The following is a 56,233-nucleotide window of genomic DNA, read 5'->3' on the forward strand; positions in this document are numbered from 1 at the left end:
AACAAGTGAAGCGGTGCTCAGAGATTACTTCGTAATAATTCAACTAAATGAATTACTGCTTGGTCACTCTAAGACTTGATATTTTTTGCCACCGAGGTGGCTGATATCGTCTTGTGAGTGCCCACACAGATTGTCTGATAAATTGTTAAAGAGCAGTGAGTTACGCGCTTTCGCTTGCTAACTCGAGGTGGCGTATATTACGCTTTCCTCATTCAGTGTCAACCGTTTATTTTATCCGGTTGCCGCTGTTTTTAATCTTTCCGACCCGGTCACTTCGTGATGTTGTTCACGTTGTTCCCTGTCGATGGAGCGGCATTATAGGGAGTTCTCAGCAGGCCGCAAGGGCTAATTTCACTTTTCCTACCAAGCGTTCATAAATTCACCAAATGAATAAGTAACACACAAGTAATGCATAAAAAACGGGCTCCGAATGACTCCGGAGCCCGTTATAAGGCCGCTACTTATCTATTTACTGTCTTGCGATGATGTGATCATTTTCCACATCGACAGTAATTGGTTTGCCTGGGATCAGCTTGCCAGACAAGATTTGCTGAGCCAGCGGGTTCTCAATCTCCTGCTGGATGGCACGTTTCAATGGACGCGCACCATAAACCGGGTCAAATCCTGTGTTACCCAGCAGTTCCAGCGCCGCATCGGTCAGCGTTGCCGTGTAGCCGTGTTCTTCTAAGCGTTTATACAAACGTGCCAGCTGGATCTTGGCGATATTCTTGATATGCCCATGACCCAGCGGATGGAACACAACCACTTCATCTATACGGTTGATGAATTCCGGACGGAAGCTGTGTGTGACCACTTCCATTACCGACGCTTTCATCTGCGCATAGCTGGCCTCACCGAAGTGCTGCTGAATAATGTCAGAGCCCAGGTTAGAGGTCATGATGACAACCGTGTTGCGGAAATCAACTGTTCTCCCCTGCCCGTCAGTTAAACGGCCGTCATCCAGCACCTGCAATAAGATGTTGAAGACATCCGGGTGCGCCTTCTCAACTTCATCTAACAAGATGACAGAGTAAGGACGACGACGAACCGCTTCGGTCAGGTAACCCCCTTCCTCATAACCGACATAACCCGGAGGCGCACCGACCAGACGTGAAACGGAGTGTTTTTCCATAAACTCTGACATATCGATGCGAACCATCGCGTCATCGCTGTTAAACAGGAATGTCGCCAGCGCTTTACACAGCTCTGTTTTACCCACACCGGTCGGACCGAGGAACAGGAATGACCCGATCGGACGGTTTGGATCTGACAATCCTGCGCGGCTACGACGAATGGCATTCGATACTGCTTCTACCGCCTCGTTCTGGCCAATCACACGGTTATGAAGTTCTTCTTCCATACGCAGCAGTTTTTCACGTTCACTTTCAAGCATCCGGGCAACCGGAATACCGGTCCAGCGCGCCAGCACGTCGGCAATTTCCACATCTGTCACACGGTTGCGCAGCAGCTTCATGGTTTTACCGTCTGCCTGAGTCGCCGCTGCCAGCTGTTTTTCCAGTTCCGGGATTTTACCGTACTGCAATTCTGACATACGGCCCAGATCGCCAACGCGGCGAGCCTGTTCAAGCGTAATCTTTGCCTGCTCCAGCTCGGCTTTAATATTCTGCGTGCCGGTCAGGGATGCTTTCTCAGCTTTCCACTCTTCTTCCAGCTCAGAATATTCACGCTCTTTCTGGCTCAGTTCGGTTTCCAGCATTTCCAGACGTTTCACACTGGCATCATCAGACTCTTTTTTCAGCGCCTGCTGTTCCAGTTTGAGCTGAATAATACGGCGATCGAGACGGTCCAGAGACTCCGGTTTAGAGTCCATCTGCATACGAATGCTGGATGCCGCTTCATCTATAAGGTCGATTGCTTTATCCGGTAACTGACGATCCGAGATATAACGGTGCGACAGTGTGGCCGCCGCAACGATAGCCGGGTCAGTAATCTGTACATGGTGATGCAGCTCATAGCGTTCTTTCAGACCACGCAAGATAGCGATGGTGTCTTCAACAGAAGGCTCGGCAACAAACACTTTCTGGAAACGACGCTCTAACGCCGCATCCTTCTCGATGAACTGACGATATTCATTTAATGTCGTCGCACCTACACAGTGAAGTTCACCACGCGCCAGAGCCGGTTTCAGCATATTGCCGGCATCCATTGCGCCATCGGCTTTACCCGCACCGACCATGGTATGCAATTCGTCGATAAACAGAATGACGTTGCCTTCCTGTTTAGCCAGATCACTCAGCACGCCTTTCAGACGTTCTTCAAATTCACCGCGATACTTGGCACCGGCAACCAATGCACCCATGTCTAATGAAAGCACACGTTTATTTTTCAGACCTTCCGGCACTTCACCATTAATGATGCGCTGTGCCAGTCCTTCCGCAATCGCGGTTTTACCGACACCTGGCTCACCAATCAGCACCGGGTTATTTTTGGTACGACGTTGCAGAACCTGAATAGTCCGGCGAATTTCTTCATCACGCCCGATGACCGGATCCAGTTTGCCCTGCTCGGCACGTTCGGTCAGATCGATAGTGAATTTTTTTAATGCCTGACGTTGGTCTTCGGCATTCTGGTCATCCACTTTCTCACCCCCACGCATTTGATCGATAGCCGCTGTGATTTTCTCGGCCGTTGTACCGCTGGCTTTTAACAGATCCGTTAAAGAGCCGTGGTCTTTCATCACGGCCAGAACAAACAGTTCTGAAGAGATGAAAGTATCGGCACGTTGTTGTGCCAGCTTGTCACAAAGATTTAAAACACGTACCAGCTCATGGGATGGTTGAACATCACCGCCGGTACCTTCAACTTGCGGCAAACGCCCCAAAGCCTGATCAACGTCCGTGCGCAGTTTCTGGGTATCTATCCCAGCCGCCGTTAATAAAGGACGTACGGTTCCGCCTTCCTGAGTAAGCAAAGCACTCATCAGGTGAACAGGTTCGATAAATTGATTGTCGCGCCCGAGCGCGAGTGACTGAGCATCCGCGAGGGCAAGCTGGAATTTGCTGGTAAGACGATCCAGACGCATAACACCTCCAATACTGAACAAAATTGCTACTGGAGATTAGATGAGGTCAACCCTCACGTTTTCAAGGTTATCTTGGCAGTATATTCAGAGGACAGCTGTTATGCGTGATGGATCGTCTTGATTCGATAGGTTATATCAGCCAAATTAAACTTGCCAGCCGTCCGGTAATTCCGTCGCGCCGGTAAGAGTAAAATTTGTTGCTGTCTGTCACAGTGCAATATTCACCGCCGTAGAGGGCGGTGATACCCGCAGCTTGCAAGCGAAACCGTGCAAGCTGGTAAATGTCGGCCATGAATTTGGCACCTGCAGGTCTGAAAGCGACGGATACGGCAGAGTCCACAGCCATAAAGGCTTCGCGAACTTCGCCGCCAACTTCAAAATGAGAAGGGCCAATCGCCGGTCCCATCCATGCCATCACGTCCCCAGGAGTCGCTTCAAAACAGGCCACTGTATTTTCTAATACACCCGCACACAATCCCCGCCAGCCCGCATGAGCTGCAGCGACTTCATCGCCGTTTTTACTGCAAAACAGAACCGGTAAACAATCGGCTGTCATTGCTGCACAGACAACACCCGGCTCGCGGGTATAAGCCGCATCAGCAATTAAAGAGGGAGTCCGGGGGGTTTGCGCCGTCAAACGAACAACGTCGATCCCATGAACCTGCTCCAGCCAGTGTGGTGCAGCAGGAAGCCCGCCAAGTTCGATTATACGCTGACGGTTCAAGGCGACATGTTCAGGTAAATCTCCGACATGATCGCCAAGGTTAAGCGAACCGAAAGGAAGCAAACTGACACCTCCTTCGCGGGTTGTCGCATATGATCGAACCGATGACGGTTGCGGCCACTGAGGCTGGATAAGCACGCTCATTACCAGTTCATCTGGTCCTTGAACTCTTCGGTATCCGCTTTAAGCGCATTGATCAGGTCAACCATATCCTGCGGAAGTGGCGCATGCCATTCCATCTGAATACCAGTGACCGGATGATAAAGACGCAGCATGGTAGCGTGAAGAGCCTGACGATCGAATCCGCGCAGCATATTAATGAACGGTTCTGAAGCACCTTTTGGCAGACGTGGACGGCCACCATACAGTTGATCGCCTAACAAAGGATGGTTAATGTGCGCCATATGCACGCGGATCTGGTGTGTACGACCGGACTCCAGACGCAAGCGCAGACGCGTATGAGCACGGAAATGCTCCATGATGCGATAGTGTGTCGTCGCCGGTTTGCCAGTCGGATGAACCGCCATATGCGTACGCTTGGTGGAATGGCGCGCAATCGGCTCATTCACTGTGCCGCCTGCCGTCATTGTACCAATCGCCACGGCTTCATATTCGCGGGTAATTTCGCGGGCCTGAAGTGCGGTCACCAGGTGCGTTTGTGCAGGCACCGACTTCGCCACCACCATCAGACCGGTGGTATCTTTATCCAGGCGATGCACGATGCCGCAGCGCGGTACATCAATAATTGCAGGATAATAATGCAGCAGCGCATTCAGTACCGTGCCATCAGGATTCCCGGCGCCCGGATGAACAACCAGATCACGGGGTTTATTGATGACTAAAATATCAGTATCTTCATACACGATATCTAAAGCGATATCTTGTGGCAGCCAACGCGCTTCTTCTTCAATTTGCGCATCGATTGCGATAGCCTCGCCACCCAACACTTTTTCTTTTGGTTTGGTCACTTTTTTGCCATTGACCGTGACCCTGTCTTCAAGGATCCAATCTTTTATGCGAGATCTTGAATAATCAGGGAACAATTCGGCCAAAGCCTGATCTAACCGTTGACCGAGTTGAGATTCGGCCACCGTTGCGGTGAGTTGTACTTGTTGTGCCATATGCAGCTTCTTGGTTAACGTTGGGTTTTCACGGCGATGCCGTTTAAAATAATGTGCTATTGTAGCTGGTCTTTGTCGGGAGCTTAACGGACAGTCTCCCAGAATAACACCTGAGGATAATCAAAACGTCATGACGCGTGTGAAATATCTGGTGGCAGCAGCCACGTTGAGCCTGGCGCTGGTCGGTTGCTCCAGTTCCAAAGAAACGGTTCCCGATAACCCGCCTAACGTCCTTTATGCCACTGCCCAGCAAAAGCTGCAGGACGGTAACTTTAAAGGCGCTATTGCGCAATTAGAAGCGCTGGATAACCGCTATCCGTTTGGGCCTTACTCGCAGCAAGTTCAGTTAGATCTGATTTATGCCTATTACAAGTCTGCTGACTTGCCTATGGCTCAGGCTTCTATTGATCGCTTTATGCGTCTGAACCCAACACATCCGAATATCGACTACGTCATGTATATGCGTGGTTTAACGGATATGGCGTTGGATGACAGTGCCCTGCAAGGATTTTTCGGTGTTGATCGTTCAGACCGTGATCCACAGCATGCACGTGCAGCATTCCGTGATTTCAGCCAGTTGATCCACACGTATCCAAACAGCCAGTACGCCACTGACGCGACTAAACGTTTGGTATTCCTGAAAGATCGTTTGGCGAAATACGAGCTGTCAGTGGTGCAATACTACACTAAACGCGGTGCTTACGTCGCTGTCGTTAACCGTGTAGAACAAATGCTGAAAGATTATCCGGATACGAAAGCAACGCATGATGCGCTGCCGTTGATGGAAAACGCCTACCGTGAACTGCAGCTGAACACTCAGGCTGATAAAGTCGCGAAAATTATTGCCGCCAACAGCGCAGCATAATTTTACATGTCCGTGGACAAACGGTAGCTCAGGCTGCCGTTTTTTTTGGCTCTTTTTAGGGGATAATTGCAGAAACACAGGAAAGAATAACGTACTGATCCTATCAATCATGCCTGCTCCTGAATGAAGTCTCAAGGCCTTTCCGGCCATTAATTACCCTGAGTCACATAAACTTCAACATTGACAAAAAGTGACAAAAAACCGCGAGTTTAGGGACGCATTTCGTAAAAAAGGCTGGTATGTTGGATTCATCGGAGACGGAAAGAAGAGAGGTAAGTTATATGACAGTCAACATTACCAGTAAACAAATGGACATCACCCCCGCGATTCGTGAACACATCGAAGGGCGTCTGAAAAAACTGGATAAATGGCAAACTCAGCTCATTAACCCACACATAATCCTGTCGAAAGAACCTCAGGGATTTGTCGCCGATGCGACCATCAGTACACCAAACGGAAAACTGGTTGCCAGTGCTACGCACGATGATATGTACGCTGCGATTAACGAAATGACGACCAAACTCGAGCGCCAGCTCAATAAAGCGCAGCATAAAGGTGAGGCCCGCCGTGCAGAGTCCGGCGTCAAAGAACTCAATCTGGAACCGGTGCAGGAAGAAGAGGAATAACCGGGTTATCCGGCATGTCAGTAACAACGCGCTCTGAGGGGCGCGTTTTTTGTGTCTGAAGGAATCTTATTGACACAGGGAAAACCCAGCGGTTACTTTAAGACTCTGCTCAAACTTATGGAAACAACGTATACATGAATACCCGTCTGTTTTTCTTCGCATTCTTTTTTACCTTCCCCTGATTGGGAGGCGTTTCGTCGCGAAAGAATGAATGCGAAGACGAACAACAAAGCCTCCTGAAAAGGGGGCTTTTTTTATGCCTGCGTTTTACACATTTTGCTGAAAGAAAGAACATCTAAAAGGGTAATAACATGACCGAGAACTCATTACTGGCTCTGCGCGAACGCATCAGCGCATTAGACCTGAAATTGCTGGCCCTGCTGGCAGAACGACGTACGATGGCGATTGAGGTCGCGCAATCCAAAATGCACTCTCACCGCCCTATCCGCGATAAAGAACGCGAAGCCGAACTGATTAACACACTGATTCAGGAAGGGAAAAAACAGGGGCTGGACGGTCATTATATCACCCGCGTTTATCAGCTAATCATTGAAGATTCCGTTCTCACACAGCAGGCACTCCTGCAGCAACATCTGAATAAAACCTCTTCTGATTCAGCCCGCATCGCTTTCCTCGGTCCGAAAGGTTCATATTCACATCTCGCCGCCCGTCAGTTTGCCGCACGTCATTTCGACCAGTTCATCGAATGTGGCTGCCAGAAATTCCAGGATATCTTTTCTCAGGTTGAAACCGGCCAGGCTGATTACGCGGTATTGCCGATTGAAAATACCAGTTCCGGCTCAATCAATGATGTTTATGACCTGTTGCAACACACCAGTTTGTCGATTGTGGGCGAGCTGACAAACCCTATCGATCATTGCGTTCTGGTGGCGGCAGACACGGATTTATCTCAGATTCAGACGGTTTACAGCCATCCGCAACCCTTCCAGCAATGCAGCCAGTTCATTAACCGCTTCCCTCACTGGAAAATTGAATACTGCGAAAGCACTGCGGCGGCGATGGAGAAAGTGGCGGCAGCCAATTCTCCGCACGTGGCTGCGCTGGGCAGCGAAGCCGGTGGCGCGTTGTACAAATTGCAGGTGCTCGAACACAACCTGGCGAACCAGCAGGAAAACATCACCCGCTTCATTATTCTGGCGCGCAAAGCCATTGAAGTGACAGACCAGGTTCCGGCTAAAACCACGCTGATTATGGCCACTGGCCAGCAAGCGGGGGCGCTGGTGAACGCGCTTCTGGTGCTGCGTGATCAGGGCATCATCATGACCAAGCTGGAATCACGTCCGATCAACGGTAATCCGTGGGAAGAGATGTTTTATATCGATGTGCAGGCAAACCTGCGTTCAGAAGAGATGAAAAAGGCGCTGAAGGATCTGGCTCCAATCACACGCTCGCTGAAAGTTCTCGGCTGTTATCCAAGCGAAAACGTCGTTTCCGTCGACCTGTAATTTTCCACAAACAAAAAGGGCGCTGCATACAACTGCAACGCCCTTCTTTTCATTTACAGACAGCATTTCCGAAAAGCTTACTTGCGATTGTCGTTGGCCTGACGGAGTAACGCACCACTTTCTTTCAGGAAACGCGGTGCATAATCACCGAACCAGTGCTCAACCTGCCTGAACTTATCGATAAACGCCTGTTTATCACCCGTTTCCAGCAGAGCAAGTGCATCGCCAAAACGCTGATAGTAACGTTTGATCAGCGCCAGATTACTTTCTGACGACATAATAATATCAGCGTAAAGCTGCGGATCCTGTGCAAACAAGCGACCAACCATCGCCAGTTCGAGGCGATAGATCGGTGAAGACAGAGCCAGCAACTGTTCGATTTCAACGTTTTCTTCTGATAAATGCATGCCATAAGCAAACGTTGCAAAGTGGCGTAACGCCTGAATGAACGCCATGTTCTGGTCGTGCTCGACCGCACTGATTTTATGCAGGCGAGCACCCCAGACCTGTAACTGCTCCAGCAACCACTGATAGGCCTGAGGTTCACGACCATCGCAGTACACCACAACCTGTTTTGCCAGGCTGCTGACATCCGGCCCAAACATAGGATGCAAGCCAAGCACCGGACCTTCATGCACCGCCAGCATCGCCTGCAGCGGACGATTTTTCACTGACGCCAGATCCACCAGAATACAGTCATCCGGCAGTTTTGGCAGACGTGCGATCACTTCTTCAGTCAGATGGATCGGTACGCTGACAATCACCATTCCGGCATCCGCCAGTAATGTTTCTGCCTGCGGCCAGTCTTCCTGCTCCAGCACTTTTACCTGATAACCGGAAAGTTCAAGCAGACGAGTGAACAAGCGCCCCATCTGCCCGTTTCCGCCAATAATCACCACCGGGCGCAATGCCGGATGCAATGTTTTGAAGCCTTTATCGTTTTCGCTTGAGTAGGACTCACGCATCACGCGGCGCAATACATCTTCAATCAGATCGGGCGGAACACCGAGGTTCTGCGCTTCCTGACGGCGTGAAGCCAGCATTGCCGCTTCCCGTTCAGGGACATAAATCGGCAAACCATAACGACTTTTGACTTCCCCGACTTCTGCCACCAGCGCAAGACGCCGTGATAAGAGATCTAACAACGCTTTATCAACGTCGTCGATCTGATCGCGCAACGCGTTAAGTTCTGCCACCATAAAAACTTACTCTCCTGCGATTCGTGCCGCCAGCGCGTCGCCCAGTTCCTGATGCATCGTGCGCAGCAGGTTTTCCGTGGTTTCCCAGTTAATGCAGGCATCCGTAACAGACACACCGTATTTCATTTCTGAACGCGGTTGTTCAGAAGACTGGCTGCCTTCGTTCAGATGACTTTCCAGCATCAGCCCCGTGATAGAGCGGTTACCGGCTTTAATCTGATCGATGACAGACTGAGCCACGACAGGCTGGCGACGATAGTCTTTGTTTGAGTTACCGTGACTGCAATCTATCATCAAGGAAGGATGGAGTCCCGCATCGGCCATCTGTTTTTCACAGGCCTGAACGTCCTGCTCGCTGTAGTTTGGCATTTTGCCGCCGCGCAAAATCACATGCCCGTCCGGGTTGCCCTGAGTCTGCAACAGGCAAACCTGACCGGCCTGATTGATCCCCACAAAGCGGTGCGCCATTTCTGCAGCACGCATCGCATTGATCGCCGTACCCAGGCTGCCGTCAGTCCCGTTCTTGAAGCCCACCGGCATTGACAAACCAGACGCCATTTCGCGGTGAGTCTGAGATTCGGTCGTACGCGCACCGATTGCTGACCAGCTGAACAGATCACCTAAGTATTGCGGACTGTTGGGATCCAGCGCTTCTGTCGCCAGCGGTAAACCCATGCCAACCAGTTGCAGCAACAAATCACGGGCAATGTGCAGACCCGCTTCCACATCAAACGTGCCGTCCATGTGCGGATCGTTAATTAACCCTTTCCAGCCGACAGTGGTCCGCGGCTTTTCAAAGTAAACACGCATCACGATGTACAAACGATCGCTGAGTTCGGCCGCCAGTGTTTTCAGGTGACGCGCGTAATCCAGCGCCGCATCCACGTCATGAATTGAGCAAGGGCCACACACCACCAGAAGACGAGGATCACGACCATGGACGATATCCGCGATGGTTTTACGTGCTTCGGAAATACTGTTTTCGTCGCTGACGCTTAAAGGAAAACGGTTTTTCAGCTCTTCAGGAGTGATAAGGATTTGTTCAGCAGTAATATGAACATTATTCAGGGCGTCTTTTTGCATGATCGTGTTCCGTTATAAGGAAAATGGGCTGCCACGGCGGCATCTGCGGACAACATTAACACAGCACGTAAACTTAGCAAGCCTTAGTTGTAAACTTAACATTACCATTTCACCATTGATATGCAGACAACGGAAAGTTAACTTTACATAAAAAGCGGATCAGACGAAAAGGATGTACCGTAAATATTACACACGGTTTGTCAGCGGTGAAAAAGGAATTTCAGGGGAGGGAAGGAGAACAACGTCAGAAATACCCTCAGCAACAGGGAGCTGCTGAGGAGACGAAATTTACAGATTACGATCCAGGGTAATAAATACCTGCCCTAAAGCAGTCACTTCATCCACGCCACACTCGAAATGGCTTTCCTGACGCGTCACGCTCAGACGGTTACCAGGAATACGGGCCACATCATAAACGTCCAGATCACCATCAATGTCCAACAGCCAGCGACCATTGCCGGGATGTGTGCTGCCCAGATCGATAATCCATGAATGATTGCCTTTCACGATATACGCAGGCTGCGCCAGCGAATCGTCCAATAGCGAAGGGTCAACCGTCCAGAGGCCTTCTTCCTCAAGCTCCCCGCCGCGCAATCTCAATTTTTTAAGCTGACGGATTTCACCTGACGCCACGGCAGCCGAAGAGCTTGCATCCTGCATCGCGCCTTTGCCCGTTGCCAGCCAGCGCAACGAGACGCCGGTATCCAGCGCACAGGCCACGACCACATCACCGGGGAAATAATCTCTTCTTACCCAGGTACTTATCGTGCCAGATGATAATCCATACAGATCCCCCAGTTCCTTCTGCATGCTAAAGCCGTAAGCCTGAAGCATACGCGTCAGAACAGCTTTTCCACCTTCAAGTTCATCTAATTGCATCTGGCGAAAACCCCTGAATCTGTAAATATCATCTTGACAACTCGCAAATGCAAGTTTAGATTGATTATGTAATGTACCGACAGACGACCATGATACCAAATTTACGGCGTCGTGGAGAAATAAGGAGACGCGATGTTTTTAGGAACAGAGCAGCAGCGCCAGACCGGCCTGCGCCATATCGCTCATCTGAAAGAAACTTATTTCGTTCAGAGTAAGAATCAGGTTGAGGTTATTTATGATCAGGCTCCTGAAAAATGGAAACTCACATTATGTTTTCACGCCGGTCTTAAACGCCATCATACCTTACTGACATATTCACAATTAAATAATGAGGAAAAAATGAAAATAATGCAGGCATTATTATCACTTCGCCACTTCACGGCGATATTTAAAGGAGAACTTTACTGATGGCAGACTGGATAGATGAATCGCAGGAGTATCAGTTAAAAATCCTCGAAGCGCAGATTACGCAGGCAACCCGTACCCGGCCTTCACTGTCGGCCTTCTTCTGCGTGGATTGTGATTCTCCGATTGCGGAGCCACGCAGGAAAATCATCCCCGGTGTACAGCGATGTATTGAATGTCAGGAAATTGAGGAGATTAAAAGAAAGAATTACCGCCCCGTATAAAAAGTCTAATTAATATTATTTAAATTAATCATCACGCTGGAAATAATATTATTTCCGGAGAGGATTTTCTATTTTATTTTTCGGAATCAATGTATGTCAGAGAATATCAGAGGCAGAACAATCCCTTCGCCCCCACCTGCATTTAACCGGACATCAGGGCAATATTTTGCGGGTGCCTGGTGGTGGAATGCCCCCCGCGCAGCGCTCAGCAGCCCGCTGGAAAAACCACTGACCCGTGACTTTTGTCAGCGCCAGCAAACGGCCCTTTCTCAGCTGGCAGCACTGCCCCGTTGCGTGCGCACGCCGTTATATCAGCGGCATACATTTTTACTGGAAACTAAAGGAGTGCGCGCGGCGTTTCATTTCCTGATGACAGTTTTCACGCAACGCGTATGGCCGCGTATTAAGCTGGTAAATGCGCGAAACACACTGAATCGTCAAATCTCGCAAAAGCTACTCACTGAAGAAGAAATGTTTAACCGCTTGCCCGATCTTAATGATGACGGTCTGAGAAGGCTGGCCAACAAACTTGCCGTGCAAATGCAGGATGCCTATGAATATCACTGTGAATGCTGGCTGAAAAACCGTCCTGACGAACCCGGCATTTTGTTGCGCGACAGCACCCAGCAGGAGATTTACGGGCATGTTGCCGCGATGGCACGTTCCTGCCGCGTACAACCTCTTTACTGGCAGAAATGGCAAAAAGGCCATATGACAACGCATTCGGCTGTCGCCAGCATTTCACGTCTGGTCAACGGCGAATGGTGGGAAAAACAGCTGCGTTCAAAACAGCGTTTGTGGCGGGAGTCCCTGATGATTGCCTGCGGTTATGTCAGCCGCGCAACATCGCCTTATGCCAGTAAAAACGCCATCCGTGACGTGGTCTCACGCCGCTTATCCGCCATCAACTACCTGAAACAGTGCCAGCTCGAAAATGTTGAATCCGGTGAAACGCTGAGTTTGTTGGATACCGTATTGGCCAGCATTTCCAATCCCAAACTTCGTCGTATGGAACTGATGACGCTGATCGCCGGCGTCGAAGATGTCGCTGACCGGCAGCGCGACTGTGGGCTGTTTATTACGCTGACCACGCCGTCAAAATATCATCCGCTGAAAACCACCGGAACCCGTACTGCTCCAATCTTTAATAAGAAATGGGAGCAGCACGCGTTTACCCCCAAAGATGCGCAGCGTTATCTGGTGGCTGTCTGGGCAAAAATCCGTACCACTTTTAAAGACCGGAACCTGAAAGTTTACGGCGTGCGCGTCGTCGAACCGCATCATGACGGCACGCCGCACTGGCACATGATGTTGTTCACACCGCAGGATCAGCAGCAAAAAGTGACAGAGGTTATGCGCCGTTATGCTCTTGAAGAAGATTCGGATGAACCGGGTGCCGCTGAGTCACGTTTCAATTGCAAGCCGCTAAACCGGGGTGGCGCAGCCGGATATATCGCGAAATACGTCGCCAAGAATATCGATGGATACGCGCTCGATGGCGAAACCGATTTTGACTCTGGACGCTTGCTGACAGATATCGCCACTGCGGTCACCTCCTGGGCCTCGACGTGGCGGATCCCACAATTCCACGCCATCGGTATTCCCTCGGTCGGCGCCTGGCGAGAATGCAGGCGGATCCGCTACCAGAATCTGACCAGCCGTTTTGACGCACGGGTTGAAAACGTGCGCAGCGCTGCCGATGAAGGTGATTTCGCCCGTTATATTCAGGCACAGGGTGGTATTCACATTCCCCGCAAGGCGCAAACGGTTCGCGTTGCCCGTCAACTCAGCGAGGAGAAAAATGCCTACGACGAGCCCCGCAATAAAGTCATCGGCATTTATGCCCCTCATCTGGGCATCTCTCATATTTTTCTGACACACACTGCACAGTGGCGGACTGTCCGTCACCGGCCTTCTTATACGGAAATATCGAAGATTCGTATACCTTGGAGTTCTGTCAATAACTGTGGATCGCCTCCCGCCTGACAAAGTCAGTCATTGATACAAAAACCGCGCCAATAAAAATTCATACATAAATTCAATGGATTATAAATTTTAAAATACTCTGGCTGTTGACGTATCAGATCAATTAAAGAATACTGTATATAAACACAGTATCTGGCGAGGGGAGAAAATGGAAAACCTGACTAAACAACAGTTAACGTTGTCCAGGATACAATTGATCGCAGACATTTCGCAGACGGCGCAATGCAATCCAAAAGAATTCCTGGTCGTGATGTCACTGATCTCAGAGCTGGCCAGCCAGGCGCTGACTGACGAGAACCAGGACGTTGTGTATTGCAACGGGAGCACTGACGACACCCACTGATTGCCAGATCCTGCGGCGGTAGTAGCCAACATTACTGGCGCTTGCCCGACCGGTTTCCCTCCGGACTAAGCGCCCCGCCCTTTCCCTCTCTTCGCTGTCTGCTTACCTGTTGTGCCAGCTGTTTCACATCCCACTCAGATTGCCGCCCGGCGTGCTATTGCGCAGACTGAACTCACCTCCTGACGATTTCACTCACTTGTGGAGAAAGTTCATGAAAGTCTATGCAGAACAGGGCGATACCCTCGATTCTCTTTGCTGGCGCTATTACAACCGCACGGCACTCGTCGTCGAAAAAGTGTATGCCGCCAATATTGGCATCGCGGATTTAGGCCCGTTATTACCTCACGGCACAGCCGTCTTTATGCCCGACATTGCAGAACAACCGGTTCAGGAAACGATCAAATTATGGGACTGAATACGGAGCGCATCAGTTCAGGCTGCGCCTATTTCATCGCCACTTCGCTGACCTGGCTCGCCAGTCTGACATCGCAGGACGTCGCCTTTCTGGTCGGCTCAGCAGTTGGCGTCGGCACGTTTTTGATCAACTGGTACTACCGGCGCAAAAGCTATCAGTTGCTGGCACGTAAAGGTCTGAGCAAAGACGACTATGAAAACCTCAACTCTTAAACGCTGTAGTGCCGCCGTGGTCCTGGGGCTGATGGCAGCACTGCCAGGCTACAGCTCCTTGCAGGTGTCAGAAGAGGGTCTGCGGTTGATCACCGATTTTGAAGGCTGTCAGCTGCAACCCTATCAATGCAACGCTGGCGTATGGACCAGCGGCATCGGTCATACGGCCGGCGTTAAACCGGCACAGGAAGTCACCGAACATCAGGCCGCTGAAAATCTGCTGGGGGATATTCAGCAGACAGAGCGCGCCGTAAAAAAATGTATGCCGGTGATCATGCCGCAACCGGTTTTTGATGCCGTGGTGTCCTTCAGTTTTAACGTCGGCACCGGTGCCGCCTGTAAATCAACACTGGCGTTTTTCATCAACCAACAGCAGTGGCAACAAGCCTGCGACCAGTTGCCACGGTGGGTTTTCGTTAATGGCGAACGCAACCGGGGTCTGGAACGCAGGCGAAATGCCGAACGTACTCTCTGCCTGAAAGGAGTCTGAATGCGTCTGTTAACAGCACTTCTGGCGGGGATGGTTTTACTGGTCGCCATCCTGTTGCTTTCCAATCGCTCATTACAGCACGACCTCAACAATGCCAGTCAGCAACGCGATGCCCTGATTACACAGTTACAACAACGCGAGCAGTTGATCGCCACACTGAACCAGCAAATGCGCCAGCGCGAGCAAGCTGAACTGGCGTTACGCGAAGACCTGAACACCGCCCGGCAAGTGATGCAAAGCCGTGAACAACAAAGGCAGAGGAGCCTCCATGATGATCCGCAAACCCGTCAGTGGGCTGACAGCAGTCTGCCTGCTGATATCAGCCGGTTGCACCAGCGTCCCGCCTTCAGCTCCGCCAGCGATTATTTACGTTGGCTGTCCGGCGGTCAGCTCATGCCCTATTCCGGCCAGCAAACCGGCCACCAATGAAGATCTGAGTACCGACATTCTTCAGCTGGAGTCCGCGCTGATGGATTGCGGCTTACAAATTGAAGCCATCAAAAAGTGTCAGGAGGCACAACATGCAAAAACCGATTCAATTGCAACAACGGCTGATTGAACAGATCCCCTTGCTTGCGGCTACGCCTGAAAAACTGGTGATTGCCACCGGGCCAGGCAATGTGGTGGCCACATCTGCACCTTCGCTTTCTTTTGAGTACCGCTATCCGCTGACAGTGACGATCACTGACGACGCGCTCAGCGAAACGCTGGTCGATCTGGCCGTGGTCACCGTTCTCGACTGGCTGCAGGTTAATCAGCCTGAAATTCTCGGCAACGCCTTGCACCGGCTAAATGATTTTACCTTCACTCAGCAGGAACGAAGCCTCGTTCTGGTGCTGCAACTGACAGAACGCGTCCAGGTAAGTGACAAGGATGAGGTGCGCACCATCACTCATCTCCCGGAACCGCCACTGCCAGAAAATGTGGCGCTGCCGCGTCAGGTTTATCTCAACGGCGAACTGATCAGCAGCTGGACGGTGTAACCCGATAAACCTTGTTGTGTCAGCCGCTGGCGAACGGTCACCGGTTGTCGCTCAACCCTCTGAAACGGCATCCTTTATCCCATGAATACGACTCTTCAACTCAACGACATAATGCGGCTGATTGGCAATCTGGTACGCATCGGCAAAGTCTCCGAACTGGATCTTGCCAACGCCCGCTGCCGCGTCAAAACGGGCAGCAACGTGACAGCCTGGCTGCCGTGGATGACGCATCGCGCCGGACGTACGCGCAGCTGGTGGGCGCCCTCCGTCGGTGAACAGGTTTTGCTGCTCTCGATGGGCGGCGAGCTTAATACGGCATTCGTGTTACCGGCAGTATTCTCTGATGCTTCGCCCGCCCCATCTGCCTCGCCGGACGCCTTTCATCTGGCCTTCCCGGACGGCGCAGTTTTTGAATACGAACCGGCACAAAGCGCTCTGAAAGTGACGGGCATTAAAACAGCCGTGATTAACGCAGCGCAAAAGGTTGAGGTGACCGCACCCGAAATCCGCTGTACCGCCAGCACCCGCATCACGCTCGACACGCCGGAAGTAGTTTGCACCAGCAAACTGACCACCGGATCTCTCGAGGTGAAACAAGGCGGCACGCTGACCGGCAACTTAACCCACAGCGGCGGCAGCCTGACATCCAACGGCATCGTTGTGCACACTCACCGCCACAGCGGTGTTCAGACCGGCGGCGGTCAGACAGGAGGCCCGCAATGAGCAATCCCAAGTACCTGGGGATGAACAGAAACAGCGGTATGGCTATCGAAGATCTCGACCATATCCGCCAGTCCGTGAGCGACATTTTGAATACGCCGGTCGGTTCCAGAGTGATGCGCCGCAATTACGGTTCGTTACTTTCTGAGCTGATCGACCAGCCGCAAAACGGCGCACTGCAACTGCAGATGATGGCAATTTGCTACACCGCATTGTTGCAGTGGGAACCCCGCATTTCACTGAATGCCATCACTTTCGAGACCGATTACACCGGCAAGATGGTGGTGGAACTGACCGGAAGCCGTAACGACACGGCAACGGATTTTTCCCTGAATATTCCTGTGAGCTGACACTTATGGCAACGATCGATTTGAGCCAGTTACCGCCCCCTGATGTGGTCGAAGAACTGGATTATGAAAGCCTGCTTGAAGAACGTAAAACGACGCTGATTTCGCTCTATCCAGCCGATCAGCAGGAGGCCATCAGCCGCACGCTGACGCTGGAATCCGAACCGCTGGTCAAACTGTTGCAGGAGAATGCCTACCGCGAACTGATCCTGCGCCAGCGGGTGAACGAAGCCGCACGCGCCGTGATGGTGGCCTATGCGACGGGCAGTGATCTGGATCAGCTTGCGGCGAATAATGGCGTAGAAAGACTGGTGCTGGCGCCTGCAGATAACTCCACAGTTCCTCCAGTCGCAGCTGTCATGGAAAGTGATGCAGATTTCCGAACGCGCATCCCGCAGGCCTTTGAAGGAATGAGTGTTGCCGGCCCGTCCGGGTCATACGAATTCCACGGTTTGTCTGCAGATGGCCGGGTGGCGGACATCTCGGTTATCAGTCCCTCCCCCGCCAATGTCACTATTTCTGTGCTGTCGCGTGAAGCCAATGGTATCGCTCCGGAAGACTTATTAACGAAAGTCCGTATCGCACTGAACGACGAAAATGTACGACCTGTTGCCGACCGGGTTCTGGTGCAATCAGCCAGTGTGGTGCCTTATGAAATTGATGCCACGCTCTATCTGTATCCGGGGCCAGAATCTGAACCTATCATTCTGGCAGCCGAAGAAAAACTGAAATCTTATATCAGCGATCAACATCGCCTGGGCCGCGATATCAGGCTTTCCGCCATCTATGCCGCACTGCATGTCGAAGGCGTCCAGCGTGTTGAGCTTGCTAAACCCACCGCAGACATTGTGCTCGACAGCACGCAAGCCTCTTATTGTACAAATTACGTGATTACCGTCGGAGGTTCCGATGAGTAACAGGCTGCTGCCCAGTGGTTCATCCGCGCTGGAACTGGCAGCTGCCGAAGCCTGCGCGGAACTGGCCCGTGTGGATGTTCCGCTGAAAACCTTATGGGATCCGCAAACCTGCCCGGCAAAATTTCTGCCCTATCTGGCATGGGCACTTTCTGTCGATCGCTGGGACAGCGAATGGCCAACAGCGACAAAACGCAGCGTGATTCAGTCTGCCTGGTTCATCCATCAGCATAAAGGCACCATCAGCGCCATCAAACGCGTGGTCGAGCCTCTGGGTTATGTCATTAAGGTCACCGAATGGTGGGAAACCGACGATCCGCCGGGCACGTTCAAACTCGATATCGGCGTTCTGGATTCGGGTATCGATGAAGCCATGTACGAAGAAATGGAGCGCCTGATTGATGATGCGAAACCCGCCAGCCGTCACCTGATCGGGCTGACCATTACCCAGGATATTCCCGGCACCGTCTATCTGGCTGCGGCAATGTATGACGCAGAAATACTCACTGTTTATCCGGACTGATAAGGAATTTTATGAGCAAATTCAAATCCATCGTTACCACCATCGGGCAGGCGCGCATTGCATCAGCTATCGAAAGTGGAAAAGACGTCAATATCACCCATCTGGCCGTCGGTGACGGTAATGGCAGCGCCACGGAACCCTCCGCAGGTCAGACGGCGCTGGTCCATGAAACCTACCGTCTGGCGCTGAATTCGATCAAAATCGACAATAAAAATGCCAACTGGATTATTGCGGAAGCCATTATTCCGGCAAGTGTCGGCGGTTTTTGGATGCGTGAGATGGGGCTGTTTTCAGCACAAGGGGAGCTGATTGCCGTCAGCAATATGGCTGACAGCTATAAACCCACTCTCGAAGAAGGCTCTGGCCGGACGCAAACCCTGCGCATGGTGTTAACCGTAACAGATACCGATGCGGTTAGTCTTACAATCGACGACACCCTGATTATTGCGACCGAAGAATACGTTAATAATCTGCTGGCAGAACATGAAGCCTCACGACGTCACCCCGACGGAACCTTGACCGCTAAAGGTTTTGTGCAGCTGAACAGCGCGGTGGATAGCACCAGTGAAGTTCTGGCAGCTACGCCAAAAGCGGTAAAAACGTCTTACGATCTGGCAAAATCAGCAAATGATAATGCTAACGGGCGTGTTCCAAATACCCGAAAAGTTAACGGGAAAGCTCTCAGTGCAGATATTAATCTTACTGCAACTGATGTCGGTGCTTATAGCATAACGGACTCTGATAATCGTTTTGTTAATACCAGTGGTGACACAGTAAACTCATTAATAGTTTCCAATGACTTCATAATTAATGGGAAAGGATTAATTGGAAAAAATGGCTGGTATGCAGTCAATGCGAACACTAATGTGACAAATGGTTTAAGGCTTCAGGGGAACGGAGGGCAATTTGCCGATTCATATTTTGAAGAAACCATTGGCCAATATGCAGCATTAGGATTTCATGTCGCGTCAGGTGGCGCAGAGGCCTATTACACATTTAGAAATGGAGGTTCACTTCATTTAAACGGACCTGATGTTTATTTGCAACTTGGCCCGGCAACTCATTATTCAGATGGAAACATCTATGGTTCAGTATGGAATGGCTATCTCAATACGTGGCTGGCAAATAATAACACCAACATGCATAACGATGCTCAAAACTTAGTTAATATTTCAGAGAATAATGTCCGAAATTGGGTATATGGGAGTTTCGTTTCGGATATCAGATTAGCAGCGTCAGCAGAATTTCAGGAGCGCGGCAATAACGAAAGGATGGGCGGTGGTGTTATGACTTCATTCAAAGATGCTGGCAGTTCTAACTATTGGATCAGACTCCGTCCTCTTCAAAAAGCAGTCGGTGGCAACTGGTATACAGTGGGGTATGCATGAAAATTCAAAGTTATGGTCCTTTTACAGTTCGTAATAAACTTACTGATGAAGAATTAACTCTGGCCCAGAATCATGGAATTGTTTTTATTGAAGATACTCACGGTAATGACTGGTATCAGTTACAAAAACGATTTTCAAAAGACACCTTAAAAATAGTGTATGAGGAAAGTAACGGATTAATCATATCTGCAAGTCATGATGCATCCACTCTTTGGCCACAATCTTTTTGCATTACAGAGTTAAAAGAATTCACCGACAATTTCACACTTCCTGTAAGTGGTGGGAACTGGACTTTTGATGGGAATAAAATTGTAGCCAGAGTTTATACCCCACTTGAAAACCAAGAAATTGCAGATGAAAAAAAGAGGGAATTATTAAATAAGGCAACGAATATTATTACACCATTACAAGATGCTAAAGAACTCGCAATGGCAAGTGAAGACGAATTAGTAACCCTAAAGGACTGGATGATATTTAGAATACTCGTTAATAGAATTGATACATCCACTGCCCCTGACATCACCTGGCCCGAAATTCCGGCCTGATCTTAAGCCCCTTCGGGGGCTTTTTTATTATTTTATTTCCCCTCTCTGTTGTGCCACCGCCCCCACGCCCCTGATCAAATGCGCTTTCTGTTGCGAACCGGCATCCTTGCTTTACCACCCACAACAGAGAGAGTCACCCTGATGGCTGATTATCATCACGGCGTGCGTGTTGTCGAAATCAACGACGGCACCCGCGTTATTTCCACCGTTTCCACAGCAATTATCGGCATGGTTTGTACCGCAGAAGATGCGGATGCGACTGTTTTCCCTTTGAATACCCCGGTTCTGATCACTGACGTTCTGGCGGCCAGCGGTAAAGCGGGCACCAGCGGAACATTGCGTGCCGCGCTTCTGGCAATTGCAGACCAGTGTAAACCGGTCACCGTCGTGGTACGTGTCGCCACGGGTGAAGATGAAGCCGCAACCACCAGCAACATCATTGGCGGTTCTGATGCCAATGGCCGTTACACCGGTATGAAAGCGCTGCTTTCTGCGCAGGCAGAGCTGGGCGTGAAGCCTCGTATTCTGGGTGTTCCTGGTCTGGATAACCAGGCTGTCGCGACCGCGCTGGCAGGTGTTTGTCAGCAGCTGCGTGCGTTCGGTTATGTCAGCGTTTATGGTGCAAAAACCATTTCTGATGCGATCAAATACCGCGACAACTTCAGCCAGCGCGAGCTGATGCTGATCTGGCCAGACTTTGTTAACTGGAATACCACCACCAGCCAGTCTGATATCGCTTATGCCACCGCCCGCGCTCTGGGTTTACGCGCCAAAATTGACCAGGACACTGGCTGGCATAAAACCTTATCCAACGTCGGCGTTAACGGTGTTACCGGCCTGTCCGCCAGTGTCTTCTGGGATTTGCAGGCAACGGGTACCGACGCGGATCTGCTGAACGAAGCCTGTGTGACAACACTGGTGCGCAAAGACGGTTTCCGTTTCTGGGGCAACCGGACCTGCAGCGATGACACACTGTTCCTGTTCGAAAACTACACCCGTACAGCGCAGGTTCTGGCCGACACCATGGCCGAAGCGCACATGTGGGCGGTCGATAAACCAATGACCCCGACACTGGTGCGCGACATGATTGACGGCATCAAAGCCAAAATGCGCGAAATGAAATCAGCGGGTTACATCATTGACGGCGACTGCTGGTATGACGAAACCGCGAACACCGCTGAAACTCTGAAGGCCGGTAAGTTGTATATCGATTACGACTACACTCCGGTTCCTCCACTGGAAGATCTGACCCTGCGCCAGCGTATCACCGACTCTTACCTGGTGAACTTTGCCGCGTCCGTAAACAGCTAAGGAGACAAAAACTCATGGCACTTCCTAAGAAATTGAAATACCTGAACCTGTTTAATGACGGGAACAGCTACCTCGGTCTGGTCTCCTCACTGACGCTGCCGAAACTCACCCGTAAGCTGCAAAACTATCGTGGCGGCGGCATGAGCGGTTCGGTCGCGGTGGACTTCGGGCTGGATGACGACGCGCTGACGCTGGAATGGTCCATCGGCGGTCTGGATGAGCTGGTTCTGCAGCAATGGGGCAGCACATCAGATATTCCGCTGCGGTTTGCCGGTTCATTGCAGCGCGACGACACCGGTGATGTCTCCGCAGTCGAAGTCATGATGCGCGGCCGTCACAAAGAGTTTGATTTCGGCGAGTACAAACAGGGTGAAGATACTGAAACCAAAGTCACCACCCAGTGTACGTATTTCAAACTGACCATCGACGGCAAAGAGCTGATTGAGATCGACACCGTCAATATGGTGGAAGTCGTCAACGGCGTTGACCGTCTGGCGGAACACCGCACCGCGCTCGGCTTGTAATCCCTTCCCTGAGCCGGCAGCTTTTGCCGGCTTGATTTCCGATTTAAGCAGGAAAACGTATGAATCTCACTGATATCAACGACAACACCGTGATTTTGGATGTTCCGCTAAAGCGCGGTGAAATGGAAATCACTGAAGTTCAGGTGACTAAACCCACAGCCGGCAGCCTGCGGGGTATCGGCCTCGCGGCGCTGGCGAACGCCGATGTGGACGCGCTGATCACTATTTTGCCGCGCATCACGTATCCGAATCTGACCAAAGAAGAATGCTCGCGCCTGGAGCTTCCCGATCTGATCGCGCTGGCAGGTAAGGTGATAGGTTTTTTATCGCCGAAACCGGTGGCGTAAGTATTGCGCCCCGCCTCACCGTGGATGACCTGATGGCAGATATCGCGGTGATATTTCACTGGCCGCCGTCCGAGATGGACGGTATGTCACTCACCGATCTGCTGAACTGGCGACATAAGGCACTGCAACGCAGCGGAGTAAAAACAGATGAGTAATCTCGAACAGTTACCTCACACGCTGGAAAAAATAAATCAGGATCTGGCCGCCTTCAGGGCCGAAACCGACAAGGTCAGAGAAAACCTGCTGATGCTGCCCGGGAAGACATTATTCAGCGTCGTCTCAGAAGACATCACTGATGCTTCCCTTCAGTTTGAAAAGTCGCTTTTCGCCCCGGACAGCGAAACCGAAACGCAGGCATTTTCCGGCCTGAAAAAGGCGGTGGCCAGCCAGCCGGCAGAAAAGTTGCGGCAGCAACGCCCGATGCAAATGGAACAGAAAGGGCTGGAGATCGGGCAACAGTTTAAAAATCGCGAACTGAAAATTGGCCAGTTAAAAAATATCAGCTCATCAGTCCTTTCCTTTGCACAACCGAAACTGGCGCTGGCGCAAACTTTTCTCAAACCGGGTGCAGATCTGGAGGCCGGGCTGGCTGAAGTGCAGTCGGTCCTCGGACTGAAAAATGACGATCCGCACATTGCCGCTCTGCGTCAGCAAAGTCTTTCGATGGCGGCTTCCGGCCATTCGCCAGCGGAGGTTGTGGCCAGACAGCAGGCATTAGCGAAAGGCGGAATGAATGCCGATCAGGTTCTGGAACAAACACCGGCGGCACTGAATGGCGCAACGCCTGCTGCGCAGATGGCGGTGACCGTGAAAGGCGACAATCTGGATGGCGATATCACTAAGTTATTTGCCACCTGGGACACTATCCGTATCAATCTTTTTGACGGACAAAGTGCCGCCCTGCGAGAACTGACGCAAACGGCTACCAGCTGGCTGGGCACGATCAATACCTGGATCACCGATAATCCTATGCTGGTGAATTCCCTGCTCGGTCTGGCATTAGGCATCACGGGCATTGTCGGCGGTATGGGTGCGCTCGGCATGGTCATCGCGCCAGTGCTCAGCGGCATCAGTATGCTGATGGCGGGAGCCGGTTTACTTGGGACTATTTTTACCGGTACCGGTGGCATGATTGCCGCAGCGTTCACGGCCATCGGGCTGCCACTTCTGCCCGTCATCGCACTGATTGCCGGGATCGGTATCGCCGTAGTGAAACTTTGGGAGCCGATCAGTGCCTTTGTCGGCGGAGTAATTGACGGATTTACTGCGGCAATGGGGCCAATAAGTGGCGCGTTTACACCGTTCAAAACCGCGCTGGGATGGATTACGGATTTGTTTGAGCCAATCCACTTCACTCAGGACACCCTGAGCGGCTTCACTGATATCGGCAAAGGGGTCGGAGAAGCGATCGCAGAGATTTTCGTCACGCTGAATAAAGCCGTCTCTCAAATCGGCGAAGTCTTTAGCTGGGCGAAAAAAGGATGGGACTCCATTTTTGGTGACAGTGAACCCGCTGAACGCCCGGATATTTCAACACCGCCCTTAGATGGCATCTCCCCAACCGGCGGTGCGCTGAACCTGTATCAGCCAGCTAAAAGCAGCGTGGCCAACAACCTGACGGATAACCGGGCAACGACGGTAAATTTAAGTTTCACCGCTACCCCGGAGACGGATCATAACCAGGTCAGAGCCTGGATCGAGGATTCCATTAACCAGCGGGAATGGAACAATACCAACAATCTCCTCAGCCAGTACAACAACGGAGGGATTTACTCATGATGATGTCGCTGGGTTTATTTGTGTTTAAGTTGAGCACGCTGCCCTATCAGAATACGAACCGTCAGGTGAACTATGGCTGGGGGGCGAACGCGCGTTTCGGACAGCGTCCGGTCTCTCAGTTTCTCGGGCTGGGTGAGGAAACGATAAAAATCACCGGGCAATTATTGCCTGAAATGACCGGCGGCATGCGCTATTTGCAGGCACTGCAGAGCATGGCAGATTCAGGGCGGGCATGGCCGCTCATTGAAGGCAGTGGCACGATTTACGGCATGTTCGTTATCAAAAGTATAGCCAATGACAATGCCGAGTTTACTTCCAGCGGCCAGGCGCGAAGCATCAATTTCACGCTCAATCTGACGCGCGTCGATGAATCGCAGGCCGCCATGTTCGGCGATCTGCTGACCCAGGCCGAGGGCTTATATAACAAGGCCAGTTCGGCACTCAACAATTTCGCCAGCGGAGTCTGATCATGCTTACTGATTTGCAGCTACCCGTTGGCGCACGCATCACGCCCGCATTCACGCTGACGATAAAAAATAAGGTGCTGGAAGAAAATATCTCTGCTCGGATCATCAGTTTATCTGTCACGGATAACAGCGGTTTTACCGCAGACACATTGAATTTAACCTTCGATGACAGCGACGGGCAATTGCAAATGCCCGTTCGCGGCACCGTTTTGCATCTGCATCTGGGATGGTCGAAACAGGCGCTCTATGACTGCGGCTATTTCACGGTCGATACAGTCACTCATTCCGGCTCTCCGGACAAAATAGGAGTGGTTGCCCGCAGCGCAGATTTCCGCGGTTCCTTTGATAACAAAATCAGCCAGTCTTACGATGATTACACGCTCGGCGCGATTGTCAGAATCATTTCAAGCCGGAATAAATTAGATCTGCCAGTAATCCCGCAGGAACTTGATAGCGTTAAGATCCCGCATATTGACCAGACCAGCGAAACGGACAGCTACTTTCTCACCCGGCTGGCACAACGTTACGGTGCGCAGGTAACGGTTAAAAACGGCGCAATTTTATTTTTTAAAGCAGGCACCGGTCGAACCTCTTCCGGACAAGCAATCCCCTGGAAAACCATTGTCCGCAGCGACGGCGATAACCACAACTATCAGATGGTCGATAAGAAGGCATACGATGGCGTGAAGGCGCAGTGGCATGATCTCAAAACGGCGACCACCAGCAATGTTGCTCTCAAGCGTTCGCCCGCAGAAGGCAAAGAAACCCAGCCTGCCAGTTACATCGCGGGATCCGGGACAAATGTTCTTGAACTGGGCAAAATATTTCCTGACGAAGAGACTGCTAAGCGGGCTGCGGATTCAGTGTTCAATCAGATTCAGAATGATGCCGCAACATTCAGCATACGGCTGGCCCTGGGACGTGCTGATTTGAGTGCGCAATCTCCGGTCAATGTGCAAGGGTTTAAAGACGTGATCGACAGTCAGCGCTGGGTGATTGATTCCGCTCTGCATGAGATTAATGAGAAAGGTTTTACTACTAAATTGATTCTGAAACCTTATGTTGCAGATATCACTTATCAGTCTTCAATTTTGCAATTATAACTTGCTTTTGCGAGTTATGAGTTCATAATTACCTCATCGCTTACCTGTTATGCCGGAGGTTTTTATGATGCATTGTCCACTTTGCGGAAAAGTAGCCCATACACGTTCGAGCCGCTATCTGAGTGAATCGACCAAGGAACGCTATCATCAGTGCCAGAATATCAAATGCAGTTGTACTTTTGCGACGCATGAATCAGTCGCCCGGGTTATCTCAAAACCGGGTAGCCAACCTGCCACTGCGTAGCCATTTTGTAGTCACTGATGTAAAAAAAAGGGGTTAGCCGATGGCTAACCCCTTGTTCTATATTAACTAGTAGATGTCGCGTTAGCGATACCTTAGTTAAGACGCTCTTTAATACGAGCAGACTTACCAGTACGCTCACGCAGGTAGTACAGTTTAGCTTTACGAACGGCGCCACGACGTTTAACAGTAATGCTGTCGATTACCGGGGAGTGAGTCTGGAATACACGCTCAACACCTTCGCCGTTAGAAATTTTGCGAACAGTGAATGCAGAGTGCAGACCGCGGTTACGAATAGCGATAACCACGCCCTCGAATGCCTGCAGACGCTTTTTAGAACCTTCAACGACCCATACCTTAATTTCCAGAGAATCACCTGGACGGAATGCAGGTACGTCTTGCTTCATCTGCTCTTGTTCGATTTGTTTAATGATATTGCTCATAATATGTCTCTTACCCTAGGTAAACTGATATATCGGGACGGCCTCGCGTTATGCTTTGGCGTTCCCTTCATAGTTTTGTTGACTGAGCCGATGTTCCTTTTGGAACTCTCTCAGCAACACCTCTTGCTCGTCAGTCAGAGCTAGGTTTTCCAGAAGTTCAGGTCTTCTAAGCCAGGTTCGACCCAGCGACTGTTTCAGGCGCCAGCGACGTATATCAGCGTGGTTGCCCGACAGTAAAACTGACGGTACCTCCATGCCTTCCAACACTTCAGGGCGGGTATAATGGGGACAATCCAACAATCCGTCAGCGAAAGAATCTTCTTCTGCTGAAGCCTGACGACCCAGAACGCCCGGTATAAAGCGGGAAACTGAATCAATCAGAGTCATTGCCGGCAACTCTCCACCGCTAAGAACATAATCGCCAATTGACCATTCTTCATCAATTTCGGTTTTAATTATGCGCTCATCGATCCCTTCATAACGGCCACAAACCAGAATAATTTTCTGATGGGCCGCCAGCTCGCAAACACCGGTTTGATCCAGTTTGCGCCCCTGAGGTGAAAGATAAATCACCTTCACACCTTCGCCTGCCGCTGCTTTTGCTGCATGAATAGCTTCCCGTAAGGGTTGCACCATCATCAGCATTCCGGGACCACCGCCATAAGGGCGCTCATCCACGGTACGATGTCGATCGTATGCGAAGTCACGAGGACTCCAGCAATTTACGCTCAACAGGCCATTCTTAACTGCCCGGCCAGTTACCCCGTAATCCGTAATTGCGCGGAACATTTCAGGAAACAGGCTAATTATACCAATCCACATAGCCTACCCCTTCCAAATGTTTGACCGCTCAACCAGACGTTGTTTACATCAGTAAACACTACGGAGGTCAAAAACCAGGATCCCAATCTACTTCAACAGTGCGAGTAGCGAGATCGACTTTCTTGATAACCTGCCCATCGAGGAACGGAATCAACCGCTCCTTGAGTCCGAAGGCATCTTTCAGGTTGGCTTTAACTACCATCACATCGTTAGAACCGGTTTCCATCATATCGATGATTTTGCCCAGTTCGTAACCGGAAGTTGTCACTACCTGGCAACCGAAAAGGTCTTTCCAGTAGTAGTCACCGTCTTCCAGTGGAGGCAGTTGCTTTGAATCGACGACAATTTCGCAATTAGTCAGAAGATTCGCGGCATCCCGATCATCAACGCCTTTGACTTTGATAATCAGGTCCTGAGTGTGGCGTTTCCAGCCTTCCAGCTCGACAACTTGCCACTTACCGGCACGCTGGATAAACCAGGGCTGGTAGTCAAAGATGCTTTCAGCGTCTTCGGTGGATGAAAACACTCTGAGCCAACCACGAATGCCGTACGTTGAACCCATTTTGCCAAGAACTAACGGCTCAGCGGGTACCACTGGATTGGATTGCTTGCTCATTGCCACCACCGCGACAGATTAAGCTGCTTTCTTAGCGTCTTTGATCAGCGCAGAAACGCGATCAGAAACGGTAGCACCCAGACCAACCCAATGGGCAACACGGTCCAGATCCATACGCAGTGCTTCAGCCTGGCCAGAAGCCAATGGGTTGAAGAAACCTACGCGTTCGATGAAACGACCGTCACGAGCGTTGCGGCTGTCGGTCACTACTACTTGATAAAACGGACGCTTTTTTGCGCCGCCACGTGCTAAACGAATTGTTACCATAACATCCTCTTTAGTTAATAAAACAACCAGACCCCATCGGGGAACGGGGTCTGGTTGCAATATAAAAAGCCCGAAAATTTTACTCATTTTGGCGCAAAAAGCAATCTAAAGCGTAGAAACCTTAGCCACCATTTTGCATGAGCCACCTATATGGCTGATATATAGGCAGTGACGTCGATTAACGGCCAGGGAAACCTGGTGGCATCATACCTTTCATGCCACGCATCATTTTCGCCATGCCGCCACTCTTCATTTTCTTCATCATGCGCTGCATATCGTCGAACTGCTTAAGTAAGCGGTTGACGTCCTGCACTTGCATGCCGGAACCCATCGCGATACGACGCTTACGGGAACCTTTAATAATTTCTGGCTTAGCGCGCTCTTTCAGCGTCATCGAGTTGATGATCGCTTCCATCCGCACCAGCACTTTGTCATCCATCTGGGATTTGACGTTATCCGGCAACTGACCGACACCCGGCAGTTTGCTCATCATACTCGCCATGCCGCCCATATTACGCATTTGCTTGAGCTGCTCGAGAAAATCGGTCAGATCAAAGCCGTCGCCTTTCTTAAGTTTGCTGGCCAGTTTTTCAGCCTGCGCGCGGTCAACTTTGCTCTCAATATCTTCGATAAGAGAGAGAACGTCGCCCATACCCAGAATACGGGAGGCAATACGATCCGGATGAAACGGCTCCAGCGCATCGGTTTTTTCACCCATACCCAGGAATTTAATCGGCTTGCCGGTGATGTGACGAATCGACAGCGCAGCACCGCCGCGGGCATCACCGTCGACTTTTGTCAGGATCACACCGGTCAGCGGCAGCGCCTCATTAAACGCTTTCGCGGTATTCGCGGCATCCTGACCGGTCATAGCATCAACCACAAACAGAGTTTCAACCGGATTAATCGCGGCATGTACCTGTTTGATTTCGTCCATCATCGCTTCGTCGACGTGTAAACGGCCGGCGGTATCGACAATCAGCACGTCGTAGAATTTCAGTTTCGCCTGCTGCAGGGCGCGGCTAACGATATCAACCGGCTTCTCCTGTGCATCAGACGGGAAGAAATCCACTTCAACTTGCTGCGCCAGGGTTTCCAGCTGTTTGATCGCCGCAGGGCGATAAACGTCGGCGGACACCACCAGTACTTTTTTCTTTTTCTTTTCTTTCAGGAATTTCGCCAGTTTACCGACGCTGGTTGTTTTACCTGCACCTTGTAAACCCGCCATAAGAACCACGGCCGGAGGCTGCGCCGCTAAGTTAAGCTCGGTGTTAGCCTCGCCCATCGCAGTTTCCAGTTCTTTCTGGACAATTTTGACGAATTCCTGCCCCGGCGTCAGACTCTTATTGACCTCATGGCCAACAGCGCTTTCCTTCACCCGGCTGATGAAGTCACGTACGACCGGCAGCGCAACGTCCGCTTCCAGTAAGGCCATACGCACTTCACGTAATGTCTCTTTGATATTTTCTTCGGTCAGCCGCCCGCGGCCGCTGATATTGCGCAGTGTGCGCGACAATCGATCGCTTAAATTCTCAAACATCGTCTCTTGCTCAACGTAATGACAGGCCGCTTTTGCGACGTAATTGCGGGATTATAACACGAAGCGCGGACGATCTCTGCTTTGGCATCTCAGATAGGTTGGAGCGTGACGCGGGTAACGTTATACTGCGGTTCTCATTCACTTTTCGATGCTACCGAAACGCTATGTCAGTTTTTGCTCTCGTCGCCATGTTGGCCTATCTGCTCAGCCTTGCACTGATCATTCCGAGCATCATCCGGAAGAACAGCGCATACCGGCGTTTAGCACTGATTTCCGTTGTGGTGGCACTTGTTTGCCACGCTGTCGCATTGCAGCAACGTATTTTCGACGTCAGCACCGGCCAGAACCTCAGCCTGGTCAATATCGGTTCGGTGGTCAGTTTAATCATCGGAACGGTGATGACCATCGTAGCCTCGCGCAATCGCGGCTGGTTTGTTTTGCCAATTGTTTACAGCTTTTCGCTGATCAATCTGGCGTTCGTGACGTTTCTTCCTGGCGAATTCATCACGCATCTTGAAGAAAGCAAAGGCTTACTGGTACATATCGGCCTGGCATTATTCTCTTATGCCACGCTGATGATTGCCGCCCTTTACGCGTTGCAACTGGCGTGGCTGGATTATCAGCTAAAGAATAAACGCCTGACGTTTACGGCTGATATGCCGCCGTTAATGAGTATTGAACGCAAACTTTTTCACATCACTCAGATTGGCGTTATTTTACTGACGCTGACGTTGTGCACCGGATTACTTTATCTGAACAACCTGTTCAGCCCAGAGAATATCGACAAGGCTGTCTTATCGATACTGGCATGGTTTGTTTATATCGTTCTGCTGTGGGGCCATTATCACGAAGGCTGGCGTGGCCGTCGCGTGGTATGGTTCAGCATGGCGGGCGCCATCCTGCTTACTCTTGCCTATTTTGGCAGTCGCCTGATCCAGCAAATCATGGTTCATTAATTAAAAGGAATACCCGTTGGAGCACGTCTCAACAACAACCCTGATCATCACATTGATCATCATGGTGGTGGTTTCGGCTTATTTTTCAGCCTCCGAAACCGGTATGATGACACTCAACCGTTACCGGTTACGTCACCTGGCTAAACAGGGTAACCGCGCGGCGCGTCGCGTCGAAAAGCTGTTAAAACGCCCGGACCAGCTGATCAGTCTGGTACTTATCGGTAACAACCTGGTCAACATCCTTGCTTCCGCTCTGGCAACCATTGTGGGCATCCGTCTTTACGGCGATGCCGGTGTAGCGATTGCCACGGGTGTACTGACATTTGTCGTACTGCTGTTTGCAGAAGTGCTGCCTAAAACATTTGCCGCCCTGAATCCTGAACGCATCGCGTTTCCGAGCAGCATTTTGTTGCGTCCGCTGCAAACCATTATGATGCCGCTGGTGTGGATCCTTAACAGTCTCTCGCGTTTGCTGATGCGAATGTTTGGTATCAAAACCACCACAAGCCTCAGTGACGCCGTCAGTAAAGAAGAGCTGCGTTCCATCGTGAACGAGTCACGCTCGAATATCTCGCGCCGGAATCAGGACATGCTGCTTTCCGTGCTTGATCTTGAGAAAGTCTCTGTTGATGACATCATGGTTCCGCGCAATGAAATCGTCGGTATTGATATCAATGACGACTGGAAATCGATTATTCGTCAGCTTACCCACTCACCTCATGGCCGTATTGTGCTTTACCGAGACTCACTCGACGACGCTATTGGGATGCTACGTTTGCGCGAAGCTTATCGCCTGATGACCGAGAAAAAAGAGTTCACCAAAGAAAATCTGCTGCGCGCCGCTGACGAAATTTACTACATTCCGGAAGGCACGCCGCTGAACATTCAGCTGGTAAAATTCCAGCGGAATAAAAAGAAAGTGGGCATCGTGGTTGATGAATACGGTGATATTCAGGGGCTGGTAACGGTTGAGGATATCCTCGAAGAAATCGTCGGTGATTTCACGACGTCTATGTCGCCAACGCTGGCAGAAGAAGTCACGCCGCAAAGTGATGGTTCAGTACTGATCGAAGGCAGCGCGAACGTGCGGGAACTGAATAAAGCCTTTAACTGGCATCTGCCAGCCGAAGAAGCGAGAACTATCAACGGCATGCTGCTGGAAGTGCTGGAAGAGATCCCGACAATCGGTACTAATCTGCGCATTGAGGACTATGAAGTTGAGATCCTGGATGTTCAGGACAACATGATCAAACAGGTGCAGGTCCGTCCGTTACAACCGTTGCAAAGCAGTGTGAATCAGCGCTAATCCTCTGAATTTCAGACATAAAAAAGACGCGAATTTCGCGTCTTTTTTGTCATCAGCACAAACTAAAAACTAGATGTGCAGTTCGGACAATTTCTCTTTTGGCAGAGCCAGATCATCGTTATGGTTCACAACAACATCATGATCGAGAATGTGCTGTGCAATTTCCTGGGCTTCTTTCAGGGAATGCATTTCGTAAGTCCCGCACTGGTATTCATTCAGCTCAGGGATCTGGCGCTGCTCTTTCACTTTCAGAACGTCAGCCATCGCTGCTTTCCAGGAGTCAGCAACCCGTTGCTCTTCCGGCACACCAATCAGGCTCATGTAAAAACCGGTACGGCAACCCATCGGAGAAATATCAATGATTTCAACACCGTTACCGTTCAGATGATTACGCATGAAACCCGCGAACAGGTGCTCGAGCGTGTGGATACCACGTTCCGGCATCACTTCAATATTCGGGCGGCAGAAACGCAGATCGAACACAGTGATCGTGTCCCCGTGCGGGGTTTTCATGGTTTTTGCGACGCGAACAGCAGGTGCTGCCATACGGGTATGGTCTACGGTAAAGCTATCCAACAGTGGCATATCGTCACCTCTCCTAAATAAATTAATTTTTTTTACGAACTCAGGAAACCTTTTCCCAGCATGCGGGTCTTAATTAGTGAAAGACGCGCATTTGTTATCATCATCCCTGTAAACAGAGATGTTTATTTGGCCACATTAATTGTGGCCTTTTTCTTTTCTACTCATTGCTACTGCCTGCATTCGCAGCCAGGTATTCTTCAAAGCTTAGCTTATCACTGGCTTCCAGTGTGCGCTGACGCTGCCATGAACCATCCTGTTCAGCCATCAGAGCGCTTTCATCCAACACTTCCAGCGGTTCACTCACCAGCATCTGACGATATTTTTCTGCCAGTTCCAGCCCGAGGTTACCAACGCCCTGTTGTTTCAGATCCTTGAGGATGCGGGCAGAGTAAGTCAGTTCAGGATCATCAAACGCAGCAACCAGCTCTTTACAAACATCCTGATAGAGATGATCACCGTTTTGGTTATCCATGATCTGAGCCACCCGATTCAGATCAGCAAACAACGCATTGCCAACGCTGGCTAACGGCTGACGTTCATCGTTACACCCGATACCAATCGTCTGGCCCGGTTTACGTCCTTCGAGGATCACCCGGTTCCAGTTTTTACGCGTACAAAGCAGCTCATCGCTGTTCATTTCCGGCGCATCCGCTAAAGCACACCATACCAAAAACAGATCCAGGAAACGCGCCTGGGTTGCATCAATCCCCACCGGAGAGAACGGGTTGACGTCCAGCGAGCGGACTTCAATATATTCGATCCCGCTGCGCATCAGCGCATCCGAAGGTGTTTCACCCGATTTGGTGACCCGTTTAGGACGGATTGGCGCATAAAGTTCGTTCTCAATCTGTAACACATTGGTGTTCAGCTGAAGATATTTACCGTCTTTTTTCACACCCATTTCCGCATATTCAGCAGACGGTGTGCGGATCGCTCTCTTCACGCCCTGAACGTAGGTGTTCAGATCATTAAAAGTGATGCCCAGATTGCTCTGTGACTTATTGGTATACCCTAAATCACTCAGACGCAGTGATGTCGCATAAGGCAGATAACATAATCCACCTTCGGTATATTCGAAAGGCAGATCCGTTTCACGTCCTTTGAGGAATGAGGAACAGATTGCAGGCGAAGCCCCAAACAGATACGGGATCACCCAACCGAAACGGTAATAGTTACGGATGAGTTTGAAATAACCTGCAGAGATCGCCTCTTTCCCGCTTTCCGTATCAGTCACGCCCAACCGCTCCTGCCAAAACGTCATCGGCAGCGAGAAATTGTAATGGATGCCGGAAATTACCTGCATCAGCGCGCCATAGCGGTTTTTCAGGCCTTCGCGATAAAGTGTCTTTAAACGCCCGATGTTCGACGAACCATATTGCGCCAGTTCGATATCCTGTCCGGATTCGATAAAGCAGGGCATGCTGAACGGCCACATACGCTCGTCACCAAGCTCACGGGCCACATGACGATGAATGTCACGGAGAAACGCCATCAGATGTTCAATATTGTCATCGACGGGCGTAATAAATTCTAATAAGGCTTCAGCAAAATCGGTGGTGATCCAGCGATGCGTCAGAGCCGCACCTAAAGATTCCGGGTGGCCCGTAGTCGCTAATGAACCGTCAGGATTAACCCGAAGCGTTTCACGCTCGATACCACGACGAATACCTTTTAATGCCTGAGGGTGGGCTTCCAGCCAGGAAAGCGCCTGAGATACATCCGGGATCAAATTGACCTCCCGCTTGGTGAAACCATTAATTTGCAAGCATACTGAATCTGCATAGATGTGACCATAATTGATAGCTGATGCCAATCTAACCGAACCATGAGAGCCCCTCCAGCGTTACAAAAGTCAAAAGGATGTAACGCACTGCTTTTCCGATAAACATGAAAAAGACGACAGGACCCCACGGCATTCGCAGCCAACCTGCTAATACGCATAACACATCACCAATCACCGGTAACCAGCTCAGCAATAACGCCGCAGGTCCGAAGCGCTTCAGCCAGCCCTGTGCAACATTGAGTCCACGTTGAGGCTTAAGCTGCGGCAAAAAGCGTCCGATGATGACGTTGGTTATGCCACCTAAGGTATTGCCAACTGATGCAGACAAAACCAGTGCCGCTGGCATTGCGCTGCCAGCTGACAATAAAGCCACTAATAAGACTTCTGAATTCCCAGGCAATAATGTGGCACTTAAAAAGCTGCTGCCGAATAAGGAAGCCAGCGCCAGGGCGCTGCTCACAGCGTACGCACGTCCACAAAATCCATATTGGCGCGTTTTGCTGCCTCAATACCGAAATCAGCATCTTCAAAGACGACACATTTTTCAGGAGGCACGCCAATCAGCTCCGCACAACGCAAAAAAGTGTCCGGTGCAGGTTTGTGATTCTTCACGTCATTGGCCCCCACAATCGCATCAAAGCAATCGCGCAGCCCTAAATGCCGTAAGAGTGCATCCGCCATCCAGTGCTCACTTCCTGTTCCTACCGCCATTGGACGCCGGCCATGATAAGCCTTCACGACATCAATCAGCGGCAGAGGACGTACGGTATCGAGCAACATTTCCTGCACGGCAGCCGTTTTCTCAGCAGCAAGAAGATGGGGGTCCATCTCAACATTATTACTGTCTATAACAAACTTGGCGATGCGCCAGGTTGGAGAGCCATTCAGAGCGACCATGGAGTCGACATCATACCGCATGCTGTATTTGGTCAAGACCTGATGCCATGCCTTACGGTGCGTAGGTTCGGTATCCAATATGGTGCCATCCATATCAAATATTAGCCCTTCGTATCGATCGTACATCGAATGCTCCATGATCACGAAAAAACAGGAAAACTACTTTATCGCAAAGTCTGTAGAAAGTCGCATTTTGTCCACGCGCACAGCACATCAGAACACGTCAGAAAGATCAGGAAAATGAAAAAGAAGAGTGAGATACAGACGTGAAATCCATAAAACAAAAAACCCGCCGAAGCGGGTTTTCTAATGCTGAAAGACAAAAATCGCTTCAACATACACAAAATATGGTGCACCCAGGAAGATGACTCGGCGGGGCCTCGCCCTGCGGGCCGTTGCTAAAGCAACGTTATCTTCCTTCGTGCTACCTTCATGCCGGAGGACCCTATACGAAAGTCGTCGCTCAAACACGTTTAGAATATGGTGCACCCAGGAAGATTCGAACTTCCGACCGCTCGGTTCGTAGCCGAGTACTCTATCCAGCTGAGCTATGGGTGCATTGGGTTACTACAGATTTTATTTCGGAAATTGCTAAAAGAATGGTGCACCCAGGAAGATTCGAACTTCCGACCGCTCGGTTCGTAGCCGAGTACTCTATCCAGCTGAGCTATGGGTGCATTTTGATTCTTACTGCAGATTTACCTGACCATTTTTCCCTACTGCATCAGCTTTAGCTTTTGCCCTTCACGCTCATTTGATTGCAAATCAACATACGTTCAGGAAAGTATGGTGCACCCAGGAAGATTCGAACTTCCGACCGCTCGGTTCGTAGCCGAGTACTCTATCCAGCTGAGCTATGGGTGCATTTTAAATGGCGGTGAGGCGGGGATTCGAACCCCGGATGCAGCTTTTGACCGCATACTCCCTTAGCAGGGGAGCGCCTTCAGCCTCTCGGCCACCTCACCATACGCCTCTTGCGAGTGTGCTGACTAACTTTGTTCAAGCTCATCGGCACTGCGTGGCGCACATATTACTTTCTGGCCCTTATAAGTCAAACCCTTTTTTCCTAACAATCACCCGTTTGGACATTTCACGCGCAACCTGAGCAGTTTGAACACAATAACAGGCCGCGAACGCGTAAAAAACGCCTTCATTTTTAGAAAAAGACAATTCAGGAGATAAGACACAGGAAGAAATTAAAAACTAAAACGCAGGAAAACGAGGGAAGAATAAGGGATAACACACACAAAAGAGGTTCAGCGCCTCGCCATTAGCGAGACGCCTCGTAAATCAGTAACTCGTCTGCTGTGACTTTTCAGCCTGAATACGCTGATAAATCTCTTCACGGTGAACAGAGACCTCTTTCGGCGCATTCACACCAATGCGCACCTGATTACCTTTAACACCTAATACGGTAACAGTAACCTCATCGCCAATCATGAGGGTTTCACCAACTCGGCGAGTTAGAATAAGCATTCTTTGCTCCTTGAATAATTAAAAGAGTCGGGTCTCTCAGTTTCCCGGCCATTATCGATCATAAGCGGGTAAAACGTAAGCCATGACCCCTACATAAAATGTAAGCAGCCTGCAACTTCAGCCATGAGTACTTTAAGTTTAGCCGATATCGTCATTGTCGCGACTTTAATCGCGAAGCTTACATTGCCATTAAGACTGAAAACGCCATACAGCACAATACATTATGACGTTTTCATGGTTAGCTATTTATTTCTTATTACAGCTTAGCTTCAACCCAGGCTTCAACAGTCGCCAGCGCGGCAGGCAATGCCTGTACATCGCTGCCGCCAGCCTGCGCCATATCAGGACGACCACCACCTTTGCCACCGACCTGCTGTGCCACAGAAGCAATCAGCTCACCGGCTTTAACACGATCGGTCAGATCCTTTGTGACACCTGCAATCAGGCTGACTTTGTCATCGGCAATGGTTGCCAGGACAATAATCACTGATCCTAACTGATTTTTCAGGTCATCAACCATCGTACGCAGCATTTTAGGCTCTACGTTATCCAATTGACGAACCAACAGTTTAACGCCTTTCACTTCTTTCGCCTGGCTGGACAGTGATGCACTTTCCTGCGCGGCTTGCTGACCTTTCACCTGCTGAAGTTCTTTTTCCAGCGTACGTGAACGCTCAATCAGAGAACGAATTTTATCGGTGATGCTGTTCACATCCCCTTTAACCAGATGCGCGACATCCTGCAGCAAATCACTTTGCTGATGCAGGGCATTAATCGCGTTTTCACCGGTGATCCCTTCAATACGACGAACACCTGCTGCAGTACCGGATTCACTCTGAATACGGAACAGGCCGATATCGCCGGTACGACTGGCGTGCGTACCGCCACACAATTCGGTAGAGAAATCGCCCATGCTCAGCACACGAACGCTGTCTTCGTATTTCTCACCAAACAGCGCCATTGCACCTTTTTCTTTCGCTTCGTCCAGATCCATGATGGTGGTCTGAATCGGCAAGTTGCGACGAATCTGGGCATTCACCAGATCTTCTACCTGGCGAATTTCCTCTGGTTTCATTGCTTCAAAATGCGAGAAGTCAAAACGCAGATAGTTATCGTTAACCAGAGAACCTTTCTGAGCAACGTGCTTTCCCAGCACCTGACGCAGCGCGGCATGCAGCAAGTGCGTTGCCGAGTGGTTCAGACGGATGCGGTCACGGCGGGCGACATCAACTTCTGCTTCGACGCTGTCGCCGATACTCAGTTTACCTGCGCTCAGTGCGCCCTGATGACCGATCGCTTTTCCATATTTCTGGGTATCAGAAACAGAGAATACGCCAGTAGTCGTTTTCAGAATGCCTTTATCGCCAACCTGTCCACCAGATTCACCGTAGAACGGCGTGTCATCCAGAACCACGATAGCATTAACGCCAGCCTGAATATCATTCACTGGCTGCCCATCGACAAACAACGCCACGACTTTGGAATGGCGCTGCAAATGTTCGTAGCCTGAGAACTGAGTCACGCCGTCAACACGCACCATGCTGTTGTAGTCTGCGCTGAAACCGCTGGACTCACGTGCGCGGCGGCGTTGAACATCCATCGCTTTTTCAAAACCGGCTTCATCCACTTTCAGATTACGTTCACGGCAAACGTCAGCAGTCAGATCCAGCGGGAAACCAAAGGTGTCGTACAGACGGAAAGCAATTTCGCCGTCCAGAGTGTCGCCTTTCAGTGCAGCCAATTCTTCGTCCAGCAACGCCAGTCCGCGCTCCAGAGTACGGGCAAACTGTTCTTCTTCGGTTTTCAGCAGTTGCTCAACCATCGCCTGCTGTTCTTTCAGTTCTGTCGCAGCCGGCCCCATCACTTCAATCAGCGGAGCAACCAGTTTGTAGAAGAACGTGTCTTGCGCCCCCAGCATGTTGCCGTGACGGATCGCACGACGAATGATACGACGCAGCACATAGCCACGGTTTTCATTCGACGGGATAACGCCATCTGCAATCAGGAATGCGCATGAACGGATATGGTCAGCAATAACGCGCAGGGATTTGTTGCTCAAATCGGTCGCGCCAGTGACTTCTGCCACCGCAGCGATCAGTTTCTGGAACAAGTCGATGTCGTAGTTTGAGTTCACATGTTGCATAACCGCAGTGATACGCTCAAGCCCCATCCCGGTATCTACGGATGGTTTTGGCAGTGGCAGCATGGTGCCGTCAGCCTGACGGTTGAACTGCATGAACACCAGGTTCCAGATCTCGATATAACGGTCGCCATCTTCTTCAGCAGAACCCGGAGGACCGCCCCAGATGTGATCGCCATGATCATAGAAAATCTCGGTACAAGGGCCGCAAGGGCCGGTATCGCCCATCTGCCAGAAGTTATCAGAAGCAAATGCGCCGCCTTTATTATCGCCAATGCGGATAATACGTTCTTTTGGAACGCCGACTTCTTTTTCCCAGATTTCGAAGGCTTCGTCATCAGTCTCATAGACGGTGACCCACAACTTCTCTTTCGGCAGATTAAACCAGTTTTCGCCGGTCAGTAGTTCCCAGGCGTAGTTGATGGCATCGTGTTTGAAGTAATCACCGAAGCTGAAGTTGCCCAGCATTTCGAAGAAGGTGTGGTGACGTGCGGTATAACCGACGTTTTCGAGGTCGTTGTGCTTACCGCCTGCGCGGACGCAACGCTGAGATGTGGTGGCGCGGTTGTAATCACGCTTATCCAGACCGAGGAAAACATCTTTAAATTGGTTCATCCCGGCATTGGTAAACAACAGTGTCGGATCGTTTGTCGGGACAAGCGAACTGCTTGAAACAATGTTGTGTCCCTTACTATGGAAGAAATCGAGAAACGCTTGACGGATCTCAGCGGTGCTCTTGCTCATAAATGTCCCGGAATCATGCTGGAAGAACGGCTCTTGAGCCGGATAACGCTGCATATGGCAGCAATCTGTTCAGCTCACGAACGAAAAAGTGCGGATAAGATAAAATTTCTGCGCGGGGAAGTAAAATACCGTATGCGGTCAATCGTCAAAATCGCGATAAATAGACTGTATTTCTTCCTGAAAGAAGCCCCGGTAGAGCAAATAACGCAGAACTTTTGATTTTTCTTTCCAGTCAGTCGGTAAATTTTCACCAAATTTCCTGACGGCCAAATCCCGCGCCAGAACGCACCAGTCTACCTCAGTGTTTTCCAGCGCCACTGTAATGATTTCTTTATCGACGCCTTTTTGCAGTAATTCCGAACGGATGCGCTGCGCACCGTAACCTTTGTTACTGCGACCGGAAATATAACGGCTGGCAAATTTGGCATCATCGAGCCAGTGATGCTGATAGCAGTAGTCAATCACCGCCTGCACATGTTCTTCCGCAATTTCTTCTGGCACTGGCCGCGGCTGAGGTTTAGCTCTCACCACCTCTTCTTCAGCAAACGCATTTTGCTCCGCTTTTTTACGTGATGACCAGCTGTTTTTCTTATTCTGAGGTTTAACAAAAGGCATTGGTGGAATAAGCAACTTGCGGCGCAACTCTGTTTCGCCGTGATCACGCTGAGAAAGCAGGCGCATAGCACGGTTAATCAGCGTGTTGATTTTCGCTGCATCACCGTCTTTTTTCTGCGGCTCAAACAGCGTGGACTCACTGTTTTGCGCAACGTCTTCCAGCAATTTTTTCAGGTCGACGATTTTTTCATTAGGTATTTTTTCATCGGGCATAAGATTTCCCCCTGATATGCAAAATGCCAGTCTGGAAACCAGACTGGCATTTTAACGACTGTTGAAAGTAGCGGACAAAGTCCCCTGCCCTTCAAATGTCTTTGTCAGACAACCGCGAAATTAAAACTCTTCGCTGGTTTCCATGTTGTCGTCAGCGTCTTCAGCAGTAGTCGCAACGCTCAATTCACCGGTGCCGCTCAGCAGCATATCACGCAGTTTTTTGTCCAGTTCAGCAGCAACTTTCGGGTTTTCTTTGAGGTAGTTACAAGAGTTCGCTTTACCCTGACCAATCTTCTCGCCGTTGTAACTGTACCATGCACCCGCTTTCTCGATCAGTTTGTGCTTAACGCCCAGGTCGATCAGTTCGCCGTTGATGTTGATACCTTCGCCGTACAGGATCTGGAATTCAGCTTGTTTAAATGGTGCGGCGATTTTGTTCTTCACGACTTTCACACGTGTTTCACTACCGACAACCACATCACCTTCTTTGATAGCGCCGATACGACGGATATCCAGACGTACAGAGGCATAGAATTTCAGGGCGTTACCGCCGGTGGTGGTTTCCGGGTTACCGAACATCACACCGATTTTCATACGGATCTGGTTGATGAAGATCAGCAGGGTATTGGCGTTTTTCAGGTTACCCGCAAGCTTACGCATCGCCTGGCTCATCATACGAGCTGCGAGGCCCATGTGAGAGTCACCAATTTCGCCTTCGATTTCAGCTTTTGGCGTCAGTGCGGCAACGGAGTCAACGATGATAACGTCAACGGCGCCTGAACGGGTCAGCGCATCACAGATTTCCAGAGCCTGTTCACCGGTATCTGGCTGAGAACACAGCAGGTTATCGATATCGACGCCCAGTTTTTTAGCGTAGATAGGGTCCAGCGCGTGTTCTGCATCGATGAACGCACAGGTTTTGCCTTCACGCTGTGCAGCAGCGATAACCTGCAGAGTCAGCGTGGTTTTACCGGAGGATTCCGGACCATAAATTTCAACGATACGGCCCATTGGCAAGCCGCCAGCACCTAACGCGATATCCAAAGACAAAGAGCCGGTAGAGATCGTTTCGACGTCCATAGAGCGATCTTCACCCAGACGCATGATGGAGCCTTTACCGAATTGCTTTTCAATCTGGCCCAGTGCTGCAGCTAACGCTTTTTGCTTGTTCTCATCAATAGCCATTTTTACTCCTCGTCTGATACAGGGGAACATCCCGCCTGCATCACTGAATATAATTTATGTACAAGTAATTGGCAGTAATTATACTGTATGCTCATACAGTATCAAGCCTAATTTTTAATAAACTCACGCAATGCAGTTTGTAACGAAAAAACAGCAGTTTGCAAACGCACTGCTTCGCGATCGCCGGAAAACTGCTGTTTCGCGGTCAGAACCCGTCCGTCTTTTCCGGCAAATCCAAACCAGACAGTGCCGACAGGCTTTTCTGCAGAACCCCCGTCAGGGCCGGCGATACCGCTGACCGAAACCGCCACATCAGCACCCGCCGCATGTAACACGCCCAGTGCCATTTCATGCACCACCTGCTCACTCACTGCGCCATATTGCTCAAGCGTGCTTTCAGAAACGCCCAGCAATTCATGCTTGGCCGCATTGCTGTAAGTGACAAATCCGCGGTCAAACCAGGCGGAGCTTCCAGCAATATCGGTAATCGCTTTGGCAATCAGGCCACCGGTACAGGATTCCGCACAGGTTACCCACCATCCCTTCGCTTTCAGCGCCGCCCCGATTTCCACACTCAGTTCATGTAAACGTTTTTCGCTCATACTCCCTCCTGGCGGGTCATCTGAAACTGACCCGATGTTAGCATTTCTCTTCCGGTCTGTGAGTCCCGTCGAAGCGTTTTGCGCGATGTATTCAGAATTGGAATAAAAAGAAAAAGAAGGGCCACACTCTGCGGCCCTCATGAAAGATTAACTCACCGGCGTTAGCGCGCGGCTTTCACCGCTTCACCCAGTTGCCATACCGCCATCGCATAATGCACGCTGTGGTTGTAGCGGGTGATGGTGTAGAAATTCGGCAATCCGTACCAGTACTGGTAATTAGTGCCCATATCAAGGCGCAGCAAGCTGGCTTCCTGATAATTGCCCAGTGAACCCAGCGGGCTAAGCCCCGCTGCTTTGAGCGTATACAGCGGATACTTGGTTTTGAAGCCATTCTCCAGCAGAGGCGCCTGGCCTGCTGCCGGCACCGCAATCGGTGCGCCTTTCGTCCAGCCGTGTGCCTTGAAATAATTGGCAACACTGCCGATGGCATCAATCGGATCCCACAGGTTGGCATGACCATCACCGTTAAAGTCTACAGCGTAGTCCTTATAAGAGGATGGCATAAACTGGCCGTAGCCCATCGCACCCGCAAAGGAACCACGTAAACTCAGCGGATCATCGCCTTCACGGCGGGACATCAGCAGGAAGGTTTCCAGCTCGCCGGAGAAATATTCTGCCCGGCGCGGATAAGCAAAGGATAAGGTCGCCAGCGCATCGATTATGCGGGTTTTACCCATTACGCGTCCCCAGCGGGTTTCCACACCGATAATCCCGACAATGATTTCCGGCGGCACGCCGTAAACCTGCTCCGCACGCTGTAACGCATCCTGATACTGATTCCAGAACACTACGCCGTTTTGCACGTTATCCGGCGTAATGAATTTGCTGCGATAGCGGTTCCATGCGCCATTCGGCACGGTAGATGGCGGGCCAGATGGCGCCTGCTGATCCATCAGTCGTAATACAAATCCCAGACGTTTGGTTTGCGACAGGACATCATGCAATTGCTGACGGTCAAATCCGTGCTCGCGCACCATTTTGTCAACAAACTGGTTCATGGCCGGATCATAGGCGAAATCACCGGTCTGGACGGCACCGGTGTGCTCAGCCTGCAGCAGAAAACCACCAGCGGGAACCGTATTCGCGCTGGCATTTCTTCCATCGGAAAAAGGATTTCGCGGGCCTTCAGGTTGAGGTGCGGGCTTATTACTGCTACATGCAGAAAGTGTAAGAACCAGGGGAAGAATGACTGCCAGGTGGCGCATCGGATATCCGTAACCATGCAATAAAAGAGGTGCGGATATGGTAGAGCATTATTAAAGCCGAAAAAACTGAAAATCATCGTCTTTACAAGGCACAAAAATTCTAAGTGACGGGCCCGCTGTAACGGACCCGCACGTGTTAAAAATACTGCGTAATTATTTCACCGACGGCGTCTTGGAACGCCACTGGCTGCCTGATTTAAGCGTACTGCTTTCCTCAAATTTCACCGGATTATCACGATAAGCTTTCAGCTTGTTGCGCATCCAGCTGCTGGCATCACCCACGCCGCTGATCACCCCGGTCGTCGCTCCGCCGCCCAGGTGGACATGGAAAATACCGCGTGACGGGAAATCCAGATACTTAGGTGTGGAAAGATCCCATGAATGCCGGGAGAACAGTTCCCGGGTGTCGTGGCCCATCATTGAGGCATAAGCGGCATCGAATTTCAGCGGCAGAAGGCGTTCATGGATGGCATCCACCGAGGCACCAATTTCGGAATGCCCCATCAGGTAGCTGCCGCCGCTGCCCCAGTTCTGGGTGTTGAAATCAGCATTAACCTCATCTGCGGAAGTTGGCAGATGGCTGGCCGGGATCTGCCATGGCAGAACCGGTTGACGCAGGTGGCGACTTAAGGATGCGCAGAAATCGAACGTACGCTCCCATTCGTATGGCGAATAACAATAACCATTGGCATATGAACGGATAGTGAAGTCATCAGCCTCATAACGGTCAGCGGCCATAAAATCAGCGCCCTTCGCCACGTCAGGAGAACCGTCTGCACGGATATATTCGATGTCATCAAACACGCCGACCAGCAAGGCATATTGCGCCGTCAGTCTGCCCGCAGTGAACGGATCAACCGTCATTTTTTTATGTTGCCCGTCAGCGGCATCAAAAACATCATCGTAGACGAAATCTTTATAAATCCACTGCGAACCTGCCACTCCCCACAGGTTGACCTGCCAGCCGAGTACGACGTCTGGCGCAACCACGCGCGTCAGCCAGTTTACCGCCCGGATATAGCCTTTCAGGGTATTGGTGATGCCTGCCGGAATCTGCACATTCACATTGTGGTGGGCAAGTGCTTCGCTCAGAGGCTGACGAACCGGAATTTCATACGTTGGCAGGAAACCGTATTTCTGGCATTCGCCGAGATAATCCGGATTCACAATATACCCGGCTGGTACCGGATGTTCCGCATCCTGCTGGGATTGCGCCATTTGCAACGACTGAATAAAGTTGGCGAAACTGAATTTATGGCGTACCGGATCAGCAATAATATTCGGCACGTCACCCAATGATAAGTTACAGGTGTAAGACACCATCAGCGGCAACACGGGTTCATTCAGTTTGGCGGAGACGTCCCGTGCCATTTTAATAATTTGCAGCGTCGGTTCTTTAGACGGTGACAGATAATCGCCCGCATCGCCCATGCCGTCATCACCGGAATATTTGAAAATTGAAGAGACACGCGCCGCGGCAAAATCATCCACGTTAGTCGGCACCATATTGGCGCAGGCACCAAAGGTGAGGAACTCAGGGAAACCTTTCACGTGCAGATTCGCCCCTTTCACAATCGTCACATTCAGCTGTGCCGGTGCATTCGCGCTGACCAGTAACGGCTGAGGGCTGACATCCACGTAATGTACGATGCCGTTGTGAATAAAGGTTCCCGAGACCACGGTATAAGAACCCGGCACAACCAGAACCGGCTGCTCAATGCTGCCATTTTGCGCGGCAATCGCATCGAAGCGGTAATGACGAGGTGTGGCGGAATTGTCTGTCAGTCGCAGGGAAATGGATTTACTGACCGCGCTTTCCGCTTTCACACTGACCGTCAGCTTCGCAGCATTTGGCTGTGAATCACCACGCTGGCTGACCTGCGCCTGAGTGAAGTTAATACTGTGATACTGGCCGTCGAACTGACCGTCGTAATCATCAAACAGATAATGAATATTGTTCAGACGTAAATCGGCAATACGGATTTCAAAGCGGCCGGTAGCAGGTAAATGTTCCAGACGATATTGCTGGCCGGAGCGTACTGGCAGGCTCAGTTTATCTGTGCCGTTCTCGCTGCAAATCAGCGTCAGCTCTTCATCGCGCAAACCGGCAATGCCTGAGAAATTCAGTGCCACATCAATGGTCGTACTGCGATCCACAGCGCCGAAAGTGACGGCCAGCGAGGTGGTACGGCCTTTATCAATGGTGATTTCTGTCTGTCCGAGATTGACAGGTACGCGGACAGTACCGTCTTCCGTGCTTAATTCTGCTGCAAAGACACTGTAATTCCCCGCATTGACGGAAAATTTAGAGACGTGACCAAACTCTGGCAAAACGCGCAATGTTTTATCGCCGCGCACCAGACGCAGTTCGAGTGCGGCATTTGTCAGCCCGGCAGGCAACGGCGGACAACTGACCGACAATTCACCGGTAACACCCGGTTCTTCATCAGCGGCCAGCGCAAAGGTTTCGCGGAAATCAGACCAGGCAGGCGAATCCGCAGAGGAGACGTTCAGCCCCATATGAATTTTCTGAATGGCATCGCCCACAGGCTGTCCATCGGTCGGCTCAATCGTCACTTTGACATCAAAAATCCCGCCGCCAACTTCCGTGGATTCCACTTTCGTGCCGAGCGGTTTCCACGGATTGGTTTCGACATTAATATCACCGGCAGTTATTTTTCCGGGTGCTGAAAATACGATCACTAACTTTTCTTTAATATCAACCGCGCCGCCAGACGTTGATTTAATCTCATTCAAATCGAGAGTGGGATACCAGGCATCGTTGATCATGTTTAATTTAAATTGCAATTGCATAATACTTCTCCGCAAAGATGGATAAATAGCGTGGAAAATCCCGTATTAATAAGGTCATCCGGGAACAGCCATCACCCTAGCAGAGGAGTAAAACATTCATATCCACACTTAATTCATTTTATATACTTATTATTAATAATATTACGAACAACTAACCCATTAATATAACGGCACGTTTTTTATTATTATCACCCCCTTATTATTATTCTCAAAAAAATAAAAACTCTATTATTACGCCCGTTGCAACATGTTCAAATCCCCTGACCTTTACGCTCTGCAAACGAAGGGGGTGTTACATGTCTGGTTTGCGCGATGCTTTCCATTTTTAGTTGTGACAGCTTCTTGCCCGCTGGGCTAAGATACGCAACAGAAAAAATCCTTAAACCCATCGCGTCGAAAAATGGATTAAAAAGATTAAGTCTATGACAAATAATGTAAACCTGGATGCCCACACACCAATGATGCAGCAGTATCTGCGTCTGAAAGCTGAGAACCCGGAAGTTCTGCTGTTCTATCGCATGGGTGACTTTTACGAACTGTTTTATGACGATGCGAAACGCGCATCTCAGCTGATGGATATCTCCCTGACCAAACGCGGCGCTTCTGCCGGTGAGCCGATCCCGATGGCGGGCGTGCCTTATCATGCGGTAGAAGGTTATCTGGCGAAACTGGTCCAGCTAGGGGAATCCGTCGCGATTGCTGAACAAATTGGCGACCCGGCCCTAAGTAAAGGGCCGGTTGAACGCAAAGTGGTACGCATCGTCACGCCGGGCACCGTCAGTGACGAAGCGTTGCTGAGCGAGCGTCATGATAACCTGCTGGCGGCTATCTGGCAGGACGGGCGCGGGTTTGGTTATGCCACGCTGGATATCAGTTCCGGCCGTTTCCGCGTCGCACAGCCTGACGATCTGGAAACCATGGCAGCCGAATTACAGCGCACAAATCCGGCGGAATTGCTGTATCCGGAAAGCTTTGAAGCCATGTCGCTGATTTCCTCCCGCCGTGGCCTGCGCCGCCGTCCGATGTGGGAATTCGAGCTGGAAACCGCGAAACAGCAGCTTAATCTGCAATTCGGTACCCGCGATCTGAGCGGCTTCGGCGTTGAGCAGGCTGCTCAGGCGCTGCGTGCTGCCGGTTGTCTGCTGCAATACGTTAAAGATACCCAGCGCACCGCCCTGCCGCATATCCGTGGCGTCACCATGGAGCGCCAGCAGGATGGGATTATTATGGATGCGGCCACGCGCCGTAATCTGGAGCTGACGCAAAACCTGGCAGGTGGTGTAGAGAACACGCTGGCGGCAGTGCTGGATCAGGCGGTGACGCCGATGGGCAGCCGTATGCTCAAACGCTGGATCCACATGCCGAGCCGCGATATCAAACTGCTGACGCATCGTCAGCAGGCGATTGGTGCGTTACAGGATATCACCGCCGATTTACAGCCGGTGCTGCGTCAGGTCGGCGACCTCGAGCGTATTCTGGCACGTCTGGCACTGCGCAGCGCACGTCCGCGTGACCTGGCCCGAATGCGCCATGCGATGCAGCAACTGCCGGAAATCCGTGGAATTTTGCAGGAAACCGAAGCCGCTCATGTAAAAACGCTGGTTGAGCAAACCGGTGAATTCACTGAACTGGTAGAACTGCTCGAACGCGCAGTGATCGAAAGCCCGCCGGTTCTGGTGCGTGACGGTGGCGTTATCGCGCCGGGTTACAATGCTGAGCTGGATGAGTGGCGCGCACTGGCAGACGGCGCGACGGACTATCTCGACCGCTTAGAAATCCGCGAACGCGAAAAGCTGGGGCTGGATACGCTGAAAGTCGGCTTTAACGGCGTTCATGGATATTACATTCAGGTCAGCCGCGGTCAGAGCCATCTGGTGCCGATTCATTACGTCCGTCGCCAGACGCTGAAAAATGCCGAGCGCTACATTATTCCTGAACTCAAAGAGTACGAAGACAAGGTGCTGACCTCCAAAGGCAAAGCCTTGTCTCTGGAAAAGGCGCTGTACGAAGAGTTGTTCGATTTGCTGATGCCGCACCTGTCTGCATTACAGCAAAGCGCCAGTGCACTGGCCGAACTGGATGTGCTGAGTAATCTGGCGGAACGCGCGTACACACTGAATTACGCCTGTCCGACCATGAGTGAAAAACCAGGCATTAATATTACCGGCGGTCGCCATCCGGTGGTTGAGCAGGTGCTAAGTGAACCGTTTATTTCTAACCCGCTGAACATGTCCCCGGCGCGACGGATGCTTATTATCACCGGTCCGAACATGGGCGGTAAAAGTACCTATATGCGCCAGGCAGCACTGATTGTTCTGATGGCGCATATCGGCAGCTATGTGCCGGCGGAAGCCGCTGTCATCGGGCCGGTGGATCGCATCTTCACCCGTGTCGGTGCCGCGGACGATCTGGCTTCCGGACGTTCAACCTTTATGGTGGAAATGACTGAAACTGCCAATATCCTGCATAACGCGACGGAAAACAGCCTGGTGCTGATGGATGAAATCGGGCGCGGGACATCAACGTACGATGGTTTGTCGCTGGCATGGGCATGTGCGGAAAACCTCGCCAGCCGTATTAAAGCCATGACATTGTTCGCCACCCATTATTTCGAGCTGACCACCCTGCCGGAAAAAATGGAAGGCACCGTCAACGTGCATCTGGATGCTATCGAACACGGCGACACTATCGCGTTTATGCACAGCGTACAGGATGGCGCCGCCAGCAAGAGTTATGGTCTGGCCGTTGCCGCACTGGCTGGTGTGCCACGTGATGTGATTAAGCGCGCCCGTCAGAAACTGAAAGAGCTGGAAACGTTGTCGAACAACGCTGCCGCCAGCAAAGTTGACGGTCCGCAACTGGCTTTACTGACCGAAGAAGTGTCTCCGGCAGTTGAGGCACTGGAGTCACTGGATGCAGATTCTTTATCGCCACGTCAGGCGCTGGAATGGATCTATCGTCTGAAAGATATGGTGTAAACGTCCGCTGAACTGAACCGGATGCATAAAAAAACGGTGGGGATTAACCCACCGTTTTTATTGGATGCTGCATATTGTGGCAATTGCCTGTGAGTTATTTACTCACGGAAAAGTGCTTCGATACTCAGTCCTTGCCCCTGCAGGATTTCACGCAGGCGACGCAAACCTTCTACCTGAATCTGACGAACACGTTCACGTGTCAGACCAATTTCGCGGCCCACATCTTCCAGCGTTGCCGCTTCATAGCCTAACAGGCCAAAACGACGCGCCAGCACTTCACGCTGTTTTGCATTCAACTCGAATAACCACTTCACGATACTCTGTTTCATATCGTCGTCTTGTGTGGTGTCTTCCGGGCCGTTGTCTTTTTCATCCGCCAGAATATCTAACAACGCTTTCTCTGAGTCACCACCCAATGGGGTGTCTACAGAAGTGATGCGTTCATTCAGGCGCAACATACGGCTGACGTCATGTACCGGTTTGTCGAGTTGCTCAGCAATCTCTTCAGCGCTCGGTTCATGGTCCAGTTTATGTGCAAGTTCACGTGCGGTACGCAGGTAAACGTTCAGTTCTTTAACGATATGAATCGGCAGACGAATAGTACGGGTTTGATTCATAATCGCCCGTTCGATTGTCTGACGGATCCACCATGTTGCATAGGTAGAGAAACGGAAGCCGCGCTCAGGGTCGAATTTTTCAACCGCACGGATCAGACCGAGGTTACCTTCCTCGATCAAATCCAGCAGTGCCAGACCGCGGTTACTGTAGCGGCGGGCAATTTTAACCACCAAACGCAGATTACTTTCAATCATACGGCGGCGGGAAGGAACATCTCCCCGCAGCGCGCGTCGTGCGAAATAAACTTCCTCTTCTGCGGTAAGCAGAGGGGAATAACCGATTTCACCGAGGTACAGTTGAGTGGCATCCAGCACTCGTTGGCTTACAGTCTGCGACAACAATTCTTCTTCAGCATCGTTGTAGGCAGTCTCTTCGACTATTGCTTTCTCGTCAAAGGCTTCAGCGCTGTTCTCATCGAAATCTACATCATCATGTAACTCGTTAACTTTCAGCGTATTCTGACTCATAAGCTGCTCCTACCCGTGGTCCCGAGGGCAGAATCGATGCTCTGCCCCGATTTATCGCTGCGGAAGATAACGCAGCGGGTTTACGGATTTCCCCTTGTAACGAATTTCAAAATGCAATCTTACTGAACTGGTTCCGGTGCTACCCATAGTCGCTATTTTTTGACCCGCCTGCACTTCTTGTTGTTCCCGGACCAGCATTGTATCGTTATGTGCATAGGCGCTCAGGTAATCATCATTGTGTTTGATGATGATCAGATTACCGTAACCGCGAAGAGCATTACCGGCGTAGACCACACGCCCCGAGGCGGTTGCTACGACAGACTGTCCACGCGAACCAGCAATATCGATCCCCTTATTTCCCCCTTCAGAAGCTGAGAAATTATCGATAATTTTCCCGTCAGTCGGCCATTTCCAGGAGGAAACCGGACCGCCATTATTTGTAGATGTGGCGACGGGAGTGCTGGCTACAGCAACAGGTGTTGTGGTGGTAGTAACTGCACCTGATGAAGGCAACATCTTGCCTACATTCTGTTTACCAGAAGAATCAGAATACGTGGTAGTTGGTTGAGATGCAACCACAGAACCTGTGAGCATGCCCCCGGTTGGAACTTTCGGAACACCGCCATTTGTGGCATCTGTGACCGCTATCGCACCCCCGGTACTTGCTGCGGAAGAGACGTTATTTATCTGGATTGTCTGGCCAACTTCGAGGCTGTATGGCTCTGGGATATTATTGCGCGCGGCCAGGTCGCGGAAGTCATTGCCCGTGATCCATGCAATATAAAACAGAGTGTCGCCACGCTTCACCTGATAGGTGCTGCCACTGTAACTTCCCTTAGGGATTGAGTTATAGCTGCGGTTGTACACAATGTGTCCGCCAGGGCCGACAGCAGGCGCCATTTGCGGAGTGGAATTCAGAGTATTCTGACTACTATTGCCACTGCCACCGCCGCCATTAACGCTGCTGATGGGTGCAGATGTCGTTGAATTGTTCGTACATCCCGCCATCCAGGCACTGATAAAAGTACACATTACAATGCGGCTTAGTGTTTTTATTGGGCTTCCCGTGCTCATATTTCCCCCGTTACGGCAATCTCAGAATATCTCTTTAACCTCGCACACCGCGCCAGCTGGCGCTTTTCGTGTCATCAGACACGGTGCGGGCAGGCAACATGCTCATTCAGGACTTTGCCCAAATGCCGCTGTGCCATAAAAAACTGTAGTGGATGCTATCAACATCGCCAGTACAGCACCATATAACAGTTGTATTTAAATTTTAAGAGGTTAGTCCTGCAGGGATCGGCTTATCACCGGTTTCAGGCGAGCTCGCCTTTCACCAGCGGGACAAAACGAACGGCTTCGATAGTCTCTGCAACAAACTCGTCACCACGTCGTGTGACCCGTTGCAATGTTTGATTTTCTTCGCCCACGGGCAGAATTAATACGCCGCCATCATCGAGTTGTTGCAGTAGATCTTGAGGTATTTCAGGAGGTGCAGCAGTGACAATAATGGCATCGAACGGGCCACGCGAAGGCCAGCCCTGCCAGCCGTCACCATGACGGGTGGAGACATTATGCAAATCGAGTTGCTTGAGGCGTCTTTTGGCCTGCCACTGCAACCCTTTGATGCGCTCAACCGAGAAAACATGTTCAACCAGATGTGCCAGAATCGCAGTCTGATAGCCTGACCCGGTGCCAATTTCCAGCACGCGTGAAGTGGGCTCAAGGCGCAGCAGCTCGGTCATTCTCGCCACGGTATAAGGCTGAGAAATGGTCTGACCGGAGCCAATAGGCAACGCAGTGTTTTCGTAAGCTTTATGCTGAAATGCCTCATCCACGAAACGCTCACGCGGCACAGACTCTATGGCATGCAACAGTTTTTCATCATGAATGCCCTGCTGGCGAAGTTGTTCCAGCAGGTTGTACATCGGTTTATTCACCATTCGCGCTCACCCCGGCCTTTTCCAACCATGAGACCACGACATCCTGAGCCGCATAGGCGGTTAAATCCACCTGAAGTGGCGTCACTGAAACATAACCTTGCGCGACAGCAGCAAAATCAGTATCAGGTGCGACATCAAATTTATCCCCCGGTGGGCCAATCCAGTACAAGTCCTGACCACGCGGGTCCTGCTGACAAAATACTTGCTCGGCCGGATGACGGCTACCGCAACGCGTCACCTTGATCCCCTTGATCTGCGAAAGTGGCAAATCCGGGACGTTAATATTCAGAATTTTGCCAGTACGCAAAGGCTCACGCGCCAGAGCCCTGAGGATCCGACAGGTGATGATCGCCGCCGTGTCATAATGCTGATGGCCGTCCAGTGAGACCGCCAGCGCGGGAAAGCCCAGATGGCGGCCTTCCATCGCGGCGGCGACCGTACCGGAATAGATGACGTCGTCACCCAGATTCGGCCCCGCATTGATGCCAGAGACCACTATATCTGGCTTAGGGCGCATCAGCGTATTCACGCCAAGATACACACAATCGGTCGGCGTACCGTTAATTACGGCGGTATCCCCGTTAGGGTAAGACTGAATACGCAACGGGCCGTCCAGCGTCAACGCATTAGATGCGCCGCTACGGTTACGATCAGGGGCCACCAGCGTCACGTCAGCAAATTCACGCAGTGCTGACGCCAGCGCCTGTATACCCGGAGCCAGTACGCCGTCGTCGTTACTCAGTAATATCCGCATCACTTTCATCCAGATTCATCAGTTCACGCACCACGCTGGTGGCATAACTGCCGGCCGGTAACCAGAATTTGAGTTCCAGAGTAACATCATCCCAGCGCTGCCATTGCATCTGCAAAGGTTGCAGCATGATGGCACGACGTGCCGGTTCGACCCTCTCACGGTTAAGCAGCGACAGTAAATCCTCCTGACCATTCAGACAGGCCAGCTCATAGGCTTCAGCGTCTTCGAGTGTGCCCAGCGGGCCATCTCCCGGCAACGGTGCGGTTACCAGCAATTCACCGTTTTCAACGCGCGGTAGCAGCGATTCGAACTCTTCGGCTTTCGCCACAAACCAACTGCCACGGCCATTCAGTTGCAGGGCATCGCCCAGCATCGGCTGACGTACGGTGCCATCGGCCAGACGCTGGCTGGCGACGATATTGAACATCGCACTACGGCTGGCGGAAAGATAAAAACTGCGCTTCGCGCGTTCTTTCGGACGGGCTTCATTGGTTGCCCAGCGTTTCGCCTGCACCAGATTATTGCCACCACGGCCAAAACGCTGAGTGCCGAAATAGTTCGGTACGCCCTGTTGGGTGATTTTTTCCAGACGCGCCTCGACATCAGCCATATCGCTTACCTGACGCAGCACCAGCGTAAACGCGTTGCCTTTCAGCGTACCGATACGCATCTTTTTGCGATGGCGTGAGGCGCGGACAACTTCGCAGCCTTCGAGATCAAACTGGCTTAAATCGGGATCAGTCTTGCCCGGCAGATGCAGGCAAAACCATTGTTCGGTAACGGCATGGCGGTCTTTGAGACCGGCATAACTGACATCGCGCGGATGCACTTTGGCAAATCGCGCCAGTTGTTCCGCGACAAACTGCGTGTTACAGCCATTTTTGCGGATCCGCACCAACAGATGTTCACCTTCGCCATCCGGCTCAAAACCCAGATCCTCTTCGACAATAAAGTCTTCGGGATTGGCTTTCAGCAGGCCGGTGGCAACAGGCTCGCCCAGCAACCAGGTGAGACGGGACATATCTATCATGCGGTAATCTTCCACAACATCATTCCTTAATCAGCAGAGCAACGGCTTCGCAGGCAATACCTTCGCCACGGCCAGTAAAGCCCAGCTGTTCGGTTGTCGTGGCTTTCACGTTGACGTCATCCATATGACATTGCAGATCTTCTGCCAGAAACACGCGCATCTGCGGGATGTGCGGAGCCATTTTCGGTGCCTGTGCGATGATCGTGATATCCAGATTGCCCAGCTTGTAGCCTTTTGCACGGATACGGCGCCAGGCTTCGCGCAGCAGTTCGCGGCTGTCAGCACCTTTGAATGCCGGGTCAGTGTCCGGGAAAAGTTTACCTATATCTCCCAGCGCAGCGGCACCAAGCAGTGCGTCCGTAGCCGCGTGCAGGGCAACATCACCATCTGAATGCGCCAGTAAACCCTGCGGATAAGGGATACGCACACCACCGATCACCAGCGGGCCTTCGCCGCCAAATTTATGTACATCAAAACCGTGACCGATACGCATTATGCGTTCTCCTCCTGGGATAAGCGGGTTAAATAGAATTCAGCCAGGGCCAGATCTTCTGGCCTCGTGACTTTAATATTATCGGCCCGTGCCGGGATCAGCATAGGATGAAAACCGCAATATTCCATTGCCGAGGCTTCATCTGTGACCACCGCACCTTCATTGAGTGCACGGCGCAGGCAGGTTTTCAGTAATTCGAGCGGGAAAAATTGCGGCGTCAGTGCATGCCACAGGTCCTGACGATCGACCGTATGTGCAATCGCTGTAATGCCCGGTTCACCACGCTTCATCGTGTCGCGCACGGGGGCGGCAAGGATCCCGCCCACTTTACTGGTGGTGGCAATCGCCAGCAGATTATGGAGATCGTCAGGATGCAGACACGGGCGCGCGGCATCATGTACCAACACCCAGCCGCTGTCTCCGGCAACATCCAGCCCGGCCATCACCGACTCAGCACGTTCCGCACCGCCTGCAACCACGCGAATACGCGGATCACGGGCAATGGGAAGTTGTTCGAATTGCGTATCCTGCGGGCTTAATGCCACGATAACCTGACTGACTTTGCCGCTTTGCAGCAAAGCGAAAATTGAGTGTTCTATCAGCGTCTTACCGCCAATAGAAAGATATTGCTTGGGGCATTCTGCCTGCATACGGCTGCCAATGCCGGCAGCCGGTAACACGGCAATAACCTCTGGAAGGGAAACTGCGATATGGCTCATGGCTATTGATTCAGGTTGTTTTGCGAAACGGTGCTACCAGGCGCACGTTTGTTGTCAGGCACCAGACGATAAAAAGTCTCGCCGGGTTTAATCATGCCCAGTTCATTGCGTGCGCGTTCTTCGATCGCTTCCTGACCGCCGTTTAAATCGTCGATTTCTGCGAAAAGTTGATCATTACGTGATTTCAGTTTGCCGTTATTAACTTGTTGCACCTGAACGTCATCGTTTACACGTACATAATCGTGAATACCATTCTTACCCAGCCACAGCGAATACTGTAGCCAGCCAAGTAAAATCAGTAATAGCAGTGTTAGTTTGCCCATCCCCGCCCCCTAAAAAAGCTGGACAATCATCCCACAACTTTCCCTCTGACTCCACTGTGGCAGTGGTAAAGCCGGTGAGAATCAGACTTACGCACGCAATTAAGGGTGAGAATGACACAATGGGTTACATCGTGAAGGGAATTTGCAGGGAAAACCGCCAGGAAAAGTCACCAGCCAGACAGGAAAGAGAAGACTGTCCAGAACATGCCGATAACGCAGACCGCGCTGGCCAGAGAGGTTTTAAACCAGCCACCGCCAAAGAACGTGCTGAACGCAATGCCTATCAGGACGGAAACGGGCATCAGCGCCAAGAAGAACGGCCAGGTGTAGAGCAGGAAAAACAGGGTGTTGGAACCATAAACCAGA

At 51.1% G+C, this 56,233-nt stretch carries 62 protein-coding genes, 4 tRNA genes and 1 other annotated feature (1 of these 67 cut by a window edge); of the genes, 31 read left to right on the top strand and 35 right to left on the bottom strand.

Features of this window, described 5'->3' with window-relative positions:
• Positions 1 to 469: 469 nt before the first annotated feature.
• From clpB to rluD, 3 genes are all read right to left on the bottom strand, one after another.
• On the bottom strand, positions 470 to 3,043 hold the full coding sequence (clpB, locus tag ABIC79_RS17975) for an ATP-dependent chaperone ClpB (protein ID WP_354568015.1): 2,574 nt from the start codon (positions 3,041 to 3,043) through the stop codon (positions 470 to 472).
• Between the two features lie 130 nt (positions 3,044 to 3,173).
• On the bottom strand, positions 3,174 to 3,911 hold the full coding sequence (yfiH, locus tag ABIC79_RS17980) for a purine nucleoside phosphorylase YfiH (protein ID WP_112152138.1): 738 nt from the start codon (positions 3,909 to 3,911) through the stop codon (positions 3,174 to 3,176).
• Complete coding sequence (rluD, locus tag ABIC79_RS17985) at positions 3,911 to 4,888, bottom strand: 23S rRNA pseudouridine(1911/1915/1917) synthase RluD (protein WP_037034119.1); 978 nt, start codon at positions 4,886 to 4,888, stop codon at positions 3,911 to 3,913. The genes yfiH and rluD overlap by 1 nt, the downstream gene beginning before the upstream one ends.
• A gap of 130 nt (positions 4,889 to 5,018) precedes the next feature.
• On the opposite strand from rluD, the gene bamD reads away from it, so the two are divergent.
• From bamD to pheA, 4 genes are all read left to right on the top strand, one after another.
• Positions 5,019 to 5,753 carry an outer membrane protein assembly factor BamD gene (gene bamD, locus ABIC79_RS17990; RefSeq protein ID WP_013574066.1) on the top strand — a complete coding sequence of 245 codons (735 nt, stop codon included), beginning with the start codon at positions 5,019 to 5,021 and terminating at the stop codon, positions 5,751 to 5,753.
• Between the two features lie 281 nt (positions 5,754 to 6,034).
• Positions 6,035 to 6,379 (top strand): ribosome-associated translation inhibitor RaiA, encoded by a 345-nt coding sequence (raiA, locus tag ABIC79_RS17995; RefSeq protein ID WP_013574065.1) that lies wholly within the window; start codon positions 6,035 to 6,037, stop codon positions 6,377 to 6,379.
• Between the two features lie 133 nt (positions 6,380 to 6,512).
• Positions 6,513 to 6,637 (top strand) — a sequence feature (Phe leader region).
• The gene (locus tag ABIC79_RS25670) at positions 6,514 to 6,561 is read left to right on the top strand and encodes a hypothetical protein (RefSeq protein WP_369794779.1); all 48 of its coding nucleotides are present in this window, start codon (positions 6,514 to 6,516) and stop codon (positions 6,559 to 6,561) included. (Overlaps the previous feature by 48 nt.)
• Before the next feature lie 53 nt (positions 6,638 to 6,690).
• Positions 6,691 to 7,845, top strand: a complete 1,155-nt coding sequence (gene pheA, locus ABIC79_RS18000) for a bifunctional chorismate mutase/prephenate dehydratase (RefSeq protein ID WP_013574064.1) — start codon at positions 6,691 to 6,693, stop codon at positions 7,843 to 7,845.
• A gap of 77 nt (positions 7,846 to 7,922) precedes the next feature.
• Here the strand turns inward: pheA and tyrA are convergent, their stop codons facing one another.
• From tyrA to ABIC79_RS18015, 3 genes are all read right to left on the bottom strand, one after another.
• Complete coding sequence (gene tyrA, locus ABIC79_RS18005) at positions 7,923 to 9,044, bottom strand: bifunctional chorismate mutase/prephenate dehydrogenase (RefSeq protein WP_013574063.1); 1,122 nt, start codon at positions 9,042 to 9,044, stop codon at positions 7,923 to 7,925.
• Positions 9,045 to 9,050: 6 nt separating this feature from the next.
• Positions 9,051 to 10,127, bottom strand: coding sequence for a 3-deoxy-7-phosphoheptulonate synthase (locus ABIC79_RS18010; protein ID WP_013574062.1), 1,077 nt, complete (start codon positions 10,125 to 10,127; stop codon positions 9,051 to 9,053).
• 288 nt (positions 10,128 to 10,415) lie between these two features.
• Complete coding sequence (locus tag ABIC79_RS18015; RefSeq protein WP_013574061.1) at positions 10,416 to 11,006, bottom strand: helix-turn-helix domain-containing protein; 591 nt, start codon at positions 11,004 to 11,006, stop codon at positions 10,416 to 10,418.
• A 132-nt stretch (positions 11,007 to 11,138) separates the two neighbouring features.
• On the opposite strand from ABIC79_RS18015, the gene repB reads away from it, so the two are divergent.
• The 24 genes from repB (at position 11,139) to ABIC79_RS18135 (ending at position 26,276) form a co-directional block, all read left to right on the top strand.
• Positions 11,139 to 11,414 (top strand): phage replication protein B, encoded by a 276-nt coding sequence (gene repB / locus ABIC79_RS18020; RefSeq protein WP_037034122.1) that lies wholly within the window; start codon positions 11,139 to 11,141, stop codon positions 11,412 to 11,414.
• Entirely contained in the window at positions 11,414 to 11,635 is a 222-nt protein-coding gene (locus tag ABIC79_RS18025; RefSeq protein ID WP_037034123.1) for a TraR/DksA C4-type zinc finger protein, read from the top strand. The genes repB and ABIC79_RS18025 overlap by 1 nt, the downstream gene beginning before the upstream one ends.
• 93 nt (positions 11,636 to 11,728) lie before the next feature.
• Positions 11,729 to 13,621, top strand: coding sequence for a replication endonuclease (locus ABIC79_RS18030; RefSeq protein WP_121020123.1), 1,893 nt, complete (start codon positions 11,729 to 11,731; stop codon positions 13,619 to 13,621).
• 148 nt (positions 13,622 to 13,769) lie between these two features.
• On the top strand, positions 13,770 to 13,964 hold the full coding sequence (locus tag ABIC79_RS18035; protein ID WP_013574057.1) for a hypothetical protein: 195 nt from the start codon (positions 13,770 to 13,772) through the stop codon (positions 13,962 to 13,964).
• 211 nt (positions 13,965 to 14,175) lie between these two features.
• On the top strand, positions 14,176 to 14,379 hold the full coding sequence (locus ABIC79_RS18040) for a tail protein X (protein ID WP_013574056.1): 204 nt from the start codon (positions 14,176 to 14,178) through the stop codon (positions 14,377 to 14,379).
• Positions 14,370 to 14,591 carry an HP1 family phage holin gene (locus ABIC79_RS18045; protein ID WP_013574055.1) on the top strand — a complete coding sequence of 74 codons (222 nt, stop codon included), beginning with the start codon at positions 14,370 to 14,372 and terminating at the stop codon, positions 14,589 to 14,591. The genes ABIC79_RS18040 and ABIC79_RS18045 overlap by 10 nt, the downstream gene beginning before the upstream one ends.
• Complete coding sequence (locus tag ABIC79_RS18050) at positions 14,572 to 15,081, top strand: lysozyme (protein WP_250981205.1); 510 nt, start codon at positions 14,572 to 14,574, stop codon at positions 15,079 to 15,081. The genes ABIC79_RS18045 and ABIC79_RS18050 overlap by 20 nt, the downstream gene beginning before the upstream one ends.
• Positions 15,082 to 15,510: an Rz-like lysis system protein LysB gene (gene lysB, locus ABIC79_RS18055; protein WP_037034126.1), complete on the top strand. Its 429-nt coding sequence runs from the start codon at positions 15,082 to 15,084 to the stop codon at positions 15,508 to 15,510. It abuts the gene before it with no gap.
• Positions 15,398 to 15,640: an Rz1-like lysis system protein LysC gene (lysC, locus tag ABIC79_RS18060; protein WP_232829710.1), complete on the top strand. Its 243-nt coding sequence runs from the start codon at positions 15,398 to 15,400 to the stop codon at positions 15,638 to 15,640. The genes lysB and lysC overlap by 113 nt, the downstream gene beginning before the upstream one ends.
• Positions 15,603 to 16,064, top strand: a complete 462-nt coding sequence (locus ABIC79_RS18065; RefSeq protein ID WP_112198271.1) for a phage tail protein — start codon at positions 15,603 to 15,605, stop codon at positions 16,062 to 16,064. Before lysC ends, ABIC79_RS18065 begins: the two co-directional genes overlap by 38 nt.
• An 81-nt stretch (positions 16,065 to 16,145) precedes the next feature.
• A complete protein-coding gene (locus ABIC79_RS18070) occupies positions 16,146 to 16,787 on the top strand; it encodes a phage baseplate assembly protein V (protein WP_013574051.1) in 642 nt (213 codons plus the stop codon).
• Positions 16,784 to 17,134: a GPW/gp25 family protein gene (locus tag ABIC79_RS18075; RefSeq protein ID WP_013574050.1), complete on the top strand. Its 351-nt coding sequence runs from the start codon at positions 16,784 to 16,786 to the stop codon at positions 17,132 to 17,134. The genes ABIC79_RS18070 and ABIC79_RS18075 overlap by 4 nt, the downstream gene beginning before the upstream one ends.
• A gap of 5 nt (positions 17,135 to 17,139) precedes the next feature.
• A complete protein-coding gene (locus ABIC79_RS18080) occupies positions 17,140 to 18,048 on the top strand; it encodes a baseplate assembly protein (protein ID WP_119261254.1) in 909 nt (302 codons plus the stop codon).
• On the top strand, positions 18,041 to 18,568 hold the full coding sequence (locus ABIC79_RS18085; protein ID WP_119261253.1) for a phage tail protein I: 528 nt from the start codon (positions 18,041 to 18,043) through the stop codon (positions 18,566 to 18,568). Before ABIC79_RS18080 ends, ABIC79_RS18085 begins: the two co-directional genes overlap by 8 nt.
• A gap of 11 nt (positions 18,569 to 18,579) precedes the next feature.
• Positions 18,580 to 19,956: a phage tail protein gene (locus ABIC79_RS18090; RefSeq protein WP_119261252.1), complete on the top strand. Its 1,377-nt coding sequence runs from the start codon at positions 18,580 to 18,582 to the stop codon at positions 19,954 to 19,956.
• Entirely contained in the window at positions 19,953 to 20,501 is a 549-nt protein-coding gene (locus ABIC79_RS18095; RefSeq protein WP_119261251.1) for a tail fiber assembly protein, read from the top strand. Before ABIC79_RS18090 ends, ABIC79_RS18095 begins: the two co-directional genes overlap by 4 nt.
• A gap of 141 nt (positions 20,502 to 20,642) precedes the next feature.
• A complete protein-coding gene (locus ABIC79_RS18100; protein WP_013574046.1) occupies positions 20,643 to 21,812 on the top strand; it encodes a phage tail sheath protein in 1,170 nt (389 codons plus the stop codon).
• Positions 21,813 to 21,826: 14 nt separating this feature from the next.
• Positions 21,827 to 22,336: a phage major tail tube protein gene (locus ABIC79_RS18105; RefSeq protein ID WP_013574045.1), complete on the top strand. Its 510-nt coding sequence runs from the start codon at positions 21,827 to 21,829 to the stop codon at positions 22,334 to 22,336.
• A 59-nt stretch (positions 22,337 to 22,395) separates the two neighbouring features.
• Positions 22,396 to 22,683 (top strand): phage tail assembly protein, encoded by a 288-nt coding sequence (locus ABIC79_RS18110; RefSeq protein ID WP_013574044.1) that lies wholly within the window; start codon positions 22,396 to 22,398, stop codon positions 22,681 to 22,683.
• Between the two features lie 20 nt (positions 22,684 to 22,703).
• Complete coding sequence (locus ABIC79_RS18115; protein WP_013574043.1) at positions 22,704 to 22,838, top strand: GpE family phage tail protein; 135 nt, start codon at positions 22,704 to 22,706, stop codon at positions 22,836 to 22,838.
• Positions 22,831 to 24,462, top strand: a complete 1,632-nt coding sequence (locus ABIC79_RS18120) for a phage tail tape measure protein (RefSeq protein WP_354568028.1) — start codon at positions 22,831 to 22,833, stop codon at positions 24,460 to 24,462. The genes ABIC79_RS18115 and ABIC79_RS18120 overlap by 8 nt, the downstream gene beginning before the upstream one ends.
• Positions 24,459 to 24,929, top strand: a complete 471-nt coding sequence (locus tag ABIC79_RS18125; RefSeq protein WP_015689398.1) for a phage tail protein — start codon at positions 24,459 to 24,461, stop codon at positions 24,927 to 24,929. Before ABIC79_RS18120 ends, ABIC79_RS18125 begins: the two co-directional genes overlap by 4 nt.
• 2 nt (positions 24,930 to 24,931) lie before the next feature.
• Positions 24,932 to 26,032 carry a contractile injection system protein, VgrG/Pvc8 family gene (locus ABIC79_RS18130; RefSeq protein ID WP_121020128.1) on the top strand — a complete coding sequence of 367 codons (1,101 nt, stop codon included), beginning with the start codon at positions 24,932 to 24,934 and terminating at the stop codon, positions 26,030 to 26,032.
• A 64-nt stretch (positions 26,033 to 26,096) separates the two neighbouring features.
• On the top strand, positions 26,097 to 26,276 hold the full coding sequence (locus ABIC79_RS18135; RefSeq protein ID WP_013574039.1) for an ogr/Delta-like zinc finger family protein: 180 nt from the start codon (positions 26,097 to 26,099) through the stop codon (positions 26,274 to 26,276).
• Positions 26,277 to 26,368: 92 nt separating this feature from the next.
• On the opposite strand, the gene rplS is transcribed toward ABIC79_RS18135, so the two are convergent.
• The 5 genes from rplS to ffh all read right to left on the bottom strand — a co-directional run bounded on the left by rplS (position 26,369) and on the right by ffh (position 29,961).
• A complete protein-coding gene (gene rplS, locus ABIC79_RS18140; protein ID WP_013574038.1) occupies positions 26,369 to 26,716 on the bottom strand; it encodes a 50S ribosomal protein L19 in 348 nt (115 codons plus the stop codon).
• A gap of 48 nt (positions 26,717 to 26,764) precedes the next feature.
• Positions 26,765 to 27,538, bottom strand: coding sequence for a tRNA (guanosine(37)-N1)-methyltransferase TrmD (gene trmD / locus ABIC79_RS18145; RefSeq protein ID WP_015689396.1), 774 nt, complete (start codon positions 27,536 to 27,538; stop codon positions 26,765 to 26,767).
• Between the two features lie 67 nt (positions 27,539 to 27,605).
• Positions 27,606 to 28,154 carry a ribosome maturation factor RimM gene (gene rimM, locus ABIC79_RS18150; protein WP_013574036.1) on the bottom strand — a complete coding sequence of 183 codons (549 nt, stop codon included), beginning with the start codon at positions 28,152 to 28,154 and terminating at the stop codon, positions 27,606 to 27,608.
• 18 nt (positions 28,155 to 28,172) lie between these two features.
• Entirely contained in the window at positions 28,173 to 28,421 is a 249-nt protein-coding gene (gene rpsP, locus ABIC79_RS18155; protein WP_015689395.1) for a 30S ribosomal protein S16, read from the bottom strand.
• A 178-nt stretch (positions 28,422 to 28,599) separates the two neighbouring features.
• The gene (ffh, locus tag ABIC79_RS18160; protein ID WP_013574034.1) at positions 28,600 to 29,961 is read right to left on the bottom strand and encodes a signal recognition particle protein; all 1,362 of its coding nucleotides are present in this window, start codon (positions 29,959 to 29,961) and stop codon (positions 28,600 to 28,602) included.
• Between the two features lie 164 nt (positions 29,962 to 30,125).
• Between ffh and ABIC79_RS18165 the strand changes: the two genes are divergently transcribed.
• Both ABIC79_RS18165 and ABIC79_RS18170 read left to right on the top strand, forming a co-directional pair.
• Positions 30,126 to 30,917, top strand: coding sequence for a cytochrome C assembly family protein (locus ABIC79_RS18165; RefSeq protein WP_013574033.1), 792 nt, complete (start codon positions 30,126 to 30,128; stop codon positions 30,915 to 30,917).
• Between the two features lie 16 nt (positions 30,918 to 30,933).
• Complete coding sequence (locus ABIC79_RS18170; protein ID WP_013574032.1) at positions 30,934 to 32,223, top strand: HlyC/CorC family transporter; 1,290 nt, start codon at positions 30,934 to 30,936, stop codon at positions 32,221 to 32,223.
• A 69-nt stretch (positions 32,224 to 32,292) separates the two neighbouring features.
• Here ABIC79_RS18170 and luxS read toward each other — a convergent pair whose 3' ends face one another.
• The 15 genes from luxS to ABIC79_RS18245 form a co-directional block, all read right to left on the bottom strand.
• Positions 32,293 to 32,808, bottom strand: coding sequence for an S-ribosylhomocysteine lyase (gene luxS, locus ABIC79_RS18175; protein WP_013574031.1), 516 nt, complete (start codon positions 32,806 to 32,808; stop codon positions 32,293 to 32,295).
• Positions 32,809 to 32,965: 157 nt separating this feature from the next.
• Positions 32,966 to 34,537, bottom strand: coding sequence for a glutamate--cysteine ligase (gene gshA / locus ABIC79_RS18180; protein ID WP_013574030.1), 1,572 nt, complete (start codon positions 34,535 to 34,537; stop codon positions 32,966 to 32,968).
• 85 nt (positions 34,538 to 34,622) lie between these two features.
• Entirely contained in the window at positions 34,623 to 35,051 is a 429-nt protein-coding gene (locus ABIC79_RS18185; RefSeq protein WP_013574029.1) for a YqaA family protein, read from the bottom strand.
• Entirely contained in the window at positions 35,048 to 35,614 is a 567-nt protein-coding gene (gene yqaB, locus ABIC79_RS18190; RefSeq protein WP_112152129.1) for a fructose-1-phosphate/6-phosphogluconate phosphatase, read from the bottom strand. The genes ABIC79_RS18185 and yqaB overlap by 4 nt, the downstream gene beginning before the upstream one ends.
• Positions 35,615 to 35,969: 355 nt before the next feature.
• Positions 35,970 to 36,046 (bottom strand) — tRNA-Arg (locus tag ABIC79_RS18195).
• A 42-nt stretch (positions 36,047 to 36,088) separates the two neighbouring features.
• Positions 36,089 to 36,165 (bottom strand) — tRNA-Arg (locus tag ABIC79_RS18200).
• Positions 36,166 to 36,275: 110 nt separating this feature from the next.
• Positions 36,276 to 36,352: transfer RNA gene (locus ABIC79_RS18205), tRNA-Arg, on the bottom strand.
• A gap of 8 nt (positions 36,353 to 36,360) precedes the next feature.
• Positions 36,361 to 36,453: transfer RNA gene (locus ABIC79_RS18210), tRNA-Ser, on the bottom strand.
• Positions 36,454 to 36,778: 325 nt separating this feature from the next.
• A complete protein-coding gene (csrA, locus tag ABIC79_RS18215; RefSeq protein ID WP_013574027.1) occupies positions 36,779 to 36,964 on the bottom strand; it encodes a carbon storage regulator CsrA in 186 nt (61 codons plus the stop codon).
• Between the two features lie 256 nt (positions 36,965 to 37,220).
• Positions 37,221 to 39,848, bottom strand: coding sequence for an alanine--tRNA ligase (gene alaS, locus ABIC79_RS18220; protein WP_015689392.1), 2,628 nt, complete (start codon positions 39,846 to 39,848; stop codon positions 37,221 to 37,223).
• Positions 39,849 to 39,986: 138 nt separating this feature from the next.
• Positions 39,987 to 40,625 carry a recombination regulator RecX gene (gene recX, locus ABIC79_RS18225; RefSeq protein WP_370447458.1) on the bottom strand — a complete coding sequence of 213 codons (639 nt, stop codon included), beginning with the start codon at positions 40,623 to 40,625 and terminating at the stop codon, positions 39,987 to 39,989.
• A 171-nt stretch (positions 40,626 to 40,796) separates the two neighbouring features.
• Entirely contained in the window at positions 40,797 to 41,861 is a 1,065-nt protein-coding gene (gene recA / locus ABIC79_RS18230; protein WP_013574024.1) for a recombinase RecA, read from the bottom strand.
• 107 nt (positions 41,862 to 41,968) lie between these two features.
• A complete protein-coding gene (gene pncC / locus ABIC79_RS18235; protein WP_217244132.1) occupies positions 41,969 to 42,463 on the bottom strand; it encodes a nicotinamide-nucleotide amidase in 495 nt (164 codons plus the stop codon).
• 161 nt (positions 42,464 to 42,624) lie between these two features.
• On the bottom strand, positions 42,625 to 43,728 hold the full coding sequence (mltB, locus tag ABIC79_RS18240; RefSeq protein ID WP_013574022.1) for a lytic murein transglycosylase B: 1,104 nt from the start codon (positions 43,726 to 43,728) through the stop codon (positions 42,625 to 42,627).
• A 153-nt stretch (positions 43,729 to 43,881) separates the two neighbouring features.
• Positions 43,882 to 46,542: a hypothetical protein gene (locus ABIC79_RS18245; protein WP_354568037.1), complete on the bottom strand. Its 2,661-nt coding sequence runs from the start codon at positions 46,540 to 46,542 to the stop codon at positions 43,882 to 43,884.
• 422 nt (positions 46,543 to 46,964) lie between these two features.
• On the opposite strand from ABIC79_RS18245, the gene mutS reads away from it, so the two are divergent.
• Positions 46,965 to 49,520, top strand: coding sequence for a DNA mismatch repair protein MutS (gene mutS / locus ABIC79_RS18250; protein ID WP_112152126.1), 2,556 nt, complete (start codon positions 46,965 to 46,967; stop codon positions 49,518 to 49,520).
• A gap of 98 nt (positions 49,521 to 49,618) precedes the next feature.
• Here the strand turns inward: mutS and rpoS are convergent, their stop codons facing one another.
• From rpoS to ABIC79_RS18295, 9 genes are all read right to left on the bottom strand, one after another.
• Positions 49,619 to 50,605 carry an RNA polymerase sigma factor RpoS gene (rpoS, locus tag ABIC79_RS18255; protein WP_126124620.1) on the bottom strand — a complete coding sequence of 329 codons (987 nt, stop codon included), beginning with the start codon at positions 50,603 to 50,605 and terminating at the stop codon, positions 49,619 to 49,621.
• Between the two features lie 51 nt (positions 50,606 to 50,656).
• Positions 50,657 to 51,679, bottom strand: coding sequence for a murein hydrolase activator NlpD (nlpD, locus tag ABIC79_RS18260; RefSeq protein WP_013574018.1), 1,023 nt, complete (start codon positions 51,677 to 51,679; stop codon positions 50,657 to 50,659).
• Positions 51,680 to 51,921: 242 nt separating this feature from the next.
• On the bottom strand, positions 51,922 to 52,548 hold the full coding sequence (locus tag ABIC79_RS18265) for a protein-L-isoaspartate(D-aspartate) O-methyltransferase (RefSeq protein ID WP_037034145.1): 627 nt from the start codon (positions 52,546 to 52,548) through the stop codon (positions 51,922 to 51,924).
• Positions 52,538 to 53,302: a 5'/3'-nucleotidase SurE gene (gene surE, locus ABIC79_RS18270; protein ID WP_013574016.1), complete on the bottom strand. Its 765-nt coding sequence runs from the start codon at positions 53,300 to 53,302 to the stop codon at positions 52,538 to 52,540. The genes ABIC79_RS18265 and surE overlap by 11 nt, the downstream gene beginning before the upstream one ends.
• The gene (gene truD, locus ABIC79_RS18275; RefSeq protein WP_162906091.1) at positions 53,283 to 54,329 is read right to left on the bottom strand and encodes a tRNA pseudouridine(13) synthase TruD; all 1,047 of its coding nucleotides are present in this window, start codon (positions 54,327 to 54,329) and stop codon (positions 53,283 to 53,285) included. The genes surE and truD overlap by 20 nt, the downstream gene beginning before the upstream one ends.
• Positions 54,330 to 54,351: 22 nt before the next feature.
• Positions 54,352 to 54,825, bottom strand: a complete 474-nt coding sequence (gene ispF, locus ABIC79_RS18280; RefSeq protein WP_013574014.1) for a 2-C-methyl-D-erythritol 2,4-cyclodiphosphate synthase — start codon at positions 54,823 to 54,825, stop codon at positions 54,352 to 54,354.
• Positions 54,825 to 55,544: a 2-C-methyl-D-erythritol 4-phosphate cytidylyltransferase gene (gene ispD, locus ABIC79_RS18285; protein ID WP_354568041.1), complete on the bottom strand. Its 720-nt coding sequence runs from the start codon at positions 55,542 to 55,544 to the stop codon at positions 54,825 to 54,827. Before ispD ends, ispF begins: the two co-directional genes overlap by 1 nt.
• A gap of 2 nt (positions 55,545 to 55,546) precedes the next feature.
• Positions 55,547 to 55,867: a cell division protein FtsB gene (ftsB, locus tag ABIC79_RS18290; RefSeq protein WP_013574012.1), complete on the bottom strand. Its 321-nt coding sequence runs from the start codon at positions 55,865 to 55,867 to the stop codon at positions 55,547 to 55,549.
• Positions 55,868 to 56,034: 167 nt separating this feature from the next.
• A protein-coding gene (locus ABIC79_RS18295; protein ID WP_013574011.1) for a DUF3561 family protein crosses the window boundary here: on the bottom strand, positions 56,035 to 56,233 show its 3' portion. Its footprint extends 182 nt past the window's final position; 199 of the gene's 381 nt are visible here — the last part of the coding sequence; its start codon lies beyond the right edge, outside the window — the gene reads right to left on this strand; it ends in the stop codon at positions 56,035 to 56,037.

The organism is Rahnella sp. 2050 (assembly GCF_040544515.1).
Classification (GTDB): Bacteria; Pseudomonadota; Gammaproteobacteria; order Enterobacterales; family Enterobacteriaceae; genus Rahnella; species Rahnella aceris.

What these genes read in the sequence shown, in the direction of transcription:
- clpB (WP_354568015.1), bottom strand. Translation starts at nt 3,043, where the DNA reads ATGCGTCTGGATCGTCTTACCAGCAAATTCCAGCTTGCCCTCGCGGAT.
- yfiH (WP_112152138.1), bottom strand. Translation starts at nt 3,911, where the DNA reads ATGAGCGTGCTTATCCAGCCTCAGTGGCCGCAACCGTCATCGGTTCGA.
- rluD (WP_037034119.1), bottom strand. Translation starts at nt 4,888, where the DNA reads ATGGCACAACAAGTACAACTCACCGCAACGGTGGCCGAATCTCAACTC.
- bamD (WP_013574066.1), top strand. Translation starts at nt 5,019, where the DNA reads ATGACGCGTGTGAAATATCTGGTGGCAGCAGCCACGTTGAGCCTGGCG.
- raiA (WP_013574065.1), top strand. Translation starts at nt 6,035, where the DNA reads ATGACAGTCAACATTACCAGTAAACAAATGGACATCACCCCCGCGATT.
- pheA (WP_013574064.1), top strand. Translation starts at nt 6,691, where the DNA reads ATGACCGAGAACTCATTACTGGCTCTGCGCGAACGCATCAGCGCATTA.
- tyrA (WP_013574063.1), bottom strand. Translation starts at nt 9,044, where the DNA reads ATGGTGGCAGAACTTAACGCGTTGCGCGATCAGATCGACGACGTTGAT.
- ABIC79_RS18010 (WP_013574062.1), bottom strand. Translation starts at nt 10,127, where the DNA reads ATGCAAAAAGACGCCCTGAATAATGTTCATATTACTGCTGAACAAATC.
- ABIC79_RS18015 (WP_013574061.1), bottom strand. Translation starts at nt 11,006, where the DNA reads ATGCAATTAGATGAACTTGAAGGTGGAAAAGCTGTTCTGACGCGTATG.
- repB (WP_037034122.1), top strand. Translation starts at nt 11,139, where the DNA reads ATGTTTTTAGGAACAGAGCAGCAGCGCCAGACCGGCCTGCGCCATATC.
- ABIC79_RS18025 (WP_037034123.1), top strand. Translation starts at nt 11,414, where the DNA reads ATGGCAGACTGGATAGATGAATCGCAGGAGTATCAGTTAAAAATCCTC.
- ABIC79_RS18030 (WP_121020123.1), top strand. Translation starts at nt 11,729, where the DNA reads ATGTCAGAGAATATCAGAGGCAGAACAATCCCTTCGCCCCCACCTGCA.
- ABIC79_RS18035 (WP_013574057.1), top strand. Translation starts at nt 13,770, where the DNA reads ATGGAAAACCTGACTAAACAACAGTTAACGTTGTCCAGGATACAATTG.
- ABIC79_RS18040 (WP_013574056.1), top strand. Translation starts at nt 14,176, where the DNA reads ATGAAAGTCTATGCAGAACAGGGCGATACCCTCGATTCTCTTTGCTGG.
- ABIC79_RS18045 (WP_013574055.1), top strand. Translation starts at nt 14,370, where the DNA reads ATGGGACTGAATACGGAGCGCATCAGTTCAGGCTGCGCCTATTTCATC.
- ABIC79_RS18050 (WP_250981205.1), top strand. Translation starts at nt 14,572, where the DNA reads ATGAAAACCTCAACTCTTAAACGCTGTAGTGCCGCCGTGGTCCTGGGG.
- lysB (WP_037034126.1), top strand. Translation starts at nt 15,082, where the DNA reads ATGCGTCTGTTAACAGCACTTCTGGCGGGGATGGTTTTACTGGTCGCC.
- ABIC79_RS18065 (WP_112198271.1), top strand. Translation starts at nt 15,603, where the DNA reads ATGCAAAAACCGATTCAATTGCAACAACGGCTGATTGAACAGATCCCC.
- ABIC79_RS18070 (WP_013574051.1), top strand. Translation starts at nt 16,146, where the DNA reads ATGAATACGACTCTTCAACTCAACGACATAATGCGGCTGATTGGCAAT.
- ABIC79_RS18075 (WP_013574050.1), top strand. Translation starts at nt 16,784, where the DNA reads ATGAGCAATCCCAAGTACCTGGGGATGAACAGAAACAGCGGTATGGCT.
- ABIC79_RS18080 (WP_119261254.1), top strand. Translation starts at nt 17,140, where the DNA reads ATGGCAACGATCGATTTGAGCCAGTTACCGCCCCCTGATGTGGTCGAA.
- ABIC79_RS18085 (WP_119261253.1), top strand. Translation starts at nt 18,041, where the DNA reads ATGAGTAACAGGCTGCTGCCCAGTGGTTCATCCGCGCTGGAACTGGCA.
- ABIC79_RS18090 (WP_119261252.1), top strand. Translation starts at nt 18,580, where the DNA reads ATGAGCAAATTCAAATCCATCGTTACCACCATCGGGCAGGCGCGCATT.
- ABIC79_RS18095 (WP_119261251.1), top strand. Translation starts at nt 19,953, where the DNA reads ATGAAAATTCAAAGTTATGGTCCTTTTACAGTTCGTAATAAACTTACT.
- ABIC79_RS18100 (WP_013574046.1), top strand. Translation starts at nt 20,643, where the DNA reads ATGGCTGATTATCATCACGGCGTGCGTGTTGTCGAAATCAACGACGGC.
- ABIC79_RS18105 (WP_013574045.1), top strand. Translation starts at nt 21,827, where the DNA reads ATGGCACTTCCTAAGAAATTGAAATACCTGAACCTGTTTAATGACGGG.
- ABIC79_RS18110 (WP_013574044.1), top strand. Translation starts at nt 22,396, where the DNA reads ATGAATCTCACTGATATCAACGACAACACCGTGATTTTGGATGTTCCG.
- ABIC79_RS18120 (WP_354568028.1), top strand. Translation starts at nt 22,831, where the DNA reads ATGAGTAATCTCGAACAGTTACCTCACACGCTGGAAAAAATAAATCAG.
- ABIC79_RS18125 (WP_015689398.1), top strand. Translation starts at nt 24,459, where the DNA reads ATGATGATGTCGCTGGGTTTATTTGTGTTTAAGTTGAGCACGCTGCCC.
- ABIC79_RS18130 (WP_121020128.1), top strand. Translation starts at nt 24,932, where the DNA reads ATGCTTACTGATTTGCAGCTACCCGTTGGCGCACGCATCACGCCCGCA.
- ABIC79_RS18135 (WP_013574039.1), top strand. Translation starts at nt 26,097, where the DNA reads ATGATGCATTGTCCACTTTGCGGAAAAGTAGCCCATACACGTTCGAGC.
- rplS (WP_013574038.1), bottom strand. Translation starts at nt 26,716, where the DNA reads ATGAGCAATATCATTAAACAAATCGAACAAGAGCAGATGAAGCAAGAC.
- trmD (WP_015689396.1), bottom strand. Translation starts at nt 27,538, where the DNA reads ATGTGGATTGGTATAATTAGCCTGTTTCCTGAAATGTTCCGCGCAATT.
- rimM (WP_013574036.1), bottom strand. Translation starts at nt 28,154, where the DNA reads ATGAGCAAGCAATCCAATCCAGTGGTACCCGCTGAGCCGTTAGTTCTT.
- rpsP (WP_015689395.1), bottom strand. Translation starts at nt 28,421, where the DNA reads ATGGTAACAATTCGTTTAGCACGTGGCGGCGCAAAAAAGCGTCCGTTT.
- ffh (WP_013574034.1), bottom strand. Translation starts at nt 29,961, where the DNA reads ATGTTTGAGAATTTAAGCGATCGATTGTCGCGCACACTGCGCAATATC.
- ABIC79_RS18165 (WP_013574033.1), top strand. Translation starts at nt 30,126, where the DNA reads ATGTCAGTTTTTGCTCTCGTCGCCATGTTGGCCTATCTGCTCAGCCTT.
- luxS (WP_013574031.1), bottom strand. Translation starts at nt 32,808, where the DNA reads ATGCCACTGTTGGATAGCTTTACCGTAGACCATACCCGTATGGCAGCA.
- yqaB (WP_112152129.1), bottom strand. Translation starts at nt 35,614, where the DNA reads ATGTACGATCGATACGAAGGGCTAATATTTGATATGGATGGCACCATA.
- csrA (WP_013574027.1), bottom strand. Translation starts at nt 36,964, where the DNA reads ATGCTTATTCTAACTCGCCGAGTTGGTGAAACCCTCATGATTGGCGAT.
- alaS (WP_015689392.1), bottom strand. Translation starts at nt 39,848, where the DNA reads ATGAGCAAGAGCACCGCTGAGATCCGTCAAGCGTTTCTCGATTTCTTC.
- recA (WP_013574024.1), bottom strand. Translation starts at nt 41,861, where the DNA reads ATGGCTATTGATGAGAACAAGCAAAAAGCGTTAGCTGCAGCACTGGGC.
- pncC (WP_217244132.1), bottom strand. Translation starts at nt 42,463, where the DNA reads ATGAGCGAAAAACGTTTACATGAACTGAGTGTGGAAATCGGGGCGGCG.
- mltB (WP_013574022.1), bottom strand. Translation starts at nt 43,728, where the DNA reads ATGCGCCACCTGGCAGTCATTCTTCCCCTGGTTCTTACACTTTCTGCA.
- ABIC79_RS18245 (WP_354568037.1), bottom strand. Translation starts at nt 46,542, where the DNA reads ATGCAATTGCAATTTAAATTAAACATGATCAACGATGCCTGGTATCCC.
- mutS (WP_112152126.1), top strand. Translation starts at nt 46,965, where the DNA reads ATGACAAATAATGTAAACCTGGATGCCCACACACCAATGATGCAGCAG.
- rpoS (WP_126124620.1), bottom strand. Translation starts at nt 50,605, where the DNA reads ATGAGTCAGAATACGCTGAAAGTTAACGAGTTACATGATGATGTAGAT.
- nlpD (WP_013574018.1), bottom strand. Translation starts at nt 51,679, where the DNA reads ATGAGCACGGGAAGCCCAATAAAAACACTAAGCCGCATTGTAATGTGT.
- ABIC79_RS18265 (WP_037034145.1), bottom strand. Translation starts at nt 52,548, where the DNA reads ATGGTGAATAAACCGATGTACAACCTGCTGGAACAACTTCGCCAGCAG.
- surE (WP_013574016.1), bottom strand. Translation starts at nt 53,302, where the DNA reads ATGCGGATATTACTGAGTAACGACGACGGCGTACTGGCTCCGGGTATA.
- ispF (WP_013574014.1), bottom strand. Translation starts at nt 54,825, where the DNA reads ATGCGTATCGGTCACGGTTTTGATGTACATAAATTTGGCGGCGAAGGC.
- ispD (WP_354568041.1), bottom strand. Translation starts at nt 55,544, where the DNA reads ATGAGCCATATCGCAGTTTCCCTTCCAGAGGTTATTGCCGTGTTACCG.
- ftsB (WP_013574012.1), bottom strand. Translation starts at nt 55,867, where the DNA reads ATGGGCAAACTAACACTGCTATTACTGATTTTACTTGGCTGGCTACAG.